The sequence below is a fragment of the Tardiphaga sp. genome, from assembly GCF_041424195.1.
Lineage (GTDB): Bacteria > Pseudomonadota > Alphaproteobacteria > Rhizobiales > Xanthobacteraceae > Tardiphaga.
In genome coordinates this window covers 1-55,457 of the sequence record NZ_JBGMOE010000122.1, presented here as the reverse complement: position 1 = coordinate 55,457, position 55,457 = coordinate 1, and the positions used below count along the sequence as shown (strand labels likewise).

The following is a 55,457-nucleotide window of genomic DNA, read 5'->3' as shown; positions in this document are numbered from 1 at the left end:
CGGTCGGAGGACGGGCCGGTCGCCGGTCAAAAAGACCGGTCGTGTCTTTCCCGCTGATCGGCGTGGTGTGATGTCTCGCCAGGATGCGACGCGTTGGCGAAAGATGTCTTTGCGAAAGATGTTTTGGCGAAGGCGGTGAGTTGCGCCGTGGTTCCCAGCCGCATCTTGCGCAGAATGCTCGCGCGATGTTTGCGGACGGTGAACTCGGAAATGGCAAGGGACCCCGCGATCTGTTTGCAACTCATCGACTGGCCGACCAGCAACAAGACTTCCTCCTCCCGACTGGTCAGGCGCGCCATGAAAGGCCTTTCCTATGCTGTTATGAATAGGAACGTAGCATGAACATTTCGGGTCGGACAAGGTTCCAGCGGCGCTCGTCCGCGCAGTACTGGACAGTCCACGTGACGCGGGTTACCCAGCGGAAAATCCTAGAAATCTGCAGGAACTGGACTTCTCGATGAGCAAGATCGATCCAACCGCCCGCGTCGCCGACGGTGCTGTCATTGGCGAGGGCGCCGAAATCGGACCCTTCTGCATTATCGGACCCCATGTCACGATTGGCGCAGGCACCAGGCTTCTCTCGCATGTCAACGTGACGGCGCAGACCACCATCGGCGAGAATTGCACGATCTATCCGTTCGCCTCGCTGGGCACGCCGCCGCAGTCGCTCAGCTACAAGGGCGAATTGACCAAGCTTACCATCGGCAATGGCTGCACCATCCGTGAGTCCGTGACCATGAATGCCGGCACCGTCGCCGGCGGCGGTCTCACGTCCGTCGGCGAGCGCGGCTACTTCATGAACTGCGCCCATGTCGGCCATGACTGCCATGTCGGCAATGACGCGATCTTCGCGACCTCGGCAACGCTGGGCGGTCATTGCGAGATCGGCGATTTCGTCTTCATGGGCGGGCTGTCGGCCGTGCACCAGTTCACCCGCATCGGCTCGCAGGTCATGGTCGGTGGCATCTGCGGTGTGCGCGGCGACATCATCCCGTTCGGACTGGTCAACGGCCAGTATGCGGCGCTGGAAGGCCTCAATATCATCGGCATGAAGCGCCGTAAATTCACCAAGGAGCGCGTTGCCGCCGTGCGCTCGTTCTACCAGAAGCTTTTCCATGGGGCCGGCGTCTTTGCCGAGCGGCTTGAGCGCGTGCAGCCATTGGCGAATGATGATCCTGCGATTGCAGAAATCCTGACATTCATCGCTGGCGCCAAACATCGTGCGCTGTGCTTGCCCGAGGATAGCAAGAGCAGCTCTTGAGCTCGGGTATCGCGGAGCGAAGTATGACCGACCGGGCTCAAATGCAGCACCCGCAAGCGCATCCGCCGATTGGTTCGCCGTTCGGCATCATTGCCGGAGGCGGCTCATTGCCCTTCGCCGTCGCGGACTCGTTGCAGGCGCGCGGCGTCACGCCGGTATTGTTTGCGCTGAAGGGGTTTTGCGATCCGGCGCTGGTGACGCGATTTCAGCACCACTGGATTCCCATCGGCCAGTTTGGCCGTTTGCTGAATCTCATGCGTCACGAGAACTGCCGGGATCTCACTTTCATCGGCACGTTGGTACGGCCCGCGATCTCCGAAATCAGGCTGGACTGGGCGACGCTTCGGGTGATGCCGAAAGTGTTTCGTGCCTTTCGCGGCGGCGACGATCACTTGCTGACGAGTGTCAGCCGCCTGTTCGAGCACGAAGGTTTTCGCCTGCTGGGTATCAAGGACGTTGCGCCGGATGTGCTGATGCCGGCGGGCAGCGTGACGCGCGCCATGCCGGATCAGGATGCTGAAGCCGATATTGCGCGCGGGCGCGAAGTCCTGCGCGCATTGAGCCCCTTTGATATCGGTCAGGCCACCGTGGTGATCGACGGCCATGTGGTGGGGATCGAGGACATCGAAGGTACCGATGGATTGCTGGCACGCGTCGCGCTTCTGCGCGAGCAGGGGCGTATCCGCGCCAAAGCAGGGCGCGGCGTGCTGGTAAAGGCCCCCAAAAGCGGTCAGGACCTGCGCTTCGATCTGCCGACATTGGGGCCGCGCACCGTCGAGCGCGCAGTGGCCGCGAAGCTCGCTGGCATTGCCATCGTGGCAGGCAATACGATCGTCGCCGAACCGCAGCAGATGATTGTCGCTGCCGATGCCGCAGGTCTTTTCGTGACGGGACTTCCGACGTGACGAGGACGATCTATCTTATCGCCACCGAAGAATCCGGCGACCGTCTCGGCTCCGCGCTGATGAAGGTGCTGCGCCAGCGCCTCGGCGACGATGTGCGCTTCGAAGGCGTCGGCGGTTCGTCGATGGCGCGCGAAGGACTGCAGTCGCTGTTTCCCATCGAAGAGCTTTCGATCATCGGTCTTGCCGCGGTTGTGCGGAAATTGCCGTCGATCCTGAAGCTCATCAAGCGCGCGACCGAGGATGTGCTGCGGGCCAGGCCGGATGTGCTGGTCATCATCGATAGTCCGGACTTCACCCAGCGCGTCGCCGAGCGTGTGCGCCAGCGCGATCCTTCTATCCCCGTGGTCAACTATGTGTCGCCAACGGTGTGGGCGTGGCGACCGGGGCGCGCCAAGGCGATGCGCGCTTATGTCGATCATGTGCTGGCGCTCTTGCCATTCGAGCCCGAGGCGCATCAAAGGCTTGGCGGCCCGCCGTGCACCTATGTCGGTCATCCCCTGATCGAACAGATGGATACGCTGCGTCCCAATGCGGACGAGCAGGCGCGTCGCGAAACGAAGCCACCAGTGCTGCTGGTGCTGCCCGGTAGCCGTCGCAGCGAGATTCGTCATCACATGGCGACCTTTGGCGCGACGCTGGATCTGCTGCAAAAGCAGGGTAGCCAGGTCGAGCTGATCCTGCCAACCATGCCGCATCTTGTTGAGGCGATCACGGAGGCACTGAAGACGTGGCCGATGCAGCCGCGCGTTGTCGTGGGCGAGGCCGAAAAGCGTGCCGCGTTCCGCATTGCGCATGCGGCGTTCGCCAAGTCCGGCACGGTGACGCTGGAGCTTGCATTGTCAGGCGTGCCGATGGTCACCGCCTACAAGGCTGGCAGTGTCGAGGCCTGGATCATCCGCCGCCGCATCACCTCGTCATCGGTGATCCTCGCCAATCTGGTGATCGGCGAGAATGTGATCCCGGAATTCATTCAGGAAGACTGCACGCCGGAGAAGCTCGTGGCTTCGTTGCAGGAGGTGCTGGCAGACACGCCGATGCGACGGCGTCAGATCGATGCGCTAGCGCGACTGGATAGTATCATGGGCGTCGGACGGACCTCGCCGAGCGTCGGTGCGGCCAATGTCGTGCTGGCCACGATGCGGAAGAGCTGAAGGCCCTGCAGGCCATCGCCGAGCTACACTAGCCGACATCACGCCAGATCCACCGCTATCACCGTTTCTGATACGTCAGATCAGATATTCTCGTTTGCTATCCTGTTCATCTGGCGTTTGTCTAGATGAATGGATTTGCCACAGAGGAGGATTTGGTCATGACATCGCGACTGTTTGGCAAGATCGACTTATCCCGTTTCAATCTCGGTCCGGGGGGCAGCTATCTCAACGGACTCCCCAAAGGTGACGAAGAGTGCGATGGGTTCGCGCAGGGCTACTGGAAGAACATTTCTCTGATCAACAGCTCGGGCGATATCCGGGATACCCAGTACAAAAATACTTCAGCCACATATCCAACGGAATACCTGAAGCATTGTCCGGAGCTCCAGCGGCTGATTTCGGAAAGCTTCCGCACGGCCAACCTAACCATGCTTCGCGCCGAAATCTGATCGGCGGGATGGTCGTCCCGCGGCGTCTTTCAGATGCGATCCGGCGAGCTATGGTGCCTCGACGCCAACATCGACCACGCTGCGGCAAAACCATTCAGTTTCGCGAGGATTGCAGCGATGAAGCCCATCCTTGAACATGTTTACTAGTCTCCGCCATTGAACATTCCAGAACACACCGCTCCGGCTGCGGCCCCGTCCGTCGCTTTGGTCGTCGCAGCGACCAGCATCGGCTTTGCCGTAGCGCAACTGGACGTCTCCATTGTCAATGTCGCTTTGCCTCGGATGGGCACCGCGCTCGATGCGAGCGTTGCCAATCTGCAGTGGGTGACGGACACCTATGCCCTGGCATTCGCCGCGCTGTTGATCTCGGGCGGCGCCTTTGGCAACTGGCTGGGTGTCAGACGGGCCTATCTCATCGGCCTTGCCGTCTTCGCTGTCGCTTCCGCCATTTGCGGAGCCGTCCAGTCGATCGAACAGTTGATTGCCGCCCGCGTCATGCAGGGCACTGGTGCGGCCATTCTGGTTCCTCCTTCGCTTGCCCTGCTCAACCACGCCTGCATGCACGATACCAGGCTGCGGGCCCGCGCTGTCGGCATCTGGACGGCCACCGCCGGCGTTGCATTGGCTTCTGGCCCGGTGGTCGGCGGGCTTCTGCTCGGCACGCTGGGCTGGCGCAGCATTTTTTTCGTCAGCGTGCCGCTTTGCCTGTTCGGCATGATCGCAACGATGAGGATCGCGGAAGCGCCACGCAAGCCACAACAGCATTTCGATCTTGGCGGGCAGCTATGCGCCATTTTGGCGCTGACCTGTCTGGTCGGTTCGGTGATCAACTCCGGCCCGCTCGGATTTTTTCATCCGTGGGTACTGGGCGGACTGGCATTGGCCGCCGTCTGCGCATGGCTGTTCGTGCACATCGAAGGCAGGGTGCCGTATCCGATGCTTCCTTTGGGCTTCTTCGGCAACCCGAACTTCAGTCCGGCGGTGTTGTTCGGCATCGCCATCAACTTCACCTACTATGGCCTGATCTTCATTCTCAGCCTCTATCTGCAGAACGTCCATTACTACCAACCGCATGATGCTGGCCTGGCATTCCTGCCGTTGATGGCCACCCTGATCCTGGCCAATCTGTTCAGCGGCTGGATGGCCGGCCAGTTCGGCAATCGCAGGCCGATGGTGTTGGGTGCGCTGCTGTGTGCCGCCGGCTTTGCCTTGCTGCTGCTGTTAGATGCGCAAAGCACCTATACTGCCATGCTGGTCCCGTTTCTGACGATTCCGGCCGGGATGGGACTGGCGGTACCCGCGATGACCAATGCCATGCTGTCTAGTGTGGATAAGAGCTGGTCCGGCACCGCCTCCGCGGTGCTTAACTCGGCACGGCAGGCAGGAGGCGCGCTCGGCGTGGCCGTGTTCGGTGCGCTGATTGCGGGCGGCAACGAACACATCGTCTCAGGCTTGCATATCGCCGCCATGCTTTCCGCGGCCCTGCTGACGGCCGCCGCCGCCATCGCCTGGACCGGCATCCGCTGAACGCGCCACGGAAATTTCCCTGATCGAAAATCGGTCGATCACGATGCCGGCAATTCCACGCCCAGGCGGCGGAACTGAAGCCCCGTGTCCATGCCGGCATGGGCCAGCGAATGAATATTCACCGTATCGCCCGCGAAATACGCCCGCGCCACTTCACAGAAGCCGGTGATATCAGCGCTTGAGGCCCCCGGCTTACTGGAGACGGAAATCTGAATCTTGCCCAAGGGCGGCAGACCCTGTGCGGGGCTGATGATCCTGATCCACGGATCAACGACGGACAGCGGCAGAATCGACACGGCAACGCCCGCCTTGACGGGCGCAATGACCCCCGCGAGATGACTGCTGGCGCAGACGACCTCATGATCGATCTTGGCACCGAGCAGGCTCCGGATCGCCGCAGCCCGGTCGAGGCAGCCGTCCCCGAAAAGGGCAAGCGGCAACGGGCGCATCTGGTGAACGCTGGAGTGCTGTGCGCTCACCCATACCAGCGGTTCGACATACAGCATTTCGCCGGGCACGGAGTCCGGGCGCGCCTGTGTGATCGCAATGTCGATTGTTCCTTCCGCGAGGCGACGCCAGATCGCAGGGCTGTAGTCGCACACCAACTCGGTCCCCACATGGCCGAATATGCCGTTGTAGCCTTTGAGGATGCGGGCGAGATGATGATGCGCGTAGACATCGGAGGTGCCGATGGTGAGCTTCTTCCTGCTGCCCTTTACCATCAGCCTGCCAACGGTCTCATCGTTCAGATCGAGCAACTTGATCGCCATCGGGTATAGCGTTTCCCCCAATGCAGTCAGTTCGAAGCCGCGCCTGGTCCTGCCGAACAGGGGAGCGCCGACCTGTAGTTCGAGCTTCTGGATCTGCTGGCTGACGGCCGATTGCACCCGGTGCAGGCGCTGGGCCGCCTTTGATACGCTCTTGAGGTCGGCAACCGCGATGAATGAGCGCAACAGTGTGAGGTCCAACGTGGCTGGCATGGCAATTACCGCTTGCAGGTCTGTCCCGGTACAGTCACGCGCAGTGGAGATGGTCTGTCGAAACTGCGAGATCCGATGATACCGGTAAATTGAGCGGATAGTGTGGTCTGGCCTTTCAAAGTGAGGCGGCCGCTCAGCATATCTGCATCGAATGCAATGCCGGCAATGCAATGACGATCTTTTGGCGGGCGGAATAAAAAACGGCGGATCCTGCGATCCGCCGTTTTGATTTTCGGACTCTGCGAAGCGAGGCCTTAGCTGCGCTTGGCGATGTCCACATAGTCGCGGCGGGCTGCGCCGGTATAGAGCTGGCGCGGACGACCAATCTTCTGCTGCGGATCGCCGATCATTTCGCTCCACTGGCTGATCCAGCCAACGGTGCGCGCAACCGCGAACAGCACGGTGAACATCGAGGTCGGGAAGCCCATCGCCTTCAGCGTGATGCCCGAATAGAAGTCGACATTCGGGTACAGCTTGCGGTCGATGAAATACTGGTCCGACAGCGCGATCTTCTCAAGCTCCATCGCAACGGCGAGCATCTCGTCGCCGCCGTGGCCGGTTTCCTTGAGAACCTCATGGCATGTCTGCTGCATGATCTTCGCGCGCGGATCGTAGTTCTTGTACACGCGGTGACCGAAGCCCATCAGACGGACGCTGGAATTCTTGTCCTTCACCTTGGCGATGAAGTCAGGAATCTTGTCGACGGTGCCGATCTCGGCCAGCATCTGCAGCGCAGCTTCGTTAGCGCCGCCATGCGCGGGACCCCACAGGCAGGCGATACCGGCGGCGATACAGGCGAACGGATTGGCGCCGGATGAGCCGGCAATACGAACCGTCGAGGTCGACGCGTTCTGCTCGTGGTCGGCGTGAAGCGTGAAGATCTTGTCCAACGCCCTGGTGAGCACCGGATTGACCTTGTAATCCTCGCACGGCACCGCGAAGCACATCTTCATGAAGTTCGCCGCGAAGTCGAGCGAGTTGGTCGGATACACGAAAGGCTGACCGATCGTGTACTTGTAGGCCATCGCGGCGAGCGTCGGGATCTTGGCGATCATGCGGATCGACGCGATATCGCGCTGCTTCGGATCGTTGATATCGGTTGAGTCGTGGTAGAACGCGGCGAGGGCGCCAACCGATGCGACCATCACGGCCATGGGATGCGCGTCGCGGCGGAAGCCCTGGAAGAAGCGGCTCATCTGGTCGTGAACCATCGTGTGGTTGGTGACCAGCGCATCGAACTCTGTCTTCTGCTTCTTGGTCGGGAGTTCCCCGTACAGCAGTAGGTAGCAGGTCTCGAGGAAATCGCCCTTCTCGGCGAGCTGCTCGATGGGGTAGCCGCGGTATTCGAGGATACCGGCATCGCCATCGATATAGGTGATTTTGGACTGGCAGCTGCCCGTCGAGGTGAAGCCCGGATCGTAGGTGAACATCCCGGACTGGGCGTAGAGCTTGCCGATGTCGATGACATCAGGGCCGACGGTCCCGCTGTGGATCGGCAGGTCGAAGCTCTTGCCGTCGACTGTCAGCGTTGCGGATTTGGTATTGGTTTTTGCGTCCATCGCGTGGTCCCCGATGAGATCGTTGAGGGGCCGGCAAACCACCGACATTTCAGGAGAAATGGGGAGGCTAGCCGGGAATTCCAGAGCATTCGCCAGAATGCGTAGCGTATTGCTGTGTGCGCTGCAAGGCGGGCAAAAGCGGCCTACAGCTATGCTAAATAGATGCCTGATCGGCCAGCCGGTCCAGACATTCCTGCCGCCCCAATACTGCCAGAACGTCGAAGATTCCGGGCGAGGTGGTCTTGCCGGTCAGCGCGACGCGCAGCGGCTGTGCGGCTCCGCCGAGCTTGATGCCTTCGGCCTCGGCAAAGGCGCGTGTCGCCGCCTCGGTATTCGCAGCGGTCCAATCCGTAACGCTTTCCAGCGCCGTGCGCAGTTTGCCGATCAACACCCGGGTTTCCGGCGTCAAGGCGGCCTGCGCCTTTGGCTCCATCGCCAGCGGGCGATCGGCAAAGATGAAGTTGGCGCCGTCGATCAGTTCGATCAACGTCTTGGCGCGTTCCTTCAGGCCCGGCATGGCGCGCAGCAATTGGGCGCGGGTGGTGTCGTTGAGCTTCGGCTTCAGGTCGAGGCCGCCGGGGACGTAATTCAGTACGTCCTCGAACATGGTCACGAGGGATTGATCGTCGGTGTGACGGATGTAGTGACCGTTGAGATTTTCGAGCTTGGCGAAATCGAAACGCGCGGCGGAACGGCCGATCCCCGACAGGTCGAACGCGTCGATCATCTCCTGGGTCGAGAAGATTTCCTGATCGCCATGGCTCCAGCCGAGCCGTACCAGGTAATTCCGCAGGGCGGCCGGGACATAGCCCAGCGCGCGATAGGCTTCGACGCCAAGCGCGCCGTGGCGCTTTGACAGTTTCGAGCCATCCGGTCCGTGGATCAGGGGAATGTGCGACATGCTGGGGACGGTCCAGCCCAGCGCGTCGTAGATCTGCTTCTGGCGGGCGGCGTTGATCAGATGGTCGTCACCGCGGATGACATGGGTCACGCCCATGTCATGGTCGTCGACGACCACGGCCAGCATGTAGGTCGGGTTGCCGTCGCCGCGCAGCAGCACGAGATCGTCGAGGTTCTCGTTCTGCCAGACCACGCGGCCCTGTACCTGATCCTCGATCACGGTCTCGCCCGTGAGCGGTGCCTTCAGGCGGATTGTCGGCTTGATATCGGGGCGCGGATCGGACGGATCGCGATCACGCCATAGCCCGTTATAGAGCTTGGACTTGCCCTCGGCGCGGGCCGTCTCGCGCATCTGCTGCAGCTCCTCGGCACTGGCATAGCAATAATAGGCCTTGCCCTCGGCGAGCAATTGCTCGGCGACCTCGCGGTGCCGGCCGGCACGGGCGAACTGGAAGACCGTGTCGCCATCCCAATCAATGCCCAGCCACTTCAACCCGTCGATAATGGCGTCGATCGCAGCATCGGTGGAGCGCTCGCGGTCAGTATCCTCGATCCGCAGCAGCATCTTGCCGCCGGTCTTCTTGGCATAGAGCCAGTTGAACAGCGCGGTGCGTCCGCCGCCGATATGGAGGAAGCCGGTCGGCGAAGGAGCGAAGCGGGTAACGACGGGAGTGCTCATAGCAAAGGGTTCGATCAATTCGGGGGTGACTGTTGGCGGGCGTTTATCACAACGACAGGGCGCTGTCTCACGGCGAATAAATGCGGTTTTTGGGCCGGAACCGGATCGGAAAATGCCCTTTCGCGGGATCCGGCGCCTGATCCGGCCCTTGGCGCGGCCTTCCGGATTTGGCACATAGGGCGCAGCTTGAAAGGCAGCAAATGACAGACGAATCGGTATCCGACGCAGGCCGTGACTTCATCCGCGACATCGTTGCGGCGGACCTGCAATCCGGCAGGCACAAGAGCGTGGTGACGCGCTTTCCGCCGGAGCCCAACGGCTACCTGCATCTCGGCCACGCCAAGTCGATCTGCCTGAATTTCGGCATTGCGGAGGAATTCGGCGGGCACTGCAACCTGCGCTTCGACGACACCAATCCGACCAAGGAAGAGCAGGAATATATCGACGCGATCCAGCGCGATGTGCGCTGGCTTGGTTTCGAGTGGGGGGAGGGCAACCTGCATTTCGCCTCGGACTATTTCGAGCAGCTGTATGCTTGGGCCCAGGACCTGATCCGCGCCGGCAAGGCCTATGTGGACGATCAGTCGCAGGAGGAAATCCGCGTCAAACGGGGCACGCTGACCGAGCCCGGTCAGAACAGCCCGTTCCGGGATCGCAGCGTCGAGGAAAACCTCGACCTGTTCACCCGCATGCGCGCAGGCGAATTTCCGAACGGCGCACGTGTACTGCGCGCCAAGATCGACATGGCGTCGGGCAACATCAATCTGCGCGATCCCGTGATCTACCGCATCCTGCACGCGCATCATCCGCGCACCGGCACGGCATGGAGCATCTATCCGTCCTATGACTTCGCGCATGGCCAGTCCGACGCCATCGAGCATGTGACGCATTCGATCTGCACGCTGGAATTCGAGGACCACCGTCCGTTGTACGACTGGTGCCTGGAAAACCTGCCGGTGCCGTCGCGCCCGCATCAGTATGAATTCGCGCGCCTCAACATGACCTACACGCTGCTGTCGAAGCGCGTGCTGACCGAACTCGTGCGCGGCGGCCATGTCACCGGCTGGGATGATCCGCGCATGCCGACGCTGGCCGGCTTGCAGCGCCGCGGCATTCCGGCCGAAGCGCTGCGTGAATTCATCAAGCGTATCGGCGTCGCCAAGGCCAACTCGACCGTCGATATCTCGATGTTCGATTTCGCCGTGCGCGAGACGCTGAACCGCACGGCGCAGCGGCGCATGGCTGTGCTGAAGCCGCTGAAGGTGGTGATCGAGAACTATCCCGAGGGACAGGTCGAGCAGCTCGAAGCGGTCAATCATCCCGATGATGAAGCGCTGGGCACGCGGCAGATCCCGTTCGGCCGCGAGCTCTACATCGAGCATGACGACTTCATGGAAGAGCCGCCGAAGAAATTCTTCCGCATGGCGCCGGGCCGCGAGGTCCGTTTGCGCTACGGCTATTTCATCACCTGCAAGAGCGTCATCAAGAACGATGCTGGCGAGGTGGTCGAACTGCGCTGCACCTATGATCCGGAAACCCGTGGCGGTAATGCGCCGGACGGCCGCAAGGTCAAGGCGACGATCCATTGGGTGAGCGCCGCGGATGCCGTGCCGGCGGAAGTGCGTGTCTATAACCAGCTGTTTGCCGATCCGCAGCCCAATGCGGCCGAGTTCGCATCGCAGATCAATCCGGAGTCGCTGGAGACACTCAGCGGCGCCATGCTTGAGCCGGCGCTGGCGAGTGACAATACGAGCGACGTCGTGCAGTTCGAGCGTCAGGGCTACTTCTGCCGTGACAAGGATTCAGCGCCGGGCAAGCTCGTTTTCAACCGCACCGTCGGTCTGCGCGACAGCTACGCCAAGCTCGCCTGAGCTCAGGTGTAGGTAAAGCACCGGGGCGCTTGCGCCGGTGCGAAACCCATCACGGTCATGTTTGGTGTTGATGGGTTTCGCGAAGACGCTCTACCCATCCTGCCGCCCTCCGCAGCCCCAGGGATTAGTTTTCGGATTCTGCATCCGTTCCGCTAGTCGCCGGCAGCCCTTCCGATAGCATTCGGGAGGGCGAGCGTGGCGTGCGGGCGTTCGATGGCGCGGGGCGGGGATCAGCAACAGCGGCGGGGCCGATCCGGTACGGCGACCACATGGCCGCCGCCGGCCACGGCAGGCGTTGCTCTTCCGTCAGCGTCGTCATCAACTTTGCGCGTCGAGAAGCTCCGGACGTGGGTGCAGGCCGAAGCCGGTCCCGGTCGCTTGCTGCCCTGGGTGCCGATCGCTTTCGGCAGCGGCATCGCGCTGTATTTTGCCGCCGAGCGCGAACCGGTGGCCTGGGTTGCCGCCGCGACAGCGAGCCTTCTTTGCTTGGCCGCGTTTCTGCTGCGGCGACAACGATGGTTTCCACCGATCATGCTTGTTGCAGCCATCGCGGCCGGCTTTGCTGTGGCCGCCGTGAAGACCTCACGCGTGGGGCATGAGGTTCTGGCGAAGCCGCTCTATTCCGTCGCGTTGACCGGCTTTGTGGAAACCCATGAAGAACGGGAGCGCACGGACCGCTTCGTGCTGCGCGTCGCGACGATGGACAGCCCGCGCGCCGCACCAAAGCTGACGCGTGTCCGGCTCTCGGTGAAGAAAGGGACCGCGCCTGCCGTCGGTCGTTTCATCGAATTGAAGGCAAGGTTGCAGCCGCCGCTGTCGCCGCTCCGGCCGGGCAGCTACGACTTCGGACGCGATCTGTATTTTCAGGGCATCGGCGCGTCCGGTTTTGTGACGGGCGGCATCAAGGCCGTCGATCCGCCGGTACAGCCGAGTGTGACGCTACGCTATTCGGCGACCATGCAGGGGCTGCGTGACGCCATCGACGCACGAATCCGTACCGTGCTTACAGGCGACAACCGCGCTATTGCGACAGCGCTGCTCACGGGGCGCCGCGATGCAATTTCCACCGACGTCAACGACGCGATGTTCATCTCCGGCCTCGGTCATGTACTGTCGATCTCCGGCTATCACATGGCCGTCGTCGCCGGCGTGGTGTTCTTCGCGATACGCGCGCTGCTGGCGCTGATCCCCGTGCTGACGGTGACATTCCCGATCAAGAAGGTCGCGGCAGCGGCGGCGCTGTTCGCAGCGCTATTCTATCTGCTGCTGTCCGGCGGCGAGGTCGCGACGCAACGTTCGTTCTTCATGACGGCCGTGGTGCTGATCGCCGTCATGGTCGATCGCCGCGCGGTGACGTTCCGCACGCTGGCGGTGGCCGCGATGATCGTACTGATCGTGGCGCCCGAAGCGTTGATTCATCCGAGTTTCCAGATGTCATTCGCCGCGACACTGGGGCTGGTCGCATTGGTGCAGATCGGCATGCCCGCGCTGTTTGCCTCTCCCGATCATTCCGCGACAGCGCGCGTGGCGCTATGGGGTGGACGCGAGATTGCAATGCTCGTGCTGGCCTCGCTGGTGGCAGGCCTCGCCACGACGCCCTATGCCGCGTTTCACTTTCATCGCGTCACGCCTTACGGCGTCCTCGCCAATCTGCTGGCGATGCCGGTGGTCTCCGCGCTTGTGATGCCTGCCGGCATTCTCGGGCTCGTGGCTATGCCGTTCGGCTTTGACGGCGTGTTCTGGGGGCTGATGGATCTCGGCATCCAGTGGATGATCGTGGTCGCGCAATGGGTCGCCGCGTTGCCCGGCGCCATCGGCCGGATGCCGGCCTTCGGGACCGGACCGCTGATACTAGCCAGTATCGGCATCATCGTCCTCGGACTGCTGCGCACGCCGTTGCGCTTCGCGGGGGCTGGCGTGCTGGCGCTCTCGATTGTCTGGGCGTTACTGGTCAAGCAGCCGGATGTGCTGATCTCGGGTGACGGTCACAGCGTCGCGGTACGGGGCAGGGACGGGCTTCTGCGCGTGATGCGCAGCGTCAAGGATACGTTTCTGCTGAAAGAGTGGCTCGCCGGCGATGCAGATGCGCGCCTGCCGACGGATGGCTCCCTCAGCCATGGCGTGTCCTGCGACCGCGACGGATGCATCACGCCGCTCGCTGATGGTGCTTTGGTGGCACTGGTGCTGCAGCCGGGTGCATTCACGGATGACTGCGAGAACGCGGCGCTCATCATCACGACGAAACAACCGCCAAAGGATTGCCGTGCGTTGGTGATCGATCAGGATCGCCTGCAACGAAATGGGGCGATGAGTGTGCAGCGAAAGGCGAACGGCTTTGCTATCGACGCTGTGCGGCCGCGCGGCTTGGATCGCCCGTGGTCACGCGCCATTCCCGATGAGCCATCACCCGACACGCCACAGGCGGGTCGTCCGCAGCAAAACCGGCCGCTCGATGCGACGCCGGCGGAAACTGATCTTCAACCCGAAGATCAGTAGTCCGTCAATGCGACAGCCTTGGCTTAGTAGCGCCGGTACAGGCCGATCAGCCTGCCCTGAATGCGGACCCGGTTGGGTGGCAGGATGCGGACTTCATAGGCGTCGTTGGCAGGCTCCAGCGCGATCGACGCGCCGCGGCGACGGAAGCGCTTCAGCGTGGCTTCCTCGTCGTCAATCAGGGCCACCACGATGTCGCCGGTGTCGGCGCTCTCGTTGCGCTGGATCAGCACGGTATCGCCGTCCAGAATGCCGGCGTCCTGCATGGAATCGCCGCGCACTTCGAGCGCGTAATGTTCGCCGGAGCCGAGCATGTCCGCGGGCATGCTGATGGTGTGACTGCGGGTCTGCAGGGCCTCGATCGGCGTACCTGCGGCGATCCGGCCCATCACCGGGATGGCGACAGTCCGACCGTTATCGTCATCGCCGCTACCGATGCTGGCGGCCGGACGCACCCTGCCGAGCGTGCCTTCGATGACACTGGGTGTGAAGCCGCGGCGGCCGGTGCCGCCAGTAACCGGCGCGCCGAGCTCTGGCAACTTGATGACTTCGATGGCGCGGGCGCGGTTCGGCAGCCGGCGGATGAAGCCGCGTTCTTCCAGCGCCGTGATCAGACGGTGAATGCCGGACTTGGAGCGCAGGTCGAGCGCATCCTTCATTTCGTCGAAGGAGGGCGGGACGCCGGCTTCCTTCAGCCGTTGATCGATGAATCGCAGGAGTTCGTATTGTTTGCGCGTGAGCATCTGAAGCCATCCTCAGTTGACGGTGTCGGCCGCCGCGTGCGTTTCAAAGGGCCTTCGAACGGTGAGCCTCAATCCAGGGGCGATCATTCGAAGATCGGTTGCGCGAGTTCGGGCACTCTCAAACTACTCAAAGCCACAGAATCTCGAAACAAATCATGAACGAACACTATATGTTCCATATGTGTTCCGCAATGCTTAATTTGCCGTCAACGGAAAGCGCATTGAGCGCGGCTGAGGGGCTGTTCCTGGCCGGTCGTCGATCTCTTGCCGGATACCGAAAACGCTCCTGCCGGAGCTTGCGCTATGCGGACGTCACCCGCCCGACGGGCGGCGGCGGAGTCGTGGAGCCGGTGGCTAGCGAGCGCTGAACCATGATCGTGTCGGCCCAGCGGCCGGAGCGATAGGCGACACCGGGTAGCAGGCCCACGCGGGCAAAGCCGAAGCTCTCATGAAGGCCGAGCGAGGCCGTGTTGTCGGCATCGATATAGCCGATGATCTGCCGGAAGCCGGCCGCCGCGCAGACGTCGATGAGTTCGCGCATCAACAGTCGGCCGATGCCCTGGCCGACATGTCCGTGGTGGATATAGATCGAATGCTTGACCGTGTAGCGATAGGCCGGTCGTTTGCGGAACAGCACCACATAGGCGTAGCCCACGACCTCGCCGCCTTGCGTGGCGACGAGATGCGGGAACCGTTTGCTGCGCAGGTTCTTGCGCCGGTCTCTGAGATCGTCGGGCTGCGGCGTGTCGGCGTCGCTGACGCCTTCCTCGACGCCTTGCCGGATGTGCCGGCGATAGATCGCCAGCATGGCATCCACGTCGGTGTCGCGTGATGGTCGGATGACGACCGGCTGTTCGAGTTCCGTTGGCAAATCAGGCTCCTTACGTGCTCCCTATTCGGAGACCACGTAAGTGTAAAGCCGGATCCGGCCATTGGCGTCGACCTTGCGGTAGATGCCCTGAATTTCGACGTCGAAGCCCGGGAAGGTGTTGAAGCAGGTCTCGAACATCCGGAGATAGTCGATCATCGGCTTTGAGCGGTCGGTGAGCCGTTCGCCGGGGACGATCGTCGCGATGCCGGGCGGATAGACAACGAACGGCGTCGTCGCGACGCGCCCGAATATTTCGTCGATCGGGAGGTAATCGACGTCGTTGCGCACCAGACAGCGCGCGGCATCGTGAGGTGACATGGCGATCTCCGGCAGATGGTCAGCGGAGAATTGCTTGGTCTGGAGTTCGCTCACATTGGCCTCGCGGAAGAACCGGTGCATGTCGCCGCACAGATCCCGCAGACGTATGCCCGCATAACGCGCGGGCCTGCGCCGTGCGAATTCCGGGATGACGTCTTCAAGCAGCGCGTTGTCGTCATGAAATTTCTTGAAGGCGACAAGGCCCGATATCAGCGTGCCGGCCTTGCTGGCTTCCACGCCGGGTGTCAGCAGGAAGAGCAGCGAGTTGAGGTCGTTCTTCTCGGGGACGATGCGGTTCTCGCGCAGGAACTGAGCGACCACCGGAGCAGGGATGCCATGGTCGGCATAGGCGCCGGTGGTGCGATCGAAGCCCGGCGTCAGCACCGTCAGCTTGTTCGGATCGGTCATGGCGAAACCGGCGACCATGCCGGGAAAGCCATGCCAGGCGGCGTCAGGTGCGAGCTGCCAGTAGGACGGATTGGTGGCCAGCTGGTCGGTGCCGATGCTTTCCCAGGGCACATTGTGAACAGCGCCTTCGCTGGCTGCGTCGGGAATGGCGACGCGCTCGGGCACGAAGGGTTCGAAAAACCAGCGGCGCTCGGCGCGGGTTTCCTTCTCCTCGAACTCGCGGCGCACCGCGCGCATCTTCTTGCGCAGTTCGATGCCAAGGCGGATCGTGTCGTCCCACAACACTTCGCCGGAGCGGCCCTTCATCATCTGCGCGCCGACATCCAATGATGCGAACAGCGGATAGAATGGTGAGGTCGAGGCGTGCTGCATGAAGCTTTCGTTGAAGCGCCGATGCTCGACGCGGCGCTTCTGCCCGCGGATATGCCGATCCTTCATATGGATCTGCGACGCCTGCGAAAAGCTCGCGAGCTGCTTGTGGGTCGACTGCGTCGCAATGATGCCCGGCGAATCCGGGCCGAGCTCCTTGAGCCCCATGGCGAAGCGGCCGGCATAGAGCGGGTGGAATTTCATGAAGCCGGCCCAGGCTTCGTCGAACAGGATGTAATCGCAGAGATGGCCGATGCGCGCGATGATCATCTCGGCGCTGTAGATGGTGCCGTCATAGGTGCACTGTTCCACGACCGCGACACGGAAAGGGCGCGGGCGTTTCCACGCCTCGGGATCGGTGACGAGCGGATTGGTGCGGATGCGCTCGCGCAGCGCGGCCTCGTCGGTGGCGGCCCAGTCCATCGGGCCGATCAGGCCCCACGGATTGCGCGACGTGGGCACATAGATCGGCACACCGCCCGAAATCATCAACGCGCCGTGCAAGGCCGCCTTGTGGTTGTTGCGATCGAACAGCACCAGATCGCCATCGGTGACCAAAGCCGACAGCGCGACCTTGTTGGACGTAGAGGTGCCGTTGAGCACGAAATAGGTCTTCTCCGCGCCAAAAATCTGCGCGGCTTCCTTCTGCGCCTGCAAGGCGGGACCTTCATGAGTCAGCAGGTCGCCGAGATCGAGCACGGAATTGTCGAGGTCGTCGCGAAACACCGCTTCCCCGAGATGTTCCATGAACACGCGCCCGATCGGGCTGCGGCTGTAGAACACGCCGCCATTGTGGCCCGGGCAGGTCCAGAGCTGGTTGCCTTCCTCGGCATAATCCACCAGCGCGCCGAAGAACGGCGTCTTCAGCGTCTCGGCATATTGCTTGAGGCGGCTGATCAGGTTCTTGGCGATGAAGGGTGGCGTTTCCTCGGAGAGGAACACATAGCCGTCGATGAAATCGAGCACCTCGACCGGGACGTCCTCGAACCGTTTGCGGCGGATCAGCAGGATGATGGGGAAGTCCAGGCCGCGTTTGCGCATCAGGTTGATCAGTGCTGCGGTCTTGCCTTCGAGGCCCTTCTTGCCCCAGTCGACTACCATGCAGCCGATCGCCGCGTCGGTCTGGACTGCGATCGTGGCGTCTTCAAGCTTGCGCGCCTTGACGACCTCGAAGCCGGAACGCTCGATCTCATCGACGATCTGATTGAGGCGAATGCCTTCGAGATCGTCGGCGTCGAATGTTGGCATCGCAAACAGGAAATTGAAGCGTTTGAAATAGTCCATCTGTCCACCGATCTTGTTTCGCTGCGATCTCTCGCTGCGTTACGTGACAATTCAGTGACTGAAACCGCGTTGAGGTATCTCAGTCAGGAAAAAGCTTTTGGGAATATGCCGTGAGCAGGAGTTTCGACGGCGGCGGCGTTCTGTGAGGTGTTTCGTCAGCTAGATTGGCAGACGAATGATCACGCAGGAATCGCCGGCAACCGCAGCCGGTGCGAATGGCCTGCGGATCAGAAGTCCTTCGGCAACAGCCAGATTTCCCAGCAGCGATGAGTCCTGTTTCATCACCGGCGTCGCCACCACGGTGCCGTCCGCGCGCGTTTCTAAACGCGTGCGCAGATAATCTTCGCGCTGGTCGTTGGCGGCGAGGTCGCGTCCGAGCACCGCGGGTTCGAGCGCGTGAGCGATTTCGTTTCGGCCGGATAGCGCGCGCAGCAGCGGCACCATGAACAGGAAACCGCAGACATAGGACGAGACGGGATTGCCGGGCAGGCCGATGACGCGCATTCCCTCGCGGCGTCCATGCATCATCGGTTTGCCGGGGCGCATGGCGATGCGCCAGAACGCCATCTCGACGCCGGCATTGATCAGGGATTGCTGCACGAGGTCGTGGTCGCCGACCGACGCGCCGCCGGTGGTGATCAGCACGTCGGCCCTCAGATCGATCGCGCGCTGAATGGCTGCCGTGGTCGCCTCCAGCGTATCCACGGCGATGCCGAGATCGACCACCTCGGCGCCTTCGGCACGCGCCAGCGCACGCAGTGCGAAGCCATTGGAGAGCACGATCTGGCCGGGGCCGGGGACCGCGCCGGGCATCACCAGTTCATCGCCGGTGGCAAGCACGGCAACGACCGGCCGTCGCCGCACGGGCAATGACGGATGGTTCATGCCCGCGGCAAGCGCAAGGTCGCGATCGGTGAGGCGGGTGCCGGCGCGCAGCAGCACGTCCCCTTCGTTAAAATCGACGCCGGCCGGGCGGATATGCTTGCCGGAGATGGCGGCCTCGTTGATCCCGACGACGTCGCCATCGCGCGCGGTGTCTTCCTGGATTACGACGGCGTCGGCACCAGCGGGCAGCACGCCGCCGGTGAAAATTCGCAGGGCTTCGCCGGTCTGCAGCGGGCGGTGGAACGGCTTGCCCGCGGCGATCTCGCCGATGACGCGGAGCTTGGCGCCCAGTGTCGCATCGGCAGCGCGCACAGCATAACCGTCCATCGCTGACATGGGCTCTGGCGGCTGCGTTCGCAGCGAAGCGATGTCGCGGGCGAGCACGCGGTGGAATGCATCTTCCAGCGGCACCATCTCCTCAGGCAGCGCATCGGCGCCCGCGAGAATCGCAGCCATGGCATCGGTAACCGGCATCAGGGCCATCGCGGGGATCTCCGGCAGTGTGGGCGCCCGTCATAGCGGAGAGCGGGAGCGGACGCAAAACCACGGCAGCTTTGGCAGGGCCGGGAAACACGATAGACATTGGCGATCATGACCGACAACCACGCTGAAACCGACGATGATGAGCCTGTCTGGCGGGTAGATGTCGATGCGCTGGCATTCCGGCCGTCCGGCCATCGCGGGCTGTGTATGGTGCACCGTCATGCGTTCCGGACGCTGCTCCGGCGCTATCCGTCGCCGGAGGAATGCGCAGCCTATTTCCGCGACCACAGTGGGGTGTTCCAGGCGGCGGCCGGCGCCAAGCTCGTGCGCGCCTCGGTGGCGGCTGATGCGAATTTCCATCTGACCAGCCGCGATCTGGCCCGCGCGATGCAAAATTAGCGGTCGCGCCGCCGGTACAACTCGGCTAAATTGGCCCTCTATTTCGCGAGGATTCCGATGCAACAGACCCAGACCGCCCAGATCTCCGCCGTCACCACCGACGTCAATGTCGTCGTGCAGGCCGTTCTGGCCATGGCGCTCGGTCTGTTCATCGTCGGCGTGGTCGGGTTCTCGCATATCAGCGCCGTCCACAATGCGGCCCATGACACGCGCCACGCCAACGCGTTCCCCTGCCACTGAGATATGTCCGTCTTCAGGTCGATCGTTTTCTCGGCAGCGCTGGCTGGCGTGATCACTGGCGCTGCCGTCACCGGCGCACAGATGGTCGGGACCATTCCGCTGATCCAGAAAAGCGAAGTCTATGAGCGCAAGGCGGAAGCTCCGGCTGCTGTCGCGCCGACGGCTGCCGCGCAGCCCGCGCATCCGCACGACCATGGCGCCGCCGCCCATAGCCATGAGGCCGAATGGGAGCCCGCCGAGGGCTTTCAGCGCAATGCCTTCACCACCGGCGCCAATATCCTGACCGCCATCGGTTTCGCATTGCTGCTGGCCGGCATCTTCGCGCTGCGTGGCCGTGCGGTCGAATGGCGCGAAGGACTGTTCTGGGGTCTCGGTGGCTTTATCGTGTTCACCATGGCGCCTGGACTTGGCCTGCCGCCGGAGCTTCCAGGCATGCCGGTCGCCGACCTCACGCTGCGCCAGACCTGGTGGATCGGCACCGCCTGCGCCACCGCCGCGGGGCTTGGCCTGCTGGTGTTCCGCAAGGCGTCATGGGCCGCCATTCTCGGCCTCGGCCTGATCGTGCTGCCGCATCTGATCGGGGCGCCCCAGGCGCCTGCGGGCCACACCGATGTCCCGGAAGCCCTGTCGCACAGTTTCGTGGTTGCGGCGACACTGACCAGCCTGCTGTTCTGGGCACTGCTCGGCGTGCTCACCAGCATCGCCTTCCAGCGCATCTCGCGGGCTTAAAGCCCGAGTGCCGTCAGCGCCTCGGCGACGGAAGTCGGCGAGGTGACGTGGACGGCCTGCAATCCGCAAGCACGGGCGCCGTCGATATTTTCCTTGAGGTCATCGAAGAACACGATGCGTTCAGCGGGCACGCCGATGGCTGAGATCACGTGCTGATAGGCGTCCGCATGGGGCTTGCGCAGCTTGATTGTCGACGACAGGAAGATTTCGCGGAAATGCGAGAGCACCTTGGCGTAGTGCTGCGAGAAATGCGCGACATGCGCGTTGTTGGTGTTTGAGAAGGCGTAGAGCGGCAAGCGTGTCGCAGCCCGCTCGAGCAGCGGTGCGATGCCGGGCATTTCGCCGATAAATGTGGCATTCCAGCCTGCGAGAAGCTCTGCATCAGAGAGCGTGACGCCGAGCGATTGCCGCAGCATTGCGAAGAATTCTTCGTCGCTGATCAAGCCGGTCTCATAACGCCAGAACGTCTCGTCGCGGACGAAGCGCGCAAGGATATCCGCTGGCTTGCATCCGGCGCGCTCAGCCCATGCGGTCACCGTTCGCTCGATATCGAAATTGATCACGACGCGGCCGAGATCGAACAGCAGCGCGTCGGCGGAGTGGGGCGCGAGGGGCAAGGTCATCAGCTTCCTCTAACGATCTCTGAAATTCGGCAACGGACGTGCTGCAGCGCAGGTTAGCGGATGGTGACAGAAAATCCTTGCCCCTCGTGACAAACCGTCCCGATAATTTTTGTTGCCGAGGCAACTAATTCATGAGAGCCTTTCCAGAGAGGGCGCGTAAGAGAGCAGTCAACTGCCGCGCCCCGCAGGGAGAGGAACGATGGTGGACCGCTTGTGCGGGACAGCGCTTGATGCTGCGTGCGCGATCCGTGCCGGCTTAGCCGGTCACAGCGCCGAGATTGCTGTGAATGCGTCGCAGCAGGTCGACGAGCACTTCGCGTTCGCTTTCATCCAGACAGGACAGCAGCTTTCGCTCGCGTTCCAGCGCGGTCACGATGACGGCGTCATGGGTCGTGCGCCCTTTCGTTGTCAGCGTAATGGAATGGGTCCGCGCGTCGTCGGGGTCGGCGTTGATGGCGACCAGGCCGCGCTCTTCCAGCATGGCCAGCGTGCGGCTGACAGGCCCCTTGTCGAAACCGATGACGTGGCAGATGCGCGAGGCGGGAATGCCGGGCTCGATCGCCAGCAGCGACATGATGCGCCACTCGGTGACATTCACGCCAAACCGCTTCTGATAGAGGACGGTCGCGTTGCGCGAGAGCTTGTTCGCAATGAAGGTGATGAAGGCCGGCACATAGCGCTCGAGATCGAGCAGTTGCCCGCCTTTGGAAGCGGGCGCTCTCGCGGCGACAGTCCTGACATTGGCCTTTGTCGCTTTCGCCTTGGCGGGCTTTCGAGCCGATTTGCCCGATCCAGTCTTGCTCATGCGCCACGATCCTGCCTGCCTGCGTGATGCCGTCGAAATCGGCGAGATCACGTGGTCCTGAGGAATAGAGATACGCAGCCGCAATTGCCAACAAGAAAATACGGGAGGTTTACATGGTCGCCACGGTTACGACAGCGCCGCCCCACACCACGCAGGTGCTGGCTTTTGGCAGCCCGATGCCGAACGGCGCGGGACCCCAGCCTGTCGTCCATCTCGACGTCGATCCCTTCGCTATGGACTTCTTCGCCGATCCGCATCCCACCCACGAGGTGCTGCGTGAGGCTGGACCGGTGGTGTATCTCGACAAATGGAACGTCTATGCGGTGGCGCGCTATGCCGAAGTTCATGCGGTACTGAACGATCCCGCAACGTTCTGCTCGAGCCGCGGCGTGGGTCTGAGCGACTTCGCCAAGGAGAAGCCGTGGCGGCCGCCCAGCCTCATTCTCGAAGCCGACCCGCCGGCGCATACGCGTACGCGCGCGGTTCTCAACAAGGTGTTGTCGCCGGCAGTGATGAAGCAGTTGCGGGACGGGTTTGCCGCGGCGGCTGATGCAAAGGTCGATGAGCTCCTGGAGCGGGGCAGTTTCGACGCCATCGCGGATCTCGCCGAAGCCTATCCTTTGTCGGTGTTTCCCGATGCGGTGGGCCTGCAACAGGAGGGCCGCGAAAACCTGCTGCCTTATGCCGGTCTCGTCTTCAATGCCTTCGGGCCGCCGAACAAATTGCGTCAGGACGCCATCGAACGCTCGGCACCGCATCAGGCCTATGTGCAGTCGCAATGCCAGCGCGAGAATCTCGCGCCCGGTGGTTTCGGCGCCTGCATCCATGCGCGGGTCGAGACTGGCGACATCACCGCGGACGAGGCGCCACTGCTGGTGCGCTCGCTGCTGTCGGCGGGACTGGACACGACGGTGAACGGCATCGGTGCCGCGGTCTATTGCCTGGCGCGCTACCCGCAGGAATTCGCGCGGTTGCGCAGCGACCTGTCGCTGGCGCGCAACGCTTTCGAGGAAGCGGTGCGTTACGAAAGCCCCGTCCAGACCTTCTTCCGCACCACGACGCGCGACGTCGAGATCAGCGGCTGCCGCGTCGGTGAGGGCGAGAAGGTGCTGATGTTCCTGGCCGCAGCCAACCGCGATCCGCGCCGCTGGGCCGATCCCGAACGATACGACATCACCCGCAAGACATCGGGCCATGTCGGCTTCGGCTCCGGGATCCACATGTGCGTCGGGCAGCTCGTGGCCCGGCTCGAGGGCGAGGTGATGCTGTCCGCACTGGCGCGCAAGGTCGCAGCCATCGAGATCACCGGCGAGGTCAAGCGCCGCTACAACAACACGCTGCGCGGGCTGGAAAGCCTGCCGGTCAGCTTCACGCCTGCCTGAGGATTCCATGCCGAGCATTACGTTCATTCATCACGACGACCGCGCCGAGACAGTCAGCGCCAATGACGGCGACAGCGCCATGTATACGGCGCTGCTGCATGGCATCGACGGTATCACGGGCGAATGCGGCGGCGGCGCGGTCTGTGCCACCTGCCATGTCTATGTCGACGGCAACTGGCTGGGCAAGGTTGGCGCAGTCGGTACCGACGAGGATGAGTTGCTGGAAGGTGTCGCCAGCGAGCGGCTGCCGAACAGCCGGCTGTCGTGCCAGATCAGGATCACCGAGGCGCTCGACGGCCTCGTGCTCCGGCTGCCGGAGCGACAGGTGTAACTCGCAAGCAAGATCGCGACCGGCAACGTCCGGACCCGCGTAACAAAGTCAGAGGGGGAAGACGACAATGAAGGGCTTGAAGACAGTTTTGGCGGCCGCGGCATCCTGCGTGATGACGACGGCGGTGCAGGCGCAGGTGTCCGACGATGTGGTGCGCGTCGGTGTGCTCAACGATATTTCCGGCGTGTTCCAGGACACCAACGGAATGGGCTCGGTGGAAGCCGCGCGAATGGCCGCCGAGGATTTCAACGGCGGCGGCAAGAACATCAAGGTCGAGATCGTCTATGCCGACCATCAGAACAAGGCCGATGTCGGTTCCGCCATCGCGCGCAAATGGCTCGATGTCGAGAAGGTCGATGCCATCGTCGACGTGCCGAATTCGTCGGTCGGTCTCGCCATCAACAATATCGCCCGCAACACCAGGATGACGTTCCTGGCTTCGTCGACAGCAACCTCGGACCTCACCGGCAAGGACTGCTCGCCGAACACCATCCAGTGGGTCAACGACGCATGGGCCACAGGCAACACCACGGCGGCAGCGATGATGCAGCGGGGCGGTGACGATTGGTACTTCCTCACGGTGAATTACGCGCTGGGGCAGGGCATCGAGGCCGAGGCCACCAACTACATCACGAAGAATGGCGGCAAGGTGCTGGGGTCGTCGAAGCACCCGCTCGGCACCTCCGACTTCGCCTCGCTCTTGCTGCAGGCGCAGAGCTCCAAAGCCAAGGTGATCGGTCTCGCCAATGCCGGAGCCGATGCCATCAATGCGGTGAAACAGGCCGGCGAGTTCGGCATGCAGGACGGCCCGCAGAAACTGGTCGCGTTCCTGATCTTCATCAACGATGTTCACGGCATGGGCCTGAAGACCGCGCAGGGCCTGTTGCTGACGGAATCCTTCTACTGGGACATGGATGACGACACCCGCGCTTTTGGCAAACGCTTTGCGGCGCGGCCGGGCATGAACGGCAAGATGCCGAGCGCCAATCAGGCGGGCGTCTATGCCTCCACGCTGGCCTATCTCAATGCCGTGGCCGCCAAGGGCAGCGACGATGCCAGTGTTGTCGTACCGCAGATGAAGACCTTCAAGGGCAAGGACAGACTGTTCGGTGAGGTCACCATCCGTGCCGATGGCCGCGTCATCCACCCGATCTACCTGTTCGAGATCAAGAAGCCGGCGGAGTCGAAAGGACCGTATGACTATTACAAGCTGCTCTCGACCATCCCGGCCGAAAAGGCGTTCCGGCCGATGGCCGAAGGCGGCTGCCCGATGATCAAGTAGCCAATTGCGCACCGATGCCGGCAACGCGTGTCGTTTCCGGCCGCAGCGCAACCGGCCACGTCTCGTGCGTAAACACCGTGATGACAGCGATCGCTGAAATCCGCCCCTATTCAGGTTACCGCAAAACTTACAATGCGCGCGCGTAACTATGTAGCGCGCATTCACACCCGGCCTCGTCCGGCTTGGTAATGCAGATCCCGCCACGAGAGCCAGCCTGGATGTCTCATCCGTCCGGTTGGTCGCTTGATGTGGCCCGGGACCGCCGCCAAACACCCCCCATGTCGCGCGCGGTCCCGGTTATTGTTCGTAAACAAGATCGATGATGGCGCAGGATCGCGATTTCGCAGCGATGACGCGCTCTGGGACCTTCATGAGAAGTTGCGCGTCCTGCTCGCCGCGCAGCGGGGGCAGCTCGATGAGCGGCTGCGCGATGTCGAACAGTTTCGATGTCCCTGGCGATCATCGGGAATTATTTGCGGCAACCGGGGTTCTGAGGATGGGGGCCCACACCTGCGACAGGAGTGTGCCATGCTCAGGAAAATGTTGATCGGACTTGCCACAATTGCGGCCATCGGCATGACGTCCGTGCCGATGGATGCTTCCGCGCGCGGCGGCGGGGGCGGCCATGGCGGTGGTGGTGGTTTCCACGGTGGTGGTGGTTTTCACGGAGGTGGCTTCCATGGCGGCGGTATGGCCATGGGCGGCCTGCGCGGCGGCGGATTCGGTGCAACTCGTTTCGCCGCCATGTCCGGTGGAGCACATTTCGCCGGAGTGTCCAATCGAGGCTTCAACCACTTCGGTCACCACAATCGCCACTTCCGGAATTTCGCCCCGTTTGCGATCGGATTCGGTTCGTCCTACGCCTATATGGGCTATCCGTATTACGACAACTGCTATGACGTTGTACGGGTGCGGACTTATCACGGTTGGCGATGGCGGCGCGTGTATGTCTGCGGCTGACGCCGGGCGACCGCGGGGTATTCAATTCGCGGCGTTGTCCGTCACCAGATAGTGCCCGGACTTGCCGCCCTTTTTCTCGACGAGGTGGATGCCCTCGATGCGGACACCGCGCTCCACGGCCTTGATCATGTCGTAGATCGTCAGGCACGCGATCGACACCGCAGTGAGCGCTTCCATCTCGACGCCGGTCGGGCCACTGACCTTGACGGCGGCACGGACGCGGCAGCCCGGCAGTTTCTTGTCGGGCGTGATGTCCAGGGTGACTTTCGACAGCGCCAGCGGATGGCACAGCGGGATCAGGTCCGACGTACGCTTTGCCGCCATGATGCCGGCGATACGCGCCGTGCCGAGCACATCGCCCTTCTTGGCATTGCCGGAGATGATCATGTCGAGCGTCGCCTTGCTCATGATCACCAGACCTTCGGCCACCGCGATGCGTTCGGTCGCCGGTTTCTCCGACACATCGACCATGCGGGCTTCGCCCGAGGAATCGATGTGGGTGAGGGCGGGGGCCTGCTTCGATTTCTTCGTCTTGCCGGCCATGATCAATGCGTTCCGTTCGCGCGCTTGAGCAGCGTTTGCGTTGCCGCCGTCACGTCCGCCTGCCGCATCAGGCTCTCCCCGACCAGGAAGGTGGAGATGCCGACGCGCTCGAGGCGCGCAAGATCGTCCGGCGTGAAGATGCCGCTTTCGCCGACCTTCAGACGATCCCGGGGGATCATCGGCGCGAGCGTTTCGCTGGCGGTCAGCGTGGTCTCGAAGGTGCGCAGGTTGCGGTTGTTGATGCCGATCATCGGCGAGCGCAGATTCAGTGCCCGCTCCAGCTCCGGCTGGTCATGGATTTCGATCAGCACGTCCATGCCGTGGTCGATGGCAGCGTCCTCGATATCACGCGCCTGCGCATCGTCGAGTGCGGCCATGATGATCAGGATGCAATCGGCACCATGGGCACGCGCCTCGACCACCTGATAGGTGTCGAACATGAAGTCCTTGCGCAGTACCGGCAGTTTGGTCGCGGCGCGCGCCGCGACCATGAAGTCGAGATGGCCTTCGAACGATGGCGTATCGGTCAGGACCGAGAGACACGCGGCGCCGCCGGCCTCATAGGCCTTGGCCAGCGTCGGTGGGTCGAAGTCTTCGCGAATGAGCCCCTTGGACGGTGAGGCTTTCTTGATTTCGGCGATCAACGCGAACTCGTTCTTGTCGAGCTTCTTGTGGATCGCGGTCATGAAGCCGCGCGGCGCCGACGCAGCCCTGGCCAGCGCTTCGATGGAAGCGATGGGATGGGCGCGTTTCGCCGCCGCGATTTCTTCGCGCTTGTAGGCTTCGATCTTGGTCAGGATGTCGGACATCGTTGTCTCACACCTTGGCGTTGGAGACGGCGACCAGTCGCTTCAGCTTCTCCAGCGCGGCGCCGCTGTCGAGCGACTTCTGACCGAGTGCCACGCCCTCCTTCATGTCCTTGACCTTGCCCGCCACGATCAATGCCGCGGCTGCATTGAGGAGCGCCACGTCACGGAAGGCACTCGGCTTGCCGTCGAGCACGGCCTGCAGCGAGGCGGCGTTTTCCTGCGCGTCGCCGCCCTTCAGGGAATCCGGACCGGTGCGCGGCAGACCAGCGTCCTCGGGCGAAATCTCGAAGCTGCGGATATTGCCGTTTTCCAGCGCCGCCACGAAGGTCGGGCCGGTGAGGGTGATCTCATCGAGGCCGTCGGAGCCGTGCACCACCCAGGCGGATTCCGAACCGAGGTTCTTCAACACCTGTGCGAGCGGCAGCACCCACTGCCGCGAGAACACGCCGACCATTTGCCGCGTGACGCCGGCGGGATTGGACAGAGGCCCAAGCAGATTGAAAATCGTGCGGGTAGCGAGCTCGACGCGGGTCGGGCCAACATTCTTCATGGCCGGATGATGCGCCGGCGCAAACATGAAGCCGATGCCGGTTTCCATCAGGCAGCGGCTGACATCCTCGGGGGTGAGGTCGATCTTGACGCCAAGGGCCGCCAACACGTCTGCGGCACCGGAGCGCGACGACAGCGCGCGATTACCGTGCTTGGCAACTGGCACGCCGCAGCCGGCGACGATGAAGGAGGCGCAGGTCGAAACGTTGACGGAGCCGGAGCCATCGCCGCCGGTGCCGACGACATCGACAGCGCCGGCCGGTGCGTCGACCCGCAGCATCTTGCCGCGCATCACCTCGACCGCGCCGGTGATCTCGTCCACGGTCTCGCCGCGCACGCGCAATGCCATCAGCAGGCCGCCCATCTGCGACGGGGTGGCTTCGCCCGACATCATGCTGTCAAAGGCCGCCGAGGCTTCCTCACGCGAGAGGGAGGCGCCGGTCGCGACCTTGGCGATGATTGCCCTGAGATTGTCCATCGAATGCTTTCAGAGTGATGCAATGAGGCCTTGTAGGATGGGTAGAGCGTTAGCGAACCCCATCACCTGCGATGCGGGGCGATGGGTTTCGCCTGCGGCTCTACCCATCCTACAGCCCTAATTGGTGTTGCTGTTTGCGGCGCCGGTGGCGATCGCAACGGCTTCTGCGTTGATCTTGGTGCCGATCTGCGTTTCGAGCCTGGTAACGTACTGCGCGACCTGTTCGTCGGTCAGTCCGCGCTGCAACGTCTCCTTCAGCTTCTTGGCATCTTCGGACGCCATGTCGACCGTCGGTGCGGTGATATCGGTGATCCGGTAGACGATCCATTCCGACGGCGTGGCGCCCTGAGCCTGTCCGGCAGAATCCTTGACGCCGCGGAACACGGACTGGATCACGCCAGCCGACAGGGCAGGGTCGCTCGCGTCACGCTTGAACGGCGCAGAGGTGACGACCTTGAGTCCGGCTGCAGCGGCTTCGTCGGCGAGCTTGGCGCCGCTTTCGAGCTTCTTCGCCATATCGACGGCCTTGTCGCGCAGGCGCGTGGTGATCTGCTCTTCGCGCCAACGCGCCTCGACCTGGGCCTTCACTTCGTCGAGCGTGCGGTCGCGCGCAGGCGTGACGCCGAGTACGTCGTACCAGATGTAACCCCCACCGGCCTGCAATGCGTCGTTGTCGACGCCGACATCGCTGTTGAAGGCCTGGGTCACGACGTCCACACCCGTGGGCAGGCCGGCAACGGGCTGGCCGTCCGGCGCACGGCCGGAGCGATCGACCGCCTCGATGGTGACGGCGGTGAGGCCGAGCTTCTTGGCGGTATCGACGACATTGGCGCCGCCGCCGCGTTCGTCCTCGATCTTGTTATGCATGTCGGACACGACGGCGCGTGCGCGCTCGATGGCGATATCGCGCTTCAGGTTGGCGGCCACACTGTCATAGCTCGGCGTCGTGCCGGCCTGAACCTTGCCGACCTTGACCACCGTGACGCCGAATCGTCCGGTGATCGGCTGGCTGATGCTGTCCGGTGCCAGCGAGAAGGCGGCATTGGCGACGGAGGGGTCGAGAATGCCCGATTTGGCAACCATGCCGAGATCGATGTCGGAGGCGGACAGGCCGCGTTCCTTGGCGAGATCCTCGAACTTGAACGTATCGTTCAGCTTGGCGCGACCGGCTTCGGCGTCTGCCGCGTTCGGGAAGACGATCTGCGAGATCTGGCGCTGCTCCGGCGTGGAAAGCTTGTCCTTGCGCTCCTCGAACACTTTCCGGGCGTCGTCGTCCGACACTGTCGACCACTTCGCCATCTCATCAGGCGTCAAGGCGAGGAAGGCGATCTTGCGATATTCGGGGGCGCGGAACTGGGTCTTGCGCTCGTCGAAATAGGCGGCGAGGGCTTCGGGCGAGGGCGCCTCAATGGTCCCGGCCTGCGCGGCATCGAGCTTCACGTAATCGATGGTGCGGGTCTCGTTCTGGTAGCGGCTCAGCGCCTCGATCATCGTCTTCGGCGGTTCGACGCCGGCAGTTACGGTGCCGGCGATCTGGCGGCGCAGCGAAACCTTGCGCTGTTCGGCGATATAGCGCTGTTCGGTAAAGCCGAGCGAACGGATCAGCTGCTGGAAGCGCGGCGCATCGAAGCCGCCGGTGGGGCTCTGAAAGTTCGGATCCGCAACGATCTGCCGCATCACCTCGGCATCCGCCACACCCAGACCCTTGCGGCGCGCGTCCTCGTCCAGGGCGGCTTCGGCGACAACCTGCTGCAGCACCTGGCGGTCGAGGCCGAAGGCTCGGGCCTGATCCGAGGTCAGCGGGCGGCCGAACTGGCGGCCGATCTGCTGCAGCTTGTCGTTATAGAGCTGGCGGAACTGCTCGGTCGTGATCTCGGTCGAGCCGATGGTGGCGAGCTTGGATTGGCCGTAGCCCTTGAACGCGTCGGCGATGCCCCAGATGCCGAAGCTCACGATCAGCACGCCCATCACGACGGCCATAATCGTCTTGCCAATCCAGTTGGATGAGGCTTTGCGCATTCCTCGAAGCATAGGGTCTTCTTATCTGTCAGGAGGGGAATCGGCTCGCACCAGCAGCCCATGGGGGCCGGAGGGCGTCGCCAAATAGGAGGCGCATCATAAAGTGGCAAAAGCCCCGTCGCAACCGGCTGGGACGGGGCGGATTGAAGCGGTTTCCGGCGCTCCGGCGGGACGTTACCGGCAGATGGAACTTTCCGGCCTGCTGCCGCTTTGTTGAGAGGGCCGTGCAGGCCCGTCGGGGAGAGATCATGCGGGTCGGATGGCGATCGGGAGTTGCCGCCTGCGGCATCTGGATGGTGTTGATGCCTGCATGTGCACAGCAAAATCCTGCGATGCAGAACCCCGCTGTGACCGAGTCGACGAAGTCGCAGGCGAAAACGACGACGCCGCCCCTTCCCGGAGCCAATAGTTTCGCTGAGGGGCAGGCCCGCAAGCTGTTGGAGTCACAGGGCTATACTGAAATCTCGCCACTGGTGAACGACAGCCAGGGGATCTGGCGCGGCACCGCCATGAGCGGATCCAGGAAATTCCAAGTCAGCGTCGATTACAAAGGCAACGTCTCTGCCACTCCGGAATGACTACAGGGACAGCACGATGAGCAAGGTGACGATCTCCCGACTGTTCGATGATTATGCGGACGCGCAAAAGGCGGTGGTCAGTCTGCGTGAGGCCGGCGTGGCCGAGGACGACATCAGCATCATCGCCAACAATGCCGACAAATGGTACGCGCCCGACTATGCCGCAGGTGCCAGCAAGGGCGCCGCGATCGGCGCTGGTTTCGGCGGCTTCGGCGGGCTTCTCGCAGGCCTTGGCTTGCTGGCGATTCCCGGCCTCGGGCCGGTGGTCGCGGCGGGGTGGCTCGCCGCTGCAGCGGCGGGCGCGGTAGCCGCGGGCGCTGCCGGTGGCGTCATCGGAATGCTGGCGGAAGCCGGCGTCGCCGTGAACGATGCCGAAGTCTATGCCGAGAGCATTCGCCGCGGAGGCAGCTTCGTCAGTGCCAAGGTCGAGGTGGCCGACAGGGATCGGCTTGAGGCGCTCCTGCATCCATCCTCCGTCGATATCGCAAAGCGCCGCAGCGATCTGGCCTTAACGGGCTGGAGCAAGTTCGATCCTTCGGCGCCTGACCTCACGGCTGACCAGATCAAGCGAGAGCGCGAGTTGAGGGGCACTAAACCTGCCTAAGCTGCAAGTCAGCTTGAGCTGACGGATCACCTCTGTTAGCTCAAACAACCTCTTTCAATCACAGGATACTCTCATGACTGATGCCGTTCGGCCGCTGATCGCTGGCAACTGGAAAATGAACGGCCTCAAGGCGTCAATGACCGAGTTCGAGGCGATGCTGCGCGGTGCGCCCGATGTGCTGGACAAGGCCGACCTGCTGGTCTGTCCGCCGGTCACGCTGTTGGCGATGTTTGCGTCGAAGGCATCGAGCTTTGGACAGGAGGGCAATCATGTCGTCTCAGTCGGGGCGCAGGATTGCCACAAGAATGTCTCAGGCGCGCATACCGGCGATATCGCGCCGGAAATGCTGGCAGATGCCGGCGCAATCGCGGTTATCGTTGGACATTCCGAGCGCCGCGCCGATCACGGCGAGACCGATGCTGTGGTTCGCGAAAAGGCGCTCGCCGCCTGGCGCGCCGGGCTGACCGCCATCGTCTGCATCGGCGAGACCCAGGCCGAGCGCGATGCCGGCAAGACGCTCGACGTCTGCGACACCCAGCTCCAGGGCTCGCTGCCGGACGATGCCACCTCAGGCAACCTGATCGTGGCCTATGAACCGGTCTGGGCGATCGGTACGGGATTGACCCCGACAGCCCAGGATGTCGAGCAAGTTCATAAGTTTATCCGGGATCGTTTGATTGAGCGCTTTAAGAGCGAGGGGGTCTCGATCCGCATTCTCTATGGCGGTTCGGTCAAGCCATCCAACGCCAGGGAGTTGATGGCGGTTCCTCACGTGAACGGTGCGCTGGTGGGCGGCGCCAGCCTGAAGGCTGCCGATTTCCTTGCGATCGCGGCGGGCTGTCCTTAACTAGCTCGAATTGCTGGACTACGCGGGAAGCAATGGCGGCTCTGGGAGCGCTCCCTTCACACGGGAGCGGTCAAAGGTTGGCCCTTCCGGGGGTGACAATCCCCCGGTCGATCGTGTAGACACCGCTGGATTCAAACCCCGCAAGCTCTCAGACTGCAGCCGGCGATCGGCGCTGCGTGCTTGCGATGGAAGGACACGATGCAAAGCGTCATTATCGTTATCCACCTCATGATCGTCGCGGCCCTGATCGGGACGGTGCTGCTGCAGAAATCCGAAGGCGGCGGCCTGGGCGTCGGTGGCGGTGGAGGCGGCGGCTTCATGTCGAGCCGTGGCACGGCGAACTTGCTGACCCGCACCACAGGCTTTCTGGCGGTCGGCTTCTTCCTGACCAGCCTGTTCCTGTCGTGGCTCGCGACCTATGAACGCAAGCCGACGTCGATCCTGCCGGGCTCGACCGCGCCGGTGTCGCAGCCGGGTTCGCCGCTGGCGCCGCCGACCTCGGGCGGCCTGCTGGATACGCTCAAGAAATCCGACGAACAGCAGGCTCCTGCAGCCCCGGCACCACCACGCTCGCAATAAAGCAGAGGCGCCATGCAGGACGGGGACTACCGTCCTGCATCAGCAGATCCCATCAAGGACCTGCAATCATTTTGTTTTTCACGTCACCCACAGCCTCACCGATTCTCGGCTGACGGCTGCGATTCGTTTTGGCGAATCGGTTTCGGAGCCTTAAAGGTTAAGTCCCATGGCGCGGTACATTTTCATCACCGGCGGCGTGGTCTCCTCGCTCGGTAAAGGTCTGGCTTCAGCGGCGTTAGGCGCGCTGTTGCAGGCGCGTGGCTACAAGGTTCGGCTTCGCAAGCTCGACCCCTATCTCAACCTCGATCCCGGGACCATGTCGCCGTATCAGCACGGCGAAGTGTTCGTGACGGACGACGGCGCCGAGACCGATCTCGATCTCGGCCATTACGAGCGGTTCACCGGGCGGCCTGCCACCAAGCAGGACAACATCACTACCGGGCGGATCTATCAGGATATCCTCACCAAGGAACGCCGTGGCGACTATCTCGGCGCCACCATTCAGGTGATCCCGCACGTCACCAATGCCATCAAGGATTTCGTCCTGTCAGACAATGACGGCTACGATTTCGTGCTGGTGGAGATCGGCGGAACCGTCGGCGACATCGAGGGCCTGCCGTTCTTCGAGGCGATCCGTCAGCTCCGCAACGATCTGCCGCGCGGCGACACCGTGTTCGTGCATCTGACGCTGCTGCCTTACATCCCGAGCGCCGGCGAATTGAAGACCAAACCGACCCAGCATTCGGTCAAGGAGCTGCGCTCGATCGGCATCCAGCCCGACATCCTGCTGTGCCGCTGCGACCGCGATATTCCCAAGGAAGAGCGCCGTAAATTGGGGCTGTTCTGCAATGTTCGCGAAAGTGCAGTGATCGAGGCGCGCGACGTCGATAACATCTATGCGGTGCCGGAGGCCTATCACGTCGCCGGGCTCGACGACGAAGTGCTGGCGGCATTCGGCATGACCCCGAAGGCGCTGCCCGAGCTGAAGACCTGGAACACCATCAACGAGCGCGTCCGTCACCCGGAAGGCGCCGTGACCATCGCCATCGTCGGCAAATATACCGGCATGAAGGACGCCTACAAGTCGCTGACCGAAGCGCTGTCCCATGGCGGCATCGCCAACAAGGTGAAGGTCAATCTCGACTGGATCGAGAGCGAGGTGTTCGAGAATGAAGATCCCGCACCGTTCCTCGAACACGTCAACGGCATCCTCGTGCCCGGCGGCTTCGGTCAGCGCGGCGCCGAGGGCAAGATTCGCGCGGCGCAGTTCGCGCGCGAGCGTAACGTGCCGTATTTCGGCATCTGCTTCGGCATGCAGATGGCTGTGATCGAGGCGGCGCGGAATCTCGGCGGCATCAAGGACGCCAACTCGACTGAGTTCGGCGAGACCAAGGAACCGGTGGTCGGCCTGATGACCGAATGGCTGCGCGGCAACGAGCTCGAGAAGCGCAGCAATGCCGGCGATCTCGGCGGCACCATGCGGCTCGGCGCCTATCCGGCGACGCTGACCAAGGGCAGCAAGGTCTCGGAAGTCTATGGCGGTGCCACCGAAATCTCTGAGCGCCACCGCCACCGCTACGAGGTCAATACTGTCTATAAGGACCGTCTCGAAAAGCACGGTTTGAAGTTCTCCGGCATGTCGCCGGACGGTGTGCTGCCGGAAATCGTCGAATACGAGAATCATCCGTGGTTCATCGGCGTGCAGTACCACCCCGAACTGAAGTCGCGCCCGTTCGAACCGCACCCGCTGTTCGCGTCCTTCATCAAGGCCGCAGCGGCGCAGAGCCGGCTGGTGTGATCGCGAAGAACGGATGATGCTTCGCTCGTCCGTTCTTCAGCAATCCGGAAAACGGCGTTCGCCGATCCCATGTCTGCTATCGGCGTCCGCTATCAGCCGAAATGATCGCTCACGGTTTCAGCGAAGCGAAGCGTCAGCTCGGTGAGGGGCGCGTCCAGCGGAGCCGCCTGCGACGATACCTTTGCGATGACCAGTTCTTTCGCGGGCTCGACAAAGACGTTCTGACCGTGGATGCCGAGGCCGAGTGCCATTTTGCGGTCTCTCAGCACGTACCATTTGTTGCGATAGTGCATCGATCGGCCGCCGAAATAGGGCGCGAGATCGCCGGCCGACCAAGCGGCCGGATCGCCGTTGGCAAGGATGTCATCGATCCAGCCGGATGGAATGATGGACGTGCCGTTGCGGCTGCCGCCTTGCAGCATGAGCTGACCGACGCGCGCAAGATCCATCACGGTGGTGCAGATGCCGCCGGCGCAGCGCGGCGCGCCGAAACGGTCGACGGTGACATAGGCAGAGTATTGCGCGCCCATCGGTCGCCACAGATGCGTACTCATCAGATCCGCAAACCGCACGCCGCTCGCACGTTCCAGAATCCAGCCGAGCAGATCTGAATTGGGCGAGACATAGTGAAAGGGACCGCCATCCGGCCCCTCGCGATCTGTCAGCCCCGTCAGGAAGCTGCGCAAGTCGCTCGCACTCTCGCCCGGTCCAAGAGGGTTCCAGCCGGTCGCTTTGCGATATTCGACGATCGGGCCAGAGGTTGCGAGGTAGTTCTCGTCGAAACGAAGACCGACGCGCATGTCGAGCACGTGGCGGACCTTGGCGTCGGAATAAACGGATCCGCGCAACTCCGGGATGATCGAGACAACCGGCTGTTCGGGATCGAGGATGCGTTTCCCGACAAGGATGCCTGCGACAAGTGCGGTCATTGATTTCGACACCGACATCAGGATGTGCGGTGTGTCCGCGCTCATGCCATTGGCGTAGCGCTCGAAGATCACTTTGCCCCGGTGCAGGATGGCGAGGCCATCTGTGTTGGTCGCATCAAGCAGTCGGTCAATCGAATAGCTGGTGCCGTCGTGTTCGACGGACAGCGATGAGAGATCGCGGGGATCGGACTCGAACTGCCAGATGTCGGCGGGCGTATTCGGGATATCGGAGGAAGGTACAAGGTCCCGGACGTGATGGAATGCCCATTTGTTGTAAGGGTCGGTGCGCCAATTGGCTAACGTCGCCTGATCTTTGGGAAGGGATGGAAAGCCGGACATCAGAGCAGACGACATCAACAAAATCTCCAGTCAACGAAGCAGGGCACTGTGGCCGATCGCACCGCAGACGTCGAGAGACGTTGATCCCGCGCACAATGATGCGGAAGCACAACAGGCATGCGCAGGCGCGATGGGGAGAGAGCGTTGGCGACGGAAGCCCGGTCTGCTAACCCGGCAACCGACCGAAGGAGATTTTCATGCGTGCTTTCTATCACCCGGAGCAGGCGCTTCATTCGCCGCAGCAGTTCATGCGCTATGGCCGCTTTGTCCCAATCAAGGACTCGCCCGTTCGCACCGAGCGATTGCTGGGCGCCCTGGCGCGTCATGGAATTAAGCCTGAAGAGCCGGCTGCCTATGGCACGGCGCCGGCGCTCACGGTTCATACGCCGGCCTATGTCCGCTTTCTGGAAACGGCCTGGGACAACTGGGCGCAATTGCCGGATCATGGCCCCGAAGTCTGGCCACAATATTTCCCCTACTGGAGCGGGCGTCCGGAAGATGCTGCGCGGCCCGATTGCCCGGCCACGGGCTTCATCGGTCAGGTTGGCTGGTATCTCGGCGATCTGTCGGTGCCGATGGGACCAGACAGTTGGGGCTCAATTCTGCGCTCGTCGGAAACGGCCACCGCGGGCGCCGATGCCATCCTCGCGGGTGACCGTGCAGCCTATGCATTGTGCCGGCCGTCCGGTCATCATGCCCGCGCCGATCGTGGCACCGGCTTCTGCTATCTGAACAACAGCGCGATCGCGGCGCAGCGCTTGCGCAGCCGCTTCGGCAAGGTCGCGATCATCGACGTTGATGTTCACCACGGCGATGGCACGCAGCAGATTTTCTATACGCGGTCAGATGTTCTGACGATCTCGGTCCACGGCGATCCGACCGACTTCGGGCCGTATTATACCGGTTATGCGAACGAGACCGGCTATAGTGCTGGGGAAGGCTTCAATCTTAATCTGCCGCTGCCTCCCGGCGCTGGCGGCGCCGAGATGAATGCAGCCCTCGACACGGCGATCGAACACGTTCGCGCATTTGGTGCCGATGCCCTTGTCGTGGCGCTCGGCTTTGATGCCCATCGCGATGATCCGATCGGCATCCTGAAGCTTGACGCAAAGGACTTCGGGAGCGTCGGCACCAAGATGCAATCGCTGGGTCTGCCGACGCTCATCGTTCAGGAGGGCGGATACGGCATCGATGCGATCCAGGACTGCCTCGATTCCTTCCTGACTGGCTTCACGCAAGCGTAGTTCGGATGGGATCGCGTAGGGCGGAGTACGCATCGCTCATCTGCGCTGGGCAGGCTCAGCTCTCGAAGGCCGTCGCCGGCTTGCAACAACGCGGAACGCCTCGTTGATACGATCCACTCCGATGCCGGAGGAGATGGTCGTCCGGTTTCACTTGCAGCCCGATGTGCTGTCTCCGGCACGGGCCATCGGCTTGCCGTTGATGAACACGCCAGTGCTGCCGGAGATTGTCTTGCCGCCACATTCGGTGCTGCCGCCGACGACGGCTGCAGGCTTGCCGTTGATGTAGACGCCTTTCGCGCCTTCGATGATCTTGCCATCGGTCGTGGTGTCGCCGACGCGCGCCGCGGGCTTGCCATCGACCATCACGCCGGTGGCGCCTGACGTGATCTTGCCGGGCTGTTGCGCAGCCGCAGGCATCGTCAGGATCATCAAGGCGAGTAGCGACAGCAGGGGCTTTTGCATCGTGAGTCCAAGTCCATTTGCCAAGTCAGTTGCGCCAGTGGCGGCATGATGTAAGCCTGATGGTACGCAGGCAAGGGACGATGCCGCAACGAGCCATGCGTTAGAGCCCGATAAGGCCGACAAAAGGGAAGGAACCAAAATCGATGATCTATGAATTGCGCGTGTATCGCTGTTTGCCAGGACGTTTGCCGGCGCTGATGAAGCGATTTGAAACGGTCACGTTGAAGCTGTGGGAAAAGCACGGGATCCGGCAGTCCGGATTCTTCACTACGGTGATCGGTGAATCCAATCAGGAACTGACCTATATCCTCAAATGGGAATCGCTCGCGGAGCGCGAGAAGGTGTGGACTGCTTTCATGTCCGATCCCGAGTGGATGTCGGCGCGCGCCAAGTCCGAGGAGGACGGCCAGATCGTCGGCAATATCGTCAGCCAACTGCTGGCGCCGACGGCCTTCTCGGCGCTGAAATAAGCCTGGCCCCGGGCGCAGGCCGGTCCGCCCGGTGCTGAGGCCGCCCTGGTCGGGTTGGAGGCGGCTTCCGCCGCAACCCTGATATTCCGATCGGCGGGATGGGCCTGATCCGGCTTGCATCCCGCCCGGTCCTGCGGTCATGGTCGCCGGAATAAGGAGACCATTTTGACCGCATCGTCCACAGCCGCGCCCGTCGTCGCACTCGGTACCGTCCGCTTCGGCAACAGCTTGCCGATCTCGGTGATCGCCGGGCCATGCCAGCTCGAAAGCCGGGCGCATGCGCTCGAAGTGGCATCGGCACTGAAGGAGATCGCGACCCGGCTCAAGATCGGCCTCGTCTTCAAGACCTCGTTCGACAAGGCCAACCGCACCAGCGCCTCCGCGGCGCGCGGCATCGGCCTCGATGACGCGCTGCCCATCTTTGCCGAGATCCGCGAGACGCTGGGCCTGCCTGTTCTCACGGACGTGCATGTGAACGATCAATGCGCCCGTGCCGCCGAGGCGGTGGACGTGCTGCAGATTCCGGCCTTCCTGTGCCGGCAGACCGATTTGCTGCTGGCCGCGGCAGCGACCGGCAAGGTGGTCAATGTGAAGAAGGGGCAGTTTCTTGCGCCCTGGGACATGGCCAATGTCGTCAGCAAGCTGACATCGTCGGGCAATGACAAGGTGCTGGTGACCGAGCGCGGTGCGTCCTTCGGCTACAACACGCTGGTCTCCGACATGCGGGCGCTACCGATCCTGGCACGCACCACCGGGGCGCCGGTGATCTTCGATGCCACGCATTCGGTGCAGCAGCCGGGCGGCAAGGGCACGTCATCGGGTGGTGAACGCGAATTCGTGCCCGTGCTGGCGCGCGCGGCCGTTGCCGTGGGCGTCGCCGGTGTCTTCATCGAGACCCATCCCGATCCGGACAACGCGCCGTCCGATGGGCCGAATATGGTGCCGCTGCGTGACTTCGAGGCGCTGGTGAAGAACCTGATGGCATTTGATGCGCTGGCCAAAGAGACGGCGGCAAAGGCCTAACATGCAATTCCGGTCCGCGGCGCTGGCAGCGACCTGATGCCCCCCGTTCTCAACATTATCGCACTGGCATCCTTCGCCGCCGCGCTGTCGATGCGCGCGCTCGACCCGGTACTGCCGCATGTCGCAGACGATCTGTCCATTACGGTGGCAGTCGCCGCGGGCCTGGCATCAGCGCTGGCCTTCACCTTCGCCATCGTGCAGCCGGCGCTTGGTGCCGCTGCCGACCTGTTCGGCAAACCGCGCCTGATGATCGTCTGTCTGGTGCTGCTCGGCATCGCCAACATTCTCGGCGCGATCACTACCGACTATCCGCTGCTGCTGGCGACGCGCGTGCTGGCCGGCATCGGGGCAGGCGGGGTGTTTCCGGTTACCCTCAGCCTCACCAGCGATCTGGTCGGGCCGAAGCTGCGTCAGGTGGCGCTCAGCCGCGTGATGGCCGGCGCCATGACCGGCAATCTGCTGGGTTCGACGGCGTCTGGCGTTATCGGCGATTTCTTCGGCTGGCGCGGCGTGCTGGTCATTCTCGGTGGCCTCGCGATCGTGGCATCGGTCGCGGTAGCGTATGGCTTCAAGGGCGCCGCGATTATCAAGCCGACCGTGAAGGCCGACTTCGGCAAGCTTGCCCAGGGCTACAAGGTGATCTTCCGCAACCCGAACACGCTGATTGTCTACAGCGCGGTGTTCATCGAAGGCTGCTGCATCCTCGGCCTGTTTCCCTATATCTCGTCATTCCTGTTCGATCGCGGCGTCACCAGCCTTTCCATCGCGGGCCTCGTGATCGCCTGCTTTGCCGTCGGCGGCCTGTTCTATACGGCGACCGTGTCGCGCATGCTGGCGCGGCTCGGCATCAACGGCATGATGATCTATGGCGGCATCGTGATCGCGATCCAGCTCGCCGCCACCGCCTTCAGCCCGAACTGGCAGATCCAGGCGCTGAGCCTGCTGCTGATGGGCTGGGGCTTCTACATGCTGCACGGCTCGCTGCAGATATTCTCGACGGAGCTGTCACAGGAAGCCCGCGCCAGCGCCATGTCGCTGCATGCCTTCTGCTTCTTCATGGGCCAGTCTGTCGGCCCGATCGCCTACGGCTTCGGGCTCGCCCATGCCGGCAAGATGCCGACGCTGCTCGTCGCGGCGGCGGCGGTGTTCGTGCTTGGTTTTGCCAGCGCGAAGTTCCTGAAACAGCGTAAGCCCGCGGATGCAGGCTGAAGTCGTCGCGCTAGCGCGCCAGTACAAGCAGATTGGGCAGGTTCGCCGGCCAGACTGTATCGGTGGCGGCGAGCAGTTCCGTCTCTGACCACCAGCGCATATCGGCAATGACGTCGCTCTCGATCGCCGTCCAGGAAGCCTCGGTCAACGCAAGCTCGTTTGCTCGAACGACAAAATACTTCTCGCAGCAGATGACGTATTCGCCGTCCGGCATCCGCACGACTTGCTCGCGATCGGCGACGGAGTCGCCAATGCTTGCACGGATCAGCCCAGTCTCCTCCCGCAATTCGCGGATCGCGGCTTGCTCGTATTGTTCGCCGGGCTCGACACCGCCGCCGGGCGTGGCCCAATAATCATCGCCGGCGAGTGGGCCCGTCCGATGCGTATAGCGAAACAGCAAGACACTTCCCGCGTCATTGACGATCAGCAGGCGTGCGGAGGGGCGGCGGCGCATGTTGACTTCCTGATGCCGGGCCTAACCCCGCCCGCGATAGGGCGCGACGCCCTGCTCGGGGACCCAGATGCCCTTGGGCAGCGTTCCGGTCTGCCAGAACACGTCGATGGGGATGCCGCCGCGGGGATACCAGTAGCCGCCGATGCGCAGCCATTTCGGCTTGATGGCCGAGGCCACGCGTTTGCCGATCTCGACGGTGCAATCCTCATGGAAGGCGCCGTGATTACGGAATGAGGCGAGATAGAGCTTGAGCGACTTTGACTCGACCAGCCACTGGCCTGGCACATAGTCGATCATCAGATGGGCGAAATCCGGCTGGCCGGTGATCGGGCACAGCGAGGTGAATTCCGGCGCCGTGAAGCGCACCACGTAATTGGTGTCCTTCTGCGGATTTGGTACCCGGTCGAGTTTGGCCTGCTCCGGGGAGGTCGGCCATTCCACGGCACGGCCGAGCTGCAAGTCGGCCGGCAATTTTGGGGATTTGCGGGGTGTTTTTGACATAAATATCTCCGTTGCGGCGGTTCATAGCCAATCCCGGGGCCGCCGTCACGCCAAGCGGGGTTTTCCCGCCGGGAGGCTTGCTGTAGAAGCGGCGCCAACGACCCACCCCAGCACAAAGAGGGCATCCATGACCGCCATCGTCGACATCATCGGCCGCGAAATTCTCGATAGCCGCGGTAATCCCACGGTTGAAGTCGACGTCGTCCTCGAAGACGGGTCGATAGGCCGCGCCGCGGTTCCGTCGGGTGCCTCCACCGGCGCCCATGAGGCGGTCGAGCTGCGCGACGGCGACAAGTCCCGCTATCTCGGCAAGGGCGTGCAAAAGGCTGTCGATGCCATCAATGGCGAGATCTTCGACGCCATCGGCGGCATGGATGTCGAGAACCAGGTCCAGCTCGACGAGATCATGATCGAGCTCGACGGCACCCCGAATAAGTCGCGTCTTGGCGCCAATGCCATCCTCGGCGTCTCGCTGGCCGCTGCCAAGGCGGCAGCGGAATCCTTCGACATGCCGCTGTATCGCTATGTGGGTGGTACCTCGGCCCGCACGTTGCCGGTGCCGATGATGAACATCATCAATGGCGGCATGCATGCCGACAATCCCATCGACTTCCAGGAATTCATGATCATGCCGGTCGGCGCGTCCTCCTTCGCCGAAGGCCTGCGCTGCGGCGCCGAGATCTTCCATACGCTGAAGAGCGAGCTGAAGAAGGCCGGCCACAACACGAACGTGGGCGACGAAGGCGGTTTCGCGCCGAACATCGGCTCGGCCGAAGCGGCGCTGGATTTTGTGATGGCCGCCATCGGCAAGGCCGGTTACTCCGCCGGGAAGGACGTGATGCTGGCGATGGACTGTGCCGCCACTGAGTTCTTCAAGGACGGCGCCTATGTCTATGGCGGCGAGAACAAGACCCGCAACATCTCCGAGCAGGCCAAGTATCTTGCCCAGCTCGTGGCGAACTATCCGATCGTCTCCATCGAGGACGGTATGTCGGAAGACGACATGGACGGCTGGAAGCAGCTCACCGACCTGATCGGTTCGAAGTGCCAGCTGGTTGGCGACGATCTGTTCGTTACCAACGTCACGCGTCTCGCCGACGGCATCAAGAATGGTCGCGCCAATTCGATCCTGATCAAGGTCAATCAGATTGGCTCGCTGACCGAGACGCTGAGTGCCGTCGAGATGGCCTACAAGGCTGGCTATACCGCGGTGATGTCGCACCGTTCGGGTGAGACTGAAGACTCCACGATCGCCGATCTCGCCGTCGCCACCAATTGCGGGCAGATCAAGACCGGCTCGCTGGCACGCGCGGACCGTACCGCCAAGTACAATCAGTTGCTGCGCATCGAACAGCAGCTCGGCACCCAGGCGAAATATGCCGGCAAGGCTGCCCTGAAGGCGCTCGCGTAAAGCGCGCTGCGGCTGTCTCGGCGGCGCAAAACTACGTGATCAACGCCGTTCGCTGAAAGTGTGAACGGCGTTTTTCATTGAATGTCCCTGACCGCGCAAGTCGACAACGCTATTCAATTTGTAGACGTCATCATGATACCCCATTGCGGTCGCGAAGGTATCACGTTGCGAGTTCAGCCTCCCCAGGCAATGCCGATGGGAGAGCGCAAATGCCCAACATCTTTAAGGTCCAAGGTTTCGGTGCACTGTCGGAGTGGAATGGACAGTTCTCCAGTGCGTCGGCCGATCAGGCGTTTCAGACGATAGCGTCACTCGGATCGAATTCGATCGCGCTGACGACGCGGATATGGACCGACAGCCGAACCGGCAATGACGTGCTCGCCGTGCCGGCCAAGACCGAAAGCGATGCAAGCCTGCTCGCTGGTTTTCAGAACGCACATGCCGCTGGGCTGGACGTTGTTTTCAAGCCGGGCATTACAGGTCTCGACGGTACGATCTCCCACAGTCTGGCGCCGTCGGATGTCGATGCATTCTTTGCGTCCTACAAGGCAGAGATTGTTCACCTGGCTGAAATTGCAGAGCAGGGCGATGTCGCCAGTTTCGCCATCGGCAATGAGATGAGCAGCCTGTCGGGCGAGGCCTATCGCAGCTACTGGACCGATATCATCTCGGCCGTGCGCGGCGTCTATCATGGCGAAGTCACTTACGCGGCGGCAACCGACGAAGCATCCAAGGTCAGCTTCTGGGACCAGGTCGACACGATCGGCATCAATGCCTATCCGCCTTTGACGGCCAGCACGACGCCGACGGTGGCCGATCTTGTGCATGCCTGGAACGAGGTGCCGTTCAATCCGTATTACGCCAAAGCTTTCGGTTACCAGTCGCCCGTCGATTTCTTTCACTCGCTGGCATTGGACTACGGCAAGCCGGTGCTGATGACCGAGGTCGGCTATCGCAGCATCGATGGCACCGCGATCAATCCGGGTGGCGGTTCATCCAAGGCGCCTGCGGATCTCGCCGAGCAGGCTGATGCCTATAACGCGTTCTTCCAGGTCTGGAGCGCGCATGGCGGCAGCTGGCTGAAGGGCGTCGAGTTCTGGCAGTGGGATCTCAACAACTTCTACTCCGAGACCGGCTATTCGGTCATGGACAAGCCGGCGCAGGACATTATCGATCAATACTTCCACGGCAATGGCACGATCCCCGGCCTGACGGCGACGGGGTCATCGATCGGGGACACCATCGATCTGGGGAGCGGCAATAACGCTATCTACGGCGGGCGCGGCCATGACGAAATTCGCACCGGCGCCGGTAACGACATCATTGTTGCAGGACCAGCGACGGCGGAAAAGCTGACGAGCACGACGATTACGCTGACCGGCTATGGCTCTGTGGTCGACGGCGTTGGTGCGCAAGCGCAGATCATAGTGAACGGCCAGCCACTCTCCGGCATGCATGAGTTCACCTCGGCGACTGACCCGTCCGGCTATCAAACCTGGACGGTGACGTTCGACAATCCGGCGCAAATCGCCAGTATCGACGTCAATCTGGCGAATTCTGCGCCGGGGAGAGCCTTGCACTTCAAGGACATCGCGATCAACGGCGTTGAACTCCATCCGAGCGACGGCACCAATGCCAGTTCGCCCGGCTCGTTTGATCTCTATGTGCGAAGCATCCACTTTGATACCGCTCAACATCAGGACTGGTTCTTTGGGGCGTCGAGCGACAATGACGTGATCCGCGCCGGCGCTGGCGACGACATCATTACGGGTGGTATCGGCAACGATATTATCAACGGCGAGGCTGGTATCGATACTGCGGTGTACTCCGGCAATTTTGCTGACTACGCGATCAGTCACAGTGGAAACCAGATCGTCGTCGCAGATGGAGTCGCAGGCCGTGACGGCACCGACTATCTCATGAATGTCGAATTGATGAAATTCGCCGATGGTACCTATGCCACCGACACGCTGGCGAAACAGACCGAGGCATCGCTAACGGCCACCACAACGCCGGTCGCGGCAACCGCTCAGGTCGCTGCGAGTGACGTCATCAGTCGGGCTGCCAGCGATAATTTCGCGTTCAAGCCATCAGTGACGTCTAACATCGTGCCACACGGTGAGACAGGTGCGGTGCATGCGGTCGATACCACAGCGCTGGTTTCGAGTGTCGGGATCAATGCGGCGTTTCATACCGACGCCGCGCCAGATCACCTCGTTGATCACACGGCTTCAGATTCTCCGAGTGAGGCGGCAGCGTCAACGACCCATCACGACGTCTTTCTCGTATAGGACAGCTCGCGGCGGAGCTGGAATCAATCAGCCGAGGTGATGGCCACCTCGGCTGATTTTCAGTCAGGACTTTTTGAGCGACTATTGTGCCGGAGCGGTGCAGGCTTCGGCGTGGCTGGCTTGCGGCGGATGCCGCCGCCGGTGACGGCCAGCACGCGGGCGATCGCCTGGCGCTGCAGGCTGTCGTCCTTGTCGATCGAGAAGTGATTGGTGGTGCTGCTCTCGTTGACATTGGCAAGCTTGCCCTTGAAGCGGGGATCCGCAGACACCGCGCGTCCCCACCCAGCGGGTACGTAATAGTTCACGATCTGCTTCACGTTGTTGGGGACGGCATCCGGCGCCACCGGATCGAAGTTCACGATCAGCGCCACCGGAACATTGTATTGCGCGAGCTTGCGGGCAACCGAGATGGTCGCATCGGCGCCGGCCGAATGGCCCATCAGGATGATCGGTTCACGGTTACCGGCCTTGTATTTGGCAATCATGTCGTCCGCCTGGCCGCTCCACAGCGTATGATTGCTGACAGAAGAGGCGACGCCAGCAGCCTCGAGCTTGTAGGCAAGCTGATCCATGCCGAGCGAGAACACGTTCATGAGGCCGCGATAGAGATAGACATGGCCGGGGCGGCGCCCGGGTGCGGCATCGGCATCCCCGGAACTCGCGAGCGCGGCCGCAAAGAGCGACGACAGAATCAGCAAAACGGCCGCCGGAGAGGTCCACGACGGCCGTTTGAAGCCCTTGAGAGCAATCGACATAGTGCTTTCTTTCTTCGAAAAAACCCGCGACATGTTCAGACATAAGGCCCTGCCGTCAATCACAGTCCTGCCTCGATTCCCGAAATTGTGATGGGAGCAGTTGCAAAAGGGGGGCTGTGTGACCTGCGGGCGACAAAATCTGCCTGACGCTTCCGTTTTGGGCATGGGCAGGTGTTTGTCGGCGCGGGCGAATTTGCTATGCACCGGAGCAGAACGGTGTGTGATGCACTCGGGAGCGAACGGACGATGATCGCGCGGCGGCATGTCTTCCACATTGGCGGCTACGACCCGATTCTGCCGGAGACGCAACTCGAGCGGTTCCGCCGTTCGCTGTCGAGTTTCGAGAAGACGTGGAGCGTGTCCGCGAAGGCGTCCGGCGTGCTTGATGCTACGGATGTGAGCGCATCCTGGCGGGCCGAGACCTCCGGGCCGAACTGGACGACAGAAACCACCTACGAAATGCTGCGCTGGGATGACCTGATCCTGCAGGATCACAGCCGGGGCATGCTGTCGCGATTGGGCGCCGCCTTTGTCACGCTGGGCGACTGGCTGGTGACGGGAACCCTGTTCCGATTCTTTTATGCGAGCTGGAAATATGCCGGCTTCTTCCTGTTCTCCTACCTGTGGATCGCGGGCTTCGCTGCGTGTGGCGCGGCGGTGGGCTATGGGTTGATCTGGCTGCTCGGTATCTCAGGCGGGGCTGGATGGATCGGCGGCGGCGTCGTGGCCGCAGCCGTGTTCACGGCGCTCCTGCATCATTACGGCTGGCGCAAGCCGATCAATCACGTGTTCGACGACTGGATCTTCTCGCGCCAATATGTCCACGGCCAGCGCCCGAAGATGACGGCGCGGGTCGATGAGTTCGCCAGGGTAATCGCGGCGCGCGCGCAGAAGGCCGATGTCGACGAGATCGTGATCGTCGGGCATTGCCTTGGCGCGGCATTGGTGATGGAGGCGGTGGCCCGCGCACTCGCGCTCGACCCGGATCTCACCAAACACGGCCCGACCATCTGCGTGATGACGGTGAGCGCCACTATCCCGAAATTCGCGTTGCATCCCGCCGGCAAGAGCGTGCGCGAGGCGACGCGCCACGTCGCCGACACGCCGGCGATCCGTTGGACCGAATATCATGCCCGTGACGATGTCATCAGTTTCTACCGCTTCGATCCGGTGACCTTGAAGCGCCGTAGCCGCGATCGTGACGAGGGTAGGCCGAACATCCGGCGCGTCCAGATGCATGCGATGATGGGCATGGAGCAGTTCAAGCGCTATCGCTTCAACTTCATGCGCATCCATTATCAGATGGTGATGGGCAATCAGTGCCGCGCGCCTTACGATTATTGCATGGTGATCTGTGGTCCTCTTGATTTCGACGAGATCACCGCGGGTGAAGGTGGCCTCAAACGCTTTGGTGCGGACGGCGCGTTGCTGGACACGCCGCTGTCCAAAATCACTTCCTCTCAATCGCAAGCCGGGGCATCCGTGAATGCCGCATGATGGCTTGAACGGACCACAATGACCGCGTCACTTCTTGGAACATATGTCTGGGCGATCGGTCTGATCGCCTGGTTCATCATTCGCTATCCCTATGCGCGCAAGGCACGCCGTACGGCGACGCTGCGCGCGGTCGGCTGGAGCCGCGAACGCATCCTGCTGGCGATCGCCACCATCGGCCTGTTCGTGGTGCCGCTGATCTGGCTGGTGACCGGCTGGCCGGTCGCGCTGAACTATCAGCTGAATTATGCGGCGGTCGTGGTTGGCGCTGCGCTCTATGTGCTGTCGCTCTGGCTGTTTCGCCGGTCGCACAAGGATCTCGGCCGGCAGTGGTCGGCAAGCCTGGAAATCCGCGAGGCTCACCAGATCGTGCGTGCCGGCGTCTATCGCAGCATCCGCCATCCGATGTATGCCTCATTCTGGTTGTGGGCACTGGCGCAGGCATTCCTGCTGCCGAATGCCATGGCCGCGCTGAGCGGGCTGGTCGCGATCGCGATCCTGTTCTTCACCCGCATCGATTATGAAGAGCGGATGCTGATCGAGGCATTTGGCGACGACTACCGGGCCTATATGCGCGAAACCAAGCGTATCATTCCGGGCATCTACTGACGCGGCACCAGACCGCCAGACACTCGAGGGGGATCGACCATGACTGACATCACCAGCGGACTTGAACTGCGCTCGCTCATCAAGAGCAGCGGCGAACTGGAAATTTCGCTGCAGCAAGTGACGATCCCGGCGCCGGGTCCCGACGAGGTCGTGGTGCGCATCGAGGCTGCGCCGATCAATCCGTCGGATCTTGGTCTCCTGCTCGGAGCGGCCGATCCGGCGAGTGCGAAAGCCTCCGGCTCTGGCGCCTCCTCGGTGGTCACCGCGACCGTGCCGCAGGCCAATATGAAAGCGATGGGCGGCCGTCTCGACGAGTCGATGGCGGTCGGCAACGAAGGCGCTGGCACGGTGGTGAAAGCCGGATCGTCCGAAGCCGCGCAGGCGCTGCTTGGCAAGACCGTCGCGATGATCGGCGGCGCCATGTATGCGCAATATCGCGTCATCAAGGCCAAGGAATGCCTGCTGCTGCCGGATGGCACCACGGCGGCCGAAGGCGCATCCTGTTTCGTCAATCCGCTGACCTCGCTCGGCATGGTCGAGACCATGAAGCGGGAAGGGCATACCGCGCTGGTGCATACCGCAGCCGCGTCCAATCTCGGCCAGATGCTCAACAAGATCTGCCAGAAGGACGGTATCGATCTCGTCAACATCGTGCGCAGCGAGGAGCAGGAGAAACTGCTGCGCGGGATCGGCGCAAAATATGTCTGTAATTCGACGTCGCCGAATTTCATGGAAGACCTGACCGCTGCATTGATTGCCACCAATGCGACGCTGGCCTTCGACGCCACCGGCGGCGGCAAGCTGCAGGGCCAGATCCTGCAGGCGATGGAAGTCGCGGCCGTCAAGGCCATGAAGGTCTATAGCCGCTATGGCTCGACGACGCACAAGCAGATCTATGTCTATGGCCGGCTGGATACGCGTCCGATCGAATTCGTCCCCGCCGGCATGGCCTGGGGCATGGGCGGCTGGCTGCTGTTTCCGTTCCTGCAGAAAATCGGCGCGGCCGATGCCGCCAGGCTCCGCGGCCGCGTTGTCGCCGAACTCAAGACCACCTTCGCCAGCCACTACACCAAGGTGATCTCGCTCGAAGGCGTGTTGCAGCTCGACAATCTCCGGGCCTATGCGAAGCGTGCTACTGGCGAGAAGTATCTGATCAATCCGAACATGCCGGGATGACACTGGCCGATCAGTCTGCCGGCGTCGTCACGGATGGTGCGCGGCTGTTGCTGCGCCATCCGCCGTATCTGTACTACATGGTGTCGCGCAGCTTCTCGCGTTTCGCTTCGCAGATCGCCGCGGTCGCGGTCGGCTGGCAGATCTATGATTTGACCGGTAGCGCGTTCCAGCTCGGCATGGTCGGCCTCGCGCAATTCGTGCCGATGCTGGCGCTGGTCTTCGTCGCCGGCCATATCGCCGACCGCTACGACCGCCGCCGCGTGGTGCAGATCTGCCAGCTGCTGCAGGGGTTGACGGCAATCCTGCTCGCCTGGGGCACCTATGCCGGCTGGATCACCGTGCCGCAGATTTTCGTGGCACTGGTGGTGATCGGCGCGGCGACCGCCTTCGAGGCGCCGGCCGGTTCGGCATTGCTGCCGGGCGTCGTGCCCGAAGGCAATTTGCAGAAGGCGACCGCGCTCTCGACCGGCGTGTTTCAGGTGGCAATGATCTGCGGCCCCGCGCTTGGCGGCATTGCCTATGCGCTATCGCCTTCGACGCCTTATGTGCTGATGGCGGCATTCTGGCTGATCGGCGGTTTGCTCAACAGCGCCATCAAACTTGCGCGCGAGGTTGTGGTGAAGGATCCGCCGTCGCTGCGGACTTTGTTTGCCGGCGTCGGCTTCGTGCGCAGCAATCCGGCGATCCTCGGCACCATCTCGCTCGATCTGTTCGCAGTGCTACTCGGCGGCGCCACCGCGCTTCTCCCGATCTATGCCCGTGATATCCTGCAGACCGGTCCGTGGGGCCTCGGCCTCATGCGCGCGGCGCCGGCAGTCGGCGCGCTGCTGACGACCATTGTGCTGACGCGCTGGTCGATCAATCGCCGGGTCGGCATGCGGATGTTCCAGGCCGTTATCATCTTCGGCCTTGCGACGGCGGTGTTCGCGGTGTCGCAATGGCTGTGGTTGTCGGTCGCCGCGCTCGCGGTACTCGGCGCCGCCGATACGGTCAGCGTGGTGATCCGGTTCTCGCTGGTGCAGCTCGCAACTCCTGACGACATGCGCGGCCGGGTCGGCGCGGTGAACTACCTGTTCATCAACACCTCGAACCAGCTCGGCCAGTTCGAGAGCGGCGTCACCGCGGCGCTGTTCGGCACGGTCCCTGCCGCACTGATCGGCGGCCTCGGCACCGTTGCCATAGCGTTGCTGTGGATGCGGCTGTTCCCGACGCTGCGCAATGTCGAACGGCTGGAATAGGCCGCGTCAACGCTCGGCGAAGGCCAGCTTGGCACCTAGCGCAGCAAACGCGCCGGCAAAGCTGCGCCGCATCCAGGTCAGCACCCGTGGCCGCGTGATGACGTGGTTGCGGATCGATGCCGCGAACAGGCCGTAGAGCGCGAACACCACGAAGGTCATCAGCATGAACACGGCGCTGAGCAATAGCATCTGCGACAGGGGATGGGTTTCGTCGGCACTGATGAACTGCGGCAGGAAGGCGAGGAAGAAGATCGACAGTTTCGGATTGAGGATGTTGATCAGGATCGCTGTGGTCGTGACCTGCAGTGCGGACTGCGCGCTGTTGTCGGTCTCCACCTTCAGCGTGCCATGCTCCTGCAGCGTCTTCCAGGCCATATAGAGCAGGTAGGCGACGCCGACATATTTGAACACCTGAAACGCCACGGCGCTGGTGTGCAGCAATGCCGCGAGACCCAAGATCGCGGCGGCCATATGCGGCACGATGCCGAGCGTGCAGCCCAACGCGGCGACGACGCTGCTGCGGCCTCCGCGCGAAAATCCGGTCGCCAGTGTGTAAAGGGCGCCAGTGCCGGGCGATGCCACCACGATCAGCGAGGTGATGAGAAATTCGATGGTCACGATGATGGCTCCGGCTCGCAAATTCGGATCGTCAGAATGTCGTTTGCGATCCCGTCAGGCAAGTACGTCGTCAGTTGCACACCTCAATATTGGTGAGGCCTATCCGCATGTCGCGCGACACCAGGCGGCAGCCGGGACGTACCGGACGGCAGCCGGCATTGTCGCAGACGATCTGGGCGGATGGCTGCGCGCGTGGCGTGCGGGCCTGAGCCTGCGGACGGTCCAGGTTTTCGCGGTCGGGACGCTCCCGGCGCTCTCTGCAGGTTCGACCGCGGCGGCGTTCCGCGCGTCATCCATTTGAGCGATATCAGCATAACGAAGATGTGTTTGGGCGAGCGAGGCGGTCGTGCCGGTTTGGCCCGATTGCGGCAGTCAAATGCAATTCATGCACTTGCATCTTCTGCCGGGATAGGTGACAGGTTTCAGTTGCGCTCCGCGCTTTTGGAAGCAGTTATTCAGGGGATATCTCATGGCCACCTCCAGCGTTGCCGTCATTGTCGGCAGCCTCCGTAAACAGTCATTCTCGCTCAAGGTTGCGCACGCATTAGCCAAACTGGCGCCGGCGTCGCTGCAGCTCAATATCGTGACGCTGAACGATCTGTCGTTCTTCAATCAGGATCTGGAAGCTGCCCCGCCGGCTGATTGGGTCAAGTTCCGTGAGACCATCCAGTCGTCTGACGCTGTCATTTTCGTCTCGCCGGAATATAATCGTTCGGTTTCGGGCGTCCTGAAGAACGCCATCGACGTCGGTTCGCGGCCGTATGGCAAAAGCTCGTTCCTCGGCAAGCCCACCGGCATCGTGGTTAGCTCGCCCGGTCCGATCGGTGGCCTGGGTGCAGCCCTCAGCTTGCGCCAGAGCCTGCCGGGAATTGTCGGTCCCATCATGCAACAGCCTGAAATCTATCTGAATGCCATCGGCGATGCATTCAACGAACAGGGCGAAATCGTCAAGGAATCGATCCGGCCGGTGCTGCAGGCCTATATCGACGCCTTCGCCGTCTGGGTCGACAAGCTGAAGAAATAAGCCGCGCAAATTCAAGCTGCGGCCCGGTTGTTAGGCTCGCCTTAACCGGGCCGTCGCATTTTCGGGCATGGTCAAGCATACCCGCCTCAAATCGATCCTCACCGGGCTCGTGCTCTATGCACTGGCCGCGATGATGATCAGCTATTTCGGGGTCAATGCCTATACCGGCAAATACGGCCTCAATGCCCGGCAGGAGCTCGATCAGGAGATCGTGGCGCTGACCTCCGAACTGGTGCAGTTGAAGAAGGAACGCACCAAGGCCGAGCAGCGCGTGGCGTTGCTGCGATCCGGCGGACTCGATCCCGACATGCTCGACGAGCGCGCGCGCTACCAGCTCGACTATGCGCATCCACGCGACCTCGTGAAGGTCATCAAACCAAACTGAGATTCTCTCTTGGGCGGCGAGTCGTCCTCGCGTGAAGCAACACAGCTTTGCATCAAAGCTATGGATCGCGCGCGCCTGCTCGTCGTGACGGCAACGTGACCACGACACGCGCTTTCATTCCTCAAATTACAAAACCGATCCAATTCGGTTTCGAAAGTTTCGCGTCTTCGCTGCAGTGCGAAACGACCGTGTGGCATTCCGCCCGACGCAATCCCTTTCATGGCGCAAACACTTGGAGTAGGAAGAACCATTCACTCTCGCATCCGGAATTTTCATGGCCGCACCAAAGAAAAGCGTCGCTCCCGCAGGGCAGGCAACGAGCAATGGCGCAACCCCGTCATCGCCGCCAGATTTCACCCGCGATCAGGAGATGCACGCGCTTCGCGACATGCTGCTGATCCGACGCTTCGAGGAGAAGGCTGGCCAGCTCTACGGCATGGGTGCGATCGGCGGTTTCTGCCATCTCTATATCGGCCAGGAAGCCATCGTCGTCGGCATGCAGATGGCGCTCAAGGAAGGTGATCAGGTTATCACCGGCTATCGCGACCATGGTCACATGCTGGCCTGCGGCATGGACGCCAAGGGCGTCATGGCCGAACTCACCGGGCGCAAGGGCGGCTACTCCAAGGGCAAGGGTGGCTCCATGCACATGTTCAGCCGCGAGAAGAATTTCTACGGCGGTCATGGCATCGTCGGCGCGCAGGTCTCGCTCGGTACTGGCCTGGCTTTCGCCAACCGCTACCGCGGCAATGACTTCGTCAGCCTTGCATACTTTGGCGATGGCGCGTCGAACCAGGGTCAGGTCTATGAGAGCTTCAACATGGCCGAGCTGTGGAAGCTCCCGGTGATCTACATCATCGAGAACAACCGCTACGCCATGGGCACCTCGGTGACGCGCTCCTCGGCACAGACCGACTTCTCCAAGCGCGGCGTCTCGTTCAACATTCCCGGCGAGCAGGTCGACGGCATGGATGTCCGCGCCGTGAAGGCTGCCGGAGATCGTGCGGTCGCCTGGTGCCGCGCCGGCAAGGGGCCGTTCATTCTGGAAATGCAGACCTATCGCTATCGCGGCCACTCGATGTCCGATCCCGCCAAGTACCGGACCCGCGAGGAAGTGGACAAAGTGCGTCACGACTCCGATCCGATCGAGCAGGTGCGCAACCGTTTGCTGGCCGCCGGTGTGACCGAGCAGGACCTCAAGGCGATCGACGCCGAGGTGCGCGACATCGTCAATGCATCCGCCGATTTCGCGCAGCACGATCCCGAGCCGGACGCGTCCGAGCTTTACACCGATGTCTACCGATAAGCGCGCAGCTTAAGACTGATCCGGAGTTACAATGGCCATTCAAGTTCTGATGCCCGCGCTGTCCCCGACCATGGAGAAGGGCAACCTCTCCAAATGGCTCAAGAAGGAAGGCGACACCATCAAATCCGGCGACGTGATCGCTGAAATCGAAACCGATAAAGCGACGATGGAAGTCGAGGCGACCGATGAAGGAACGCTCGGCAAGATCCTGATTGCGGAAGGTACCAACGACGTCGCCGTCAACACGCCGATCGCGACCATCCTCGCCGATGGCGAAGATGCATCTGCCGCCGCAAGTGCACCGGCACCCGTCAAGCAGGATAAGGTCGCAGAATCCGCGCCAACTGCCACGGAAGCAAAGTCTGCTCCGGCTCCGAAGGAAGAGGCTGCTGCACCGGCGGCTCCAAAGGCGTCGATTCAGCCCGATCCCGAAATTCCTGAAGGCACCGAGATGGTGACCATGACCATCCGCGAAGCTTTGCGCGATGCGATGGCTGAGGAAATGCGCAGGGACGAAGACGTCTTCATCATGGGCGAGGAAGTCGCCGAATATCAGGGCGCCTATAAGGTTACCCAAAACCTGCTGCAGGAATTCGGTGCCCGCCGGGTGATCGATACGCCGATCACCGAACACGGCTTTGCCGGCGTCGGCGTCGGCGCGGCGATGTCCGGTCTGAAGCCGATCGTCGAATTCATGACCTTCAACTTCGCGATGCAGGCGATCGACCAGATCATCAACTCGGCTGCCAAGACGCTCTACATGTCCGGCGGCCAGATGACCTGTCAGATTGTGTTCCGTGGTCCGAACGGCGCAGCCGCACGCGTCGGTGCGCAGCACAGCCAGGATTACTCGGCCTGGTACTCGCAGATCCCGGGCCTCAAGGTCGTCGCGCCCTATAGCGCCGCCGACTACAAGGGCCTGCTCAAGGCCGCGATCCGCGACCCGAACCCGGTGATCTTCCTCGAAAACGAAATGCTCTACGGGCATTCCGGCGAGGTGCCGAAGCTCGACGACTACATTGTGCCGATCGGCAAGGCCAAGGTCGCGCGCGCGGGCAAGGACGTGACCCTGATCTCGTGGTCGAACGGCATGACCTATGCACTGAAGGCTGCGGAAGAACTCGCCAAGGAAGGCATCGAGGCGGAGGTCATCGATCTGCGCACGCTGCGTCCGCTCGACACCGACACCATTATCGAGTCCGTGAAGAAGACCTCGCGCGCCGTGACGGTGGAAGAAGGCTGGCAGCAGTCCGGTGTCGGTGCCGAAATCGCGGCGCGGATCATGGAGCACGCCTTCGACTATCTCGATGCGCCAGTTGCGCGTGTGTCGGGCAAGGACGTGCCGATGCCTTACGCCGCCAATCTTGAAAAGCTTGCGCTGCCGTCGGTGGCCGACGTCGTGGCTGCGGCCAAAGCCGTTTGCTATCGGTGAACCATGGCAGGTCCGAAGGAACAGCCACTGCCGCCGGATGTCATGAATCGCGAGGACGCCACCGAGGTGTTGCGTGCGTTCGTTCTCGACGGCGGGCTGTCCATCGCCTTCATGCGCGCCTTCGAGGAGCCCGATATGTGGGGGCTCCTGCTGGTCGACATCGCGCGCCATGCCGCACGCGCTTATGCGCGTGAGGCCAACTATTCCGAGGACGAGGCGCTGAACCGCATCGTCGAAATGTTCGAAGCTGAAATCGCGCGTCCGACTGACATGGGCAACACCACGCCGCGGTCGCAACAAGGTCACTGACAATGCCAATCAACATTCTGATGCCTGCGCTGTCGCCCACCATGGAAAAGGGCAACCTTGCCAAGTGGCTCAAGAAAGAGGGCGACA

The 55,457-nt window shown here is 62.5% G+C and carries 55 protein-coding genes (1 of these 55 running past the window's edge); 34 read left to right on the top strand and 21 right to left on the bottom strand.

From position 1 onward, the window contains the following. Both ACEK02_RS16790 and ACEK02_RS16785 read right to left on the bottom strand, forming a co-directional pair. Window positions 1-30: the 5' end (the start) of a response regulator transcription factor gene (locus ACEK02_RS16790; RefSeq protein ID WP_371422720.1), read on the bottom strand. The gene continues 213 nt to the left of window position 1, outside the view; only the first 30 of its 243 coding nucleotides appear in the window; it begins with the start codon at window positions 28-30; its stop codon lies beyond the left edge, outside the window. Further along, entirely contained in the window at window positions 27-299 is a 273-nt protein-coding gene (locus tag ACEK02_RS16785) for a response regulator transcription factor (RefSeq protein ID WP_371422719.1), read from the bottom strand. The genes ACEK02_RS16790 and ACEK02_RS16785 overlap by 4 nt, the downstream gene beginning before the upstream one ends. Window positions 300-457: 158 nt before the next feature. Here ACEK02_RS16785 and lpxA point away from each other — a divergent pair, with 158 nt between their 5' ends. From lpxA to ACEK02_RS16760, 5 genes are all read left to right on the top strand, one after another. After that, window positions 458-1,261, top strand: coding sequence for an acyl-ACP--UDP-N-acetylglucosamine O-acyltransferase (gene lpxA, locus ACEK02_RS16780; protein ID WP_371422718.1), 804 nt, complete (start codon window positions 458-460; stop codon window positions 1,259-1,261). Window positions 1,262-1,284: 23 nt separating this feature from the next. Beyond that, on the top strand, window positions 1,285-2,166 hold the full coding sequence (locus ACEK02_RS16775; protein ID WP_371422717.1) for an LpxI family protein: 882 nt from the start codon (window positions 1,285-1,287) through the stop codon (window positions 2,164-2,166). Further along, complete coding sequence (lpxB, locus tag ACEK02_RS16770; protein WP_371422716.1) at window positions 2,163-3,317, top strand: lipid-A-disaccharide synthase; 1,155 nt, start codon at window positions 2,163-2,165, stop codon at window positions 3,315-3,317. The genes ACEK02_RS16775 and lpxB overlap by 4 nt, the downstream gene beginning before the upstream one ends. Before the next feature lie 158 nt (window positions 3,318-3,475). After that, window positions 3,476-3,766, top strand: coding sequence for a hypothetical protein (locus ACEK02_RS16765; protein ID WP_371422715.1), 291 nt, complete (start codon window positions 3,476-3,478; stop codon window positions 3,764-3,766). Window positions 3,767-3,970: 204 nt separating this feature from the next. Continuing rightward, entirely contained in the window at window positions 3,971-5,293 is a 1,323-nt protein-coding gene (locus ACEK02_RS16760) for an MFS transporter (protein WP_371422714.1), read from the top strand. Window positions 5,294-5,331: 38 nt separating this feature from the next. On the opposite strand, the gene ACEK02_RS16755 is transcribed toward ACEK02_RS16760, so the two are convergent. From ACEK02_RS16755 to gltX, 3 genes are all read right to left on the bottom strand, one after another. Then, complete coding sequence (locus ACEK02_RS16755) at window positions 5,332-6,273, bottom strand: LysR family transcriptional regulator (protein WP_371422713.1); 942 nt, start codon at window positions 6,271-6,273, stop codon at window positions 5,332-5,334. Between the two features lie 254 nt (window positions 6,274-6,527). Further along, window positions 6,528-7,832, bottom strand: a complete 1,305-nt coding sequence (gene gltA, locus ACEK02_RS16750) for a citrate synthase (RefSeq protein WP_371422712.1) — start codon at window positions 7,830-7,832, stop codon at window positions 6,528-6,530. Between the two features lie 154 nt (window positions 7,833-7,986). Further along, window positions 7,987-9,411 carry a glutamate--tRNA ligase gene (gene gltX / locus ACEK02_RS16745; RefSeq protein ID WP_371422711.1) on the bottom strand — a complete coding sequence of 475 codons (1,425 nt, stop codon included), beginning with the start codon at window positions 9,409-9,411 and terminating at the stop codon, window positions 7,987-7,989. A gap of 200 nt (window positions 9,412-9,611) precedes the next feature. Between gltX and ACEK02_RS16740 the strand changes: the two genes are divergently transcribed. Beyond that, window positions 9,612-11,282 (top strand): glutamine--tRNA ligase/YqeY domain fusion protein, encoded by a 1,671-nt coding sequence (locus tag ACEK02_RS16740; RefSeq protein WP_371422710.1) that lies wholly within the window; start codon window positions 9,612-9,614, stop codon window positions 11,280-11,282. A 213-nt stretch (window positions 11,283-11,495) separates the two neighbouring features. Then, on the top strand, window positions 11,496-13,778 hold the full coding sequence (locus tag ACEK02_RS16735; RefSeq protein WP_371422737.1) for a ComEC/Rec2 family competence protein: 2,283 nt from the start codon (window positions 11,496-11,498) through the stop codon (window positions 13,776-13,778). 23 nt (window positions 13,779-13,801) lie between these two features. Here the strand turns inward: ACEK02_RS16735 and lexA are convergent, their stop codons facing one another. From lexA to glp, 4 genes are all read right to left on the bottom strand, one after another. Next, complete coding sequence (gene lexA / locus ACEK02_RS16730) at window positions 13,802-14,518, bottom strand: transcriptional repressor LexA (RefSeq protein ID WP_371422709.1); 717 nt, start codon at window positions 14,516-14,518, stop codon at window positions 13,802-13,804. A 301-nt stretch (window positions 14,519-14,819) separates the two neighbouring features. Beyond that, window positions 14,820-15,389, bottom strand: coding sequence for an N-acetyltransferase family protein (locus ACEK02_RS16725; RefSeq protein ID WP_371422708.1), 570 nt, complete (start codon window positions 15,387-15,389; stop codon window positions 14,820-14,822). Between the two features lie 21 nt (window positions 15,390-15,410). Continuing rightward, window positions 15,411-17,768: an Orn/Lys/Arg decarboxylase N-terminal domain-containing protein gene (locus tag ACEK02_RS16720; protein ID WP_371422707.1), complete on the bottom strand. Its 2,358-nt coding sequence runs from the start codon at window positions 17,766-17,768 to the stop codon at window positions 15,411-15,413. Window positions 17,769-17,927: 159 nt separating this feature from the next. Beyond that, on the bottom strand, window positions 17,928-19,136 hold the full coding sequence (gene glp / locus ACEK02_RS16715) for a gephyrin-like molybdotransferase Glp (protein ID WP_371422706.1): 1,209 nt from the start codon (window positions 19,134-19,136) through the stop codon (window positions 17,928-17,930). A gap of 99 nt (window positions 19,137-19,235) precedes the next feature. Here glp and ACEK02_RS16710 point away from each other — a divergent pair, with 99 nt between their 5' ends. Genes ACEK02_RS16710 through ACEK02_RS16700 form a run of 3 tightly spaced genes read left to right on the top strand, consistent with a single transcriptional unit; the run spans window position 19,236 to window position 20,504 of the window. Then, window positions 19,236-19,535, top strand: a complete 300-nt coding sequence (locus tag ACEK02_RS16710; RefSeq protein ID WP_371422705.1) for a hypothetical protein — start codon at window positions 19,236-19,238, stop codon at window positions 19,533-19,535. Between the two features lie 57 nt (window positions 19,536-19,592). Then, window positions 19,593-19,775: a CbtB-domain containing protein gene (locus tag ACEK02_RS16705; protein WP_089264725.1), complete on the top strand. Its 183-nt coding sequence runs from the start codon at window positions 19,593-19,595 to the stop codon at window positions 19,773-19,775. A 3-nt stretch (window positions 19,776-19,778) separates the two neighbouring features. Then, window positions 19,779-20,504, top strand: coding sequence for a CbtA family protein (locus ACEK02_RS16700; RefSeq protein WP_371422704.1), 726 nt, complete (start codon window positions 19,779-19,781; stop codon window positions 20,502-20,504). Here ACEK02_RS16700 and ACEK02_RS16695 read toward each other — a convergent pair. Together ACEK02_RS16695 and ACEK02_RS16690 are read right to left on the bottom strand one after the other, a co-directional pair. Continuing rightward, the gene (locus ACEK02_RS16695; protein WP_371422703.1) at window positions 20,501-21,127 is read right to left on the bottom strand and encodes an HAD-IA family hydrolase; all 627 of its coding nucleotides are present in this window, start codon (window positions 21,125-21,127) and stop codon (window positions 20,501-20,503) included. The two genes, ACEK02_RS16700 and ACEK02_RS16695, sit on opposite strands and share 4 nt — an antisense overlap. 256 nt (window positions 21,128-21,383) lie before the next feature. Continuing rightward, window positions 21,384-21,932, bottom strand: a complete 549-nt coding sequence (locus ACEK02_RS16690; protein WP_371422702.1) for a MarR family winged helix-turn-helix transcriptional regulator — start codon at window positions 21,930-21,932, stop codon at window positions 21,384-21,386. Between the two features lie 176 nt (window positions 21,933-22,108). Between ACEK02_RS16690 and ACEK02_RS16685 the strand changes: the two genes are divergently transcribed. From ACEK02_RS16685 to ACEK02_RS16670, 4 genes are all read left to right on the top strand, one after another. Further along, window positions 22,109-23,314: a cytochrome P450 gene (locus tag ACEK02_RS16685; RefSeq protein ID WP_371422736.1), complete on the top strand. Its 1,206-nt coding sequence runs from the start codon at window positions 22,109-22,111 to the stop codon at window positions 23,312-23,314. A gap of 7 nt (window positions 23,315-23,321) precedes the next feature. After that, the gene (locus tag ACEK02_RS16680; protein WP_371422701.1) at window positions 23,322-23,645 is read left to right on the top strand and encodes a 2Fe-2S iron-sulfur cluster-binding protein; all 324 of its coding nucleotides are present in this window, start codon (window positions 23,322-23,324) and stop codon (window positions 23,643-23,645) included. 67 nt (window positions 23,646-23,712) lie between these two features. Next, window positions 23,713-24,927, top strand: coding sequence for an ABC transporter substrate-binding protein (locus ACEK02_RS16675; RefSeq protein ID WP_371422700.1), 1,215 nt, complete (start codon window positions 23,713-23,715; stop codon window positions 24,925-24,927). Window positions 24,928-25,455: 528 nt separating this feature from the next. Beyond that, window positions 25,456-25,887: a hypothetical protein gene (locus tag ACEK02_RS16670; protein WP_371422699.1), complete on the top strand. Its 432-nt coding sequence runs from the start codon at window positions 25,456-25,458 to the stop codon at window positions 25,885-25,887. 21 nt (window positions 25,888-25,908) lie between these two features. Here the strand turns inward: ACEK02_RS16670 and moaC are convergent, their stop codons facing one another. The 4 genes from moaC to ACEK02_RS16650 all read right to left on the bottom strand — a co-directional run bounded on the left by moaC (window position 25,909) and on the right by ACEK02_RS16650 (window position 30,297). Continuing rightward, window positions 25,909-26,430 carry a cyclic pyranopterin monophosphate synthase MoaC gene (gene moaC, locus ACEK02_RS16665; RefSeq protein ID WP_371422698.1) on the bottom strand — a complete coding sequence of 174 codons (522 nt, stop codon included), beginning with the start codon at window positions 26,428-26,430 and terminating at the stop codon, window positions 25,909-25,911. A gap of 2 nt (window positions 26,431-26,432) precedes the next feature. Beyond that, the gene (gene trpC, locus ACEK02_RS16660) at window positions 26,433-27,239 is read right to left on the bottom strand and encodes an indole-3-glycerol phosphate synthase TrpC (protein WP_371422697.1); all 807 of its coding nucleotides are present in this window, start codon (window positions 27,237-27,239) and stop codon (window positions 26,433-26,435) included. 7 nt (window positions 27,240-27,246) lie between these two features. After that, window positions 27,247-28,266 carry an anthranilate phosphoribosyltransferase gene (gene trpD, locus ACEK02_RS16655; protein WP_371422696.1) on the bottom strand — a complete coding sequence of 340 codons (1,020 nt, stop codon included), beginning with the start codon at window positions 28,264-28,266 and terminating at the stop codon, window positions 27,247-27,249. A 117-nt stretch (window positions 28,267-28,383) separates the two neighbouring features. Further along, window positions 28,384-30,297 (bottom strand): peptidylprolyl isomerase, encoded by a 1,914-nt coding sequence (locus tag ACEK02_RS16650; protein ID WP_371422695.1) that lies wholly within the window; start codon window positions 30,295-30,297, stop codon window positions 28,384-28,386. A gap of 236 nt (window positions 30,298-30,533) precedes the next feature. On the opposite strand from ACEK02_RS16650, the gene ACEK02_RS16645 reads away from it, so the two are divergent. The 5 genes from ACEK02_RS16645 (at window position 30,534) to ACEK02_RS16625 (ending at window position 34,691) form a co-directional block, all read left to right on the top strand. Further along, window positions 30,534-30,863 carry a PepSY domain-containing protein gene (locus ACEK02_RS16645; protein ID WP_371422694.1) on the top strand — a complete coding sequence of 110 codons (330 nt, stop codon included), beginning with the start codon at window positions 30,534-30,536 and terminating at the stop codon, window positions 30,861-30,863. Between the two features lie 16 nt (window positions 30,864-30,879). After that, window positions 30,880-31,467: a general stress protein gene (locus tag ACEK02_RS16640; protein WP_371422693.1), complete on the top strand. Its 588-nt coding sequence runs from the start codon at window positions 30,880-30,882 to the stop codon at window positions 31,465-31,467. A gap of 73 nt (window positions 31,468-31,540) precedes the next feature. Beyond that, complete coding sequence (gene tpiA, locus ACEK02_RS16635) at window positions 31,541-32,314, top strand: triose-phosphate isomerase (RefSeq protein ID WP_371422692.1); 774 nt, start codon at window positions 31,541-31,543, stop codon at window positions 32,312-32,314. A gap of 198 nt (window positions 32,315-32,512) precedes the next feature. After that, a complete protein-coding gene (gene secG / locus ACEK02_RS16630; protein ID WP_116663544.1) occupies window positions 32,513-32,893 on the top strand; it encodes a preprotein translocase subunit SecG in 381 nt (126 codons plus the stop codon). A 166-nt stretch (window positions 32,894-33,059) separates the two neighbouring features. Beyond that, complete coding sequence (locus ACEK02_RS16625) at window positions 33,060-34,691, top strand: CTP synthase (RefSeq protein WP_371422691.1); 1,632 nt, start codon at window positions 33,060-33,062, stop codon at window positions 34,689-34,691. A 92-nt stretch (window positions 34,692-34,783) separates the two neighbouring features. Here the strand turns inward: ACEK02_RS16625 and ACEK02_RS16620 are convergent, their stop codons facing one another. After that, window positions 34,784-35,974 (bottom strand): serine hydrolase domain-containing protein, encoded by a 1,191-nt coding sequence (locus ACEK02_RS16620; protein WP_371422690.1) that lies wholly within the window; start codon window positions 35,972-35,974, stop codon window positions 34,784-34,786. Window positions 35,975-36,156: 182 nt separating this feature from the next. On the opposite strand from ACEK02_RS16620, the gene ACEK02_RS16615 reads away from it, so the two are divergent. Beyond that, window positions 36,157-37,203, top strand: coding sequence for a histone deacetylase family protein (locus tag ACEK02_RS16615; protein ID WP_371422689.1), 1,047 nt, complete (start codon window positions 36,157-36,159; stop codon window positions 37,201-37,203). A 147-nt stretch (window positions 37,204-37,350) separates the two neighbouring features. Here the strand turns inward: ACEK02_RS16615 and ACEK02_RS16610 are convergent, their stop codons facing one another. Next, a complete protein-coding gene (locus ACEK02_RS16610) occupies window positions 37,351-37,665 on the bottom strand; it encodes a PAAR domain-containing protein (protein ID WP_371422688.1) in 315 nt (104 codons plus the stop codon). A 143-nt stretch (window positions 37,666-37,808) separates the two neighbouring features. On the opposite strand from ACEK02_RS16610, the gene ACEK02_RS16605 reads away from it, so the two are divergent. The 3 genes from ACEK02_RS16605 to ACEK02_RS16595 all read left to right on the top strand — a co-directional run bounded on the left by ACEK02_RS16605 (window position 37,809) and on the right by ACEK02_RS16595 (window position 40,367). Then, complete coding sequence (locus ACEK02_RS16605; protein ID WP_371422687.1) at window positions 37,809-38,135, top strand: NIPSNAP family protein; 327 nt, start codon at window positions 37,809-37,811, stop codon at window positions 38,133-38,135. A gap of 165 nt (window positions 38,136-38,300) precedes the next feature. Further along, on the top strand, window positions 38,301-39,158 hold the full coding sequence (kdsA, locus tag ACEK02_RS16600; RefSeq protein ID WP_371422686.1) for a 3-deoxy-8-phosphooctulonate synthase: 858 nt from the start codon (window positions 38,301-38,303) through the stop codon (window positions 39,156-39,158). 36 nt (window positions 39,159-39,194) lie between these two features. Then, complete coding sequence (locus ACEK02_RS16595; RefSeq protein WP_371422685.1) at window positions 39,195-40,367, top strand: MFS transporter; 1,173 nt, start codon at window positions 39,195-39,197, stop codon at window positions 40,365-40,367. Window positions 40,368-40,377: 10 nt separating this feature from the next. On the opposite strand, the gene ACEK02_RS16590 is transcribed toward ACEK02_RS16595, so the two are convergent. Then, on the bottom strand, window positions 40,378-40,821 hold the full coding sequence (locus tag ACEK02_RS16590) for an NUDIX hydrolase (protein WP_371422684.1): 444 nt from the start codon (window positions 40,819-40,821) through the stop codon (window positions 40,378-40,380). A gap of 21 nt (window positions 40,822-40,842) precedes the next feature. Next, the gene (gene queF, locus ACEK02_RS16585; RefSeq protein ID WP_371422683.1) at window positions 40,843-41,322 is read right to left on the bottom strand and encodes a preQ(1) synthase; all 480 of its coding nucleotides are present in this window, start codon (window positions 41,320-41,322) and stop codon (window positions 40,843-40,845) included. 127 nt (window positions 41,323-41,449) lie between these two features. Here queF and eno point away from each other — a divergent pair, with 127 nt between their 5' ends. Both eno and ACEK02_RS16575 read left to right on the top strand, forming a co-directional pair. Further along, window positions 41,450-42,733 (top strand): phosphopyruvate hydratase, encoded by a 1,284-nt coding sequence (gene eno / locus ACEK02_RS16580; protein WP_371422682.1) that lies wholly within the window; start codon window positions 41,450-41,452, stop codon window positions 42,731-42,733. Window positions 42,734-42,942: 209 nt separating this feature from the next. Further along, window positions 42,943-45,024, top strand: coding sequence for a calcium-binding protein (locus ACEK02_RS16575; protein WP_371422681.1), 2,082 nt, complete (start codon window positions 42,943-42,945; stop codon window positions 45,022-45,024). 59 nt (window positions 45,025-45,083) lie between these two features. Here ACEK02_RS16575 and ACEK02_RS16570 read toward each other — a convergent pair whose 3' ends face one another. Then, window positions 45,084-45,779 (bottom strand): hypothetical protein, encoded by a 696-nt coding sequence (locus ACEK02_RS16570; protein WP_371422680.1) that lies wholly within the window; start codon window positions 45,777-45,779, stop codon window positions 45,084-45,086. Between the two features lie 246 nt (window positions 45,780-46,025). Between ACEK02_RS16570 and ACEK02_RS16565 the strand changes: the two genes are divergently transcribed. Genes ACEK02_RS16565 through ACEK02_RS16550 form a run of 4 tightly spaced genes read left to right on the top strand, consistent with a single transcriptional unit; the run spans window position 46,026 to window position 50,296 of the window. Further along, window positions 46,026-47,276, top strand: coding sequence for a hypothetical protein (locus ACEK02_RS16565; RefSeq protein ID WP_371422679.1), 1,251 nt, complete (start codon window positions 46,026-46,028; stop codon window positions 47,274-47,276). Window positions 47,277-47,294: 18 nt separating this feature from the next. Then, a complete protein-coding gene (locus ACEK02_RS16560; RefSeq protein ID WP_371422678.1) occupies window positions 47,295-47,882 on the top strand; it encodes a protein-S-isoprenylcysteine O-methyltransferase in 588 nt (195 codons plus the stop codon). A 39-nt stretch (window positions 47,883-47,921) separates the two neighbouring features. Further along, window positions 47,922-49,058: a zinc-binding dehydrogenase gene (locus ACEK02_RS16555; protein ID WP_371422677.1), complete on the top strand. Its 1,137-nt coding sequence runs from the start codon at window positions 47,922-47,924 to the stop codon at window positions 49,056-49,058. Continuing rightward, the gene (locus ACEK02_RS16550) at window positions 49,055-50,296 is read left to right on the top strand and encodes an MFS transporter (protein WP_371422676.1); all 1,242 of its coding nucleotides are present in this window, start codon (window positions 49,055-49,057) and stop codon (window positions 50,294-50,296) included. The genes ACEK02_RS16555 and ACEK02_RS16550 overlap by 4 nt, the downstream gene beginning before the upstream one ends. Before the next feature lie 6 nt (window positions 50,297-50,302). Here the strand turns inward: ACEK02_RS16550 and ACEK02_RS16545 are convergent, their stop codons facing one another. Next, entirely contained in the window at window positions 50,303-50,914 is a 612-nt protein-coding gene (locus ACEK02_RS16545; RefSeq protein ID WP_371422675.1) for a LysE family translocator, read from the bottom strand. A gap of 469 nt (window positions 50,915-51,383) precedes the next feature. Between ACEK02_RS16545 and ACEK02_RS16540 the strand changes: the two genes are divergently transcribed. The 5 genes from ACEK02_RS16540 (at window position 51,384) to ACEK02_RS16520 (ending at window position 55,370) form a co-directional block, all read left to right on the top strand. Then, window positions 51,384-51,938 (top strand): NADPH-dependent FMN reductase, encoded by a 555-nt coding sequence (locus tag ACEK02_RS16540; protein WP_371422674.1) that lies wholly within the window; start codon window positions 51,384-51,386, stop codon window positions 51,936-51,938. Between the two features lie 67 nt (window positions 51,939-52,005). Continuing rightward, a complete protein-coding gene (locus ACEK02_RS16535) occupies window positions 52,006-52,323 on the top strand; it encodes a septum formation initiator family protein (RefSeq protein WP_068730817.1) in 318 nt (105 codons plus the stop codon). Window positions 52,324-52,597: 274 nt separating this feature from the next. Continuing rightward, entirely contained in the window at window positions 52,598-53,629 is a 1,032-nt protein-coding gene (gene pdhA / locus ACEK02_RS16530) for a pyruvate dehydrogenase (acetyl-transferring) E1 component subunit alpha (protein ID WP_371422673.1), read from the top strand. Between the two features lie 31 nt (window positions 53,630-53,660). Then, the gene (locus ACEK02_RS16525) at window positions 53,661-55,061 is read left to right on the top strand and encodes a pyruvate dehydrogenase complex E1 component subunit beta (protein ID WP_371422672.1); all 1,401 of its coding nucleotides are present in this window, start codon (window positions 53,661-53,663) and stop codon (window positions 55,059-55,061) included. A gap of 3 nt (window positions 55,062-55,064) precedes the next feature. Further along, the gene (locus ACEK02_RS16520; protein WP_371422671.1) at window positions 55,065-55,370 is read left to right on the top strand and encodes a DUF5076 domain-containing protein; all 306 of its coding nucleotides are present in this window, start codon (window positions 55,065-55,067) and stop codon (window positions 55,368-55,370) included. The last annotated feature ends 87 nt before the right edge of the window (window positions 55,371-55,457 follow it).

Excerpts from the sequence above, each read along its gene's own strand:
- secG (WP_116663544.1), top strand. The coding sequence starts at position 32,513 with ATGCAAAGCGTCATTATCGTTATCCACCTCATGATCGTCGCGGCCCTG.
- ACEK02_RS16735 (WP_371422737.1), top strand. The coding sequence starts at position 11,496 with ATGGCGCGGGGCGGGGATCAGCAACAGCGGCGGGGCCGATCCGGTACG.
- ACEK02_RS16785 (WP_371422719.1), bottom strand. The coding sequence starts at position 299 with ATGGCGCGCCTGACCAGTCGGGAGGAGGAAGTCTTGTTGCTGGTCGGC.
- ACEK02_RS16620 (WP_371422690.1), bottom strand. The coding sequence starts at position 35,974 with ATGTCGTCTGCTCTGATGTCCGGCTTTCCATCCCTTCCCAAAGATCAG.
- ACEK02_RS16705 (WP_089264725.1), top strand. The coding sequence starts at position 19,593 with ATGCAACAGACCCAGACCGCCCAGATCTCCGCCGTCACCACCGACGTC.
- ACEK02_RS16525 (WP_371422672.1), top strand. The coding sequence starts at position 53,661 with ATGGCCATTCAAGTTCTGATGCCCGCGCTGTCCCCGACCATGGAGAAG.
- ACEK02_RS16605 (WP_371422687.1), top strand. The coding sequence starts at position 37,809 with ATGATCTATGAATTGCGCGTGTATCGCTGTTTGCCAGGACGTTTGCCG.
- ACEK02_RS16610 (WP_371422688.1), bottom strand. The coding sequence starts at position 37,665 with ATGCAAAAGCCCCTGCTGTCGCTACTCGCCTTGATGATCCTGACGATG.
- ACEK02_RS16575 (WP_371422681.1), top strand. The coding sequence starts at position 42,943 with ATGCCCAACATCTTTAAGGTCCAAGGTTTCGGTGCACTGTCGGAGTGG.
- ACEK02_RS16775 (WP_371422717.1), top strand. The coding sequence starts at position 1,285 with ATGACCGACCGGGCTCAAATGCAGCACCCGCAAGCGCATCCGCCGATT.
- ACEK02_RS16670 (WP_371422699.1), top strand. The coding sequence starts at position 25,456 with ATGCTCAGGAAAATGTTGATCGGACTTGCCACAATTGCGGCCATCGGC.
- ACEK02_RS16645 (WP_371422694.1), top strand. The coding sequence starts at position 30,534 with ATGCGGGTCGGATGGCGATCGGGAGTTGCCGCCTGCGGCATCTGGATG.
- tpiA (WP_371422692.1), top strand. The coding sequence starts at position 31,541 with ATGACTGATGCCGTTCGGCCGCTGATCGCTGGCAACTGGAAAATGAAC.
- ACEK02_RS16675 (WP_371422700.1), top strand. The coding sequence starts at position 23,713 with ATGAAGGGCTTGAAGACAGTTTTGGCGGCCGCGGCATCCTGCGTGATG.
- moaC (WP_371422698.1), bottom strand. The coding sequence starts at position 26,430 with ATGGCCGGCAAGACGAAGAAATCGAAGCAGGCCCCCGCCCTCACCCAC.
- ACEK02_RS16550 (WP_371422676.1), top strand. The coding sequence starts at position 49,055 with ATGACACTGGCCGATCAGTCTGCCGGCGTCGTCACGGATGGTGCGCGG.
- ACEK02_RS16640 (WP_371422693.1), top strand. The coding sequence starts at position 30,880 with ATGAGCAAGGTGACGATCTCCCGACTGTTCGATGATTATGCGGACGCG.
- ACEK02_RS16695 (WP_371422703.1), bottom strand. The coding sequence starts at position 21,127 with ATGACCTTGCCCCTCGCGCCCCACTCCGCCGACGCGCTGCTGTTCGAT.
- ACEK02_RS16690 (WP_371422702.1), bottom strand. The coding sequence starts at position 21,932 with ATGAGCAAGACTGGATCGGGCAAATCGGCTCGAAAGCCCGCCAAGGCG.
- ACEK02_RS16570 (WP_371422680.1), bottom strand. The coding sequence starts at position 45,779 with ATGTCGATTGCTCTCAAGGGCTTCAAACGGCCGTCGTGGACCTCTCCG.
- ACEK02_RS16755 (WP_371422713.1), bottom strand. The coding sequence starts at position 6,273 with ATGCCAGCCACGTTGGACCTCACACTGTTGCGCTCATTCATCGCGGTT.
- lexA (WP_371422709.1), bottom strand. The coding sequence starts at position 14,518 with ATGCTCACGCGCAAACAATACGAACTCCTGCGATTCATCGATCAACGG.
- ACEK02_RS16555 (WP_371422677.1), top strand. The coding sequence starts at position 47,922 with ATGACTGACATCACCAGCGGACTTGAACTGCGCTCGCTCATCAAGAGC.
- queF (WP_371422683.1), bottom strand. The coding sequence starts at position 41,322 with ATGTCAAAAACACCCCGCAAATCCCCAAAATTGCCGGCCGACTTGCAG.
- gltX (WP_371422711.1), bottom strand. The coding sequence starts at position 9,411 with ATGAGCACTCCCGTCGTTACCCGCTTCGCTCCTTCGCCGACCGGCTTC.
- ACEK02_RS16650 (WP_371422695.1), bottom strand. The coding sequence starts at position 30,297 with ATGCTTCGAGGAATGCGCAAAGCCTCATCCAACTGGATTGGCAAGACG.
- ACEK02_RS16520 (WP_371422671.1), top strand. The coding sequence starts at position 55,065 with ATGGCAGGTCCGAAGGAACAGCCACTGCCGCCGGATGTCATGAATCGC.
- ACEK02_RS16680 (WP_371422701.1), top strand. The coding sequence starts at position 23,322 with ATGCCGAGCATTACGTTCATTCATCACGACGACCGCGCCGAGACAGTC.
- lpxA (WP_371422718.1), top strand. The coding sequence starts at position 458 with ATGAGCAAGATCGATCCAACCGCCCGCGTCGCCGACGGTGCTGTCATT.
- eno (WP_371422682.1), top strand. The coding sequence starts at position 41,450 with ATGACCGCCATCGTCGACATCATCGGCCGCGAAATTCTCGATAGCCGC.
- ACEK02_RS16685 (WP_371422736.1), top strand. The coding sequence starts at position 22,109 with ATGCCGAACGGCGCGGGACCCCAGCCTGTCGTCCATCTCGACGTCGAT.
- glp (WP_371422706.1), bottom strand. The coding sequence starts at position 19,136 with ATGGCCCTGATGCCGGTTACCGATGCCATGGCTGCGATTCTCGCGGGC.
- gltA (WP_371422712.1), bottom strand. The coding sequence starts at position 7,832 with ATGGACGCAAAAACCAATACCAAATCCGCAACGCTGACAGTCGACGGC.
- ACEK02_RS16565 (WP_371422679.1), top strand. The coding sequence starts at position 46,026 with ATGATCGCGCGGCGGCATGTCTTCCACATTGGCGGCTACGACCCGATT.
- ACEK02_RS16595 (WP_371422685.1), top strand. The coding sequence starts at position 39,195 with ATGCCCCCCGTTCTCAACATTATCGCACTGGCATCCTTCGCCGCCGCG.
- ACEK02_RS16625 (WP_371422691.1), top strand. The coding sequence starts at position 33,060 with ATGGCGCGGTACATTTTCATCACCGGCGGCGTGGTCTCCTCGCTCGGT.
- pdhA (WP_371422673.1), top strand. The coding sequence starts at position 52,598 with ATGGCCGCACCAAAGAAAAGCGTCGCTCCCGCAGGGCAGGCAACGAGC.
- trpD (WP_371422696.1), bottom strand. The coding sequence starts at position 28,266 with ATGGACAATCTCAGGGCAATCATCGCCAAGGTCGCGACCGGCGCCTCC.
- ACEK02_RS16765 (WP_371422715.1), top strand. The coding sequence starts at position 3,476 with ATGACATCGCGACTGTTTGGCAAGATCGACTTATCCCGTTTCAATCTC.
- ACEK02_RS16615 (WP_371422689.1), top strand. The coding sequence starts at position 36,157 with ATGCGTGCTTTCTATCACCCGGAGCAGGCGCTTCATTCGCCGCAGCAG.
- trpC (WP_371422697.1), bottom strand. The coding sequence starts at position 27,239 with ATGTCCGACATCCTGACCAAGATCGAAGCCTACAAGCGCGAAGAAATC.
- ACEK02_RS16740 (WP_371422710.1), top strand. The coding sequence starts at position 9,612 with ATGACAGACGAATCGGTATCCGACGCAGGCCGTGACTTCATCCGCGAC.
- ACEK02_RS16700 (WP_371422704.1), top strand. The coding sequence starts at position 19,779 with ATGTCCGTCTTCAGGTCGATCGTTTTCTCGGCAGCGCTGGCTGGCGTG.
- ACEK02_RS16720 (WP_371422707.1), bottom strand. The coding sequence starts at position 17,768 with ATGGACTATTTCAAACGCTTCAATTTCCTGTTTGCGATGCCAACATTC.
- ACEK02_RS16590 (WP_371422684.1), bottom strand. The coding sequence starts at position 40,821 with ATGCGCCGCCGCCCCTCCGCACGCCTGCTGATCGTCAATGACGCGGGA.
- ACEK02_RS16560 (WP_371422678.1), top strand. The coding sequence starts at position 47,295 with ATGACCGCGTCACTTCTTGGAACATATGTCTGGGCGATCGGTCTGATC.
- ACEK02_RS16540 (WP_371422674.1), top strand. The coding sequence starts at position 51,384 with ATGGCCACCTCCAGCGTTGCCGTCATTGTCGGCAGCCTCCGTAAACAG.
- ACEK02_RS16535 (WP_068730817.1), top strand. The coding sequence starts at position 52,006 with ATGGTCAAGCATACCCGCCTCAAATCGATCCTCACCGGGCTCGTGCTC.